This window comes from Streptomyces geranii (genome assembly GCF_002954775.1).
Taxonomy (GTDB): Bacteria; Actinomycetota; Actinomycetes; order Streptomycetales; family Streptomycetaceae; genus Streptomyces; species Streptomyces geranii.
The window spans coordinates 57,229-111,389 of the sequence record NZ_PJME01000031.1 but is presented as its reverse complement, the minus strand read 5'-3'; the positions used below and the strand labels follow the sequence as shown (position 1 = coordinate 111,389).

The following is a 54,161-nucleotide window of genomic DNA, read 5'->3' as shown; positions in this document are numbered from 1 at the left end:
ACGACCTGACCGGCACCGCCGAACACCGCGACGCCCAGGTCCGCCACGCCCTCACCCGCCTCCTGCACTGGGCCCGCGCCTGCGGCGTGAAGGCGATCGCGGTCGAGGACCTGGACTTCGCCACCGAGAAGACCCGGGAGAAACACGGCCGCAGGAAACGCTTCCGCCAGCTGATCTCCGGCATGCCCACCGGAAAACTCCGTGCCCGGCTGTCTTCGATGGTGGATCAGACGGGTGTCGCGGTCATTGCCGTCGACCCCGCCTACACCAGCCGCTGGGGCGCCCAGCACTGGCAGAAACCCCTCACCACCACAACCCGCACCACCACCCGCCACGATGCTGCCGCCGTGGCGATCGGAAGGCGCGCCCAGGGACACCCGATCCGGCGACGGACGGCACCGCCCCCACACGACCGGAGTGATCGTGCGGGGCATCGGACCGTCCAGGCCGGATCAGATGTTCCTGGGCGTGAGGGAACCCGCCCCCGCATCCCCGGACCACGGACACGATCCGTCCGGCCCGGACGCGGAGCGAACGCGGGCAACCAGAACGCCCAACACCGTTCGGGGCGTTCGGCTGAGCATGAGACCTGGCAACAGGACTCACTCCCGCTCAGTCCCTAGGAACGGTTCCCAGGGCCGGATCGCATCCGTACCGCACGCCCTGCTCGCACGGGCGTGCGGGTACACGAAAGCCCGGACGTCAGGCTGAGATGCCGTCGATCCGGGCCAACGCGTCGTCCGCGCCGTACGGCTGCAGGTATGGCAGCCAGCGCGGGTCCCTGTGCCCGGTTCCGATGATGCGCCAGGCGAGACCCGTGGGCGGGGCGGGTTTGTGGCGCAGCCGCCAGCCGATCTCGAAGAGATGGCGGTCGGCCTTGGTGTGGTTGCAGCGGCGGCACGACGCCACCACGTTGTCCCAGCGGTGCTGACCGCCGCGGGACTTCGGGATGACGTGGTCGACGCTGGTCGCGGCGGCGCCGCAGTACATGCACCGGCCGCCGTCGCGGGCGAACAGCGCCCTACGGGTGAGCGGGACGGGCCCCCGGTAGGGAACCCGGACGAACCTCTTCAGCCGAACCACGCTGGGTGCGGGGACAGTAACGGTCGCGCTGTGCATAAAGGCGCCCGATTCCTCCAGGGAGACAGCCTTGTTCTCCAGGACGAGGACGAGCGCGCGGCGGAGCGGTACGACGCCGAGTGGCTCGTACGACGCGTTGAGGACCAGGACATGCGGCACGGATGCCTCCTTGGGCGTCGGCGGCGCGTGGCTCGCGCCGGGACGATCTGCAGTCAGTCTCCCCTCTCGCCAGGTGACAGCGCCACCACGTCCCGGTAACGGGCTGGGAGTGTTTTCGACCACACCCCCATACATCCCCAGGTGAGGACGGTCTCTCCCCTCCGCATCCTGACGATTCCCACAGGATGCACCCGTTAGTGTGGTGAGCCTGCCGATCCGGTGACCTTTCCGTGACCTTGACCGCCCCGCCGGACGGCAGAACGCGCACCTGGAGGTACCCGCCGTGTCCTTGTCCGCCGTCCTGCTGGCCGCCGGTTCGTCGCCGTCGCCGACCCCCTCGGAGTCGCCGACCACACTGGTCCCGTCTCTCCAGGACGCCCAGAAGAGCGCGACCAACGCGGCGAGCTGGGTCGAGCAGAACTGGTCGACCTGGCTGGCGATCGGGCTCAGAGTGCTGCTGATCCTGGTGATCGCCGGGGTGCTGAGAATGGTCGTGCGGCGGGCCATCACCAAGTTCATAGACCGGATGAACCGCACCGCCCAGGCGGTCGACGGCACCACCATCGGCGGCCTCCTGGCCAACAACGAGCGCCGCAGGCAGCGCTCGCAGGCGATCGGATCGGTGCTGCGCTCGGTGGCGAGCTTCATCATCATGGGCACCGCCGCCCTGATGATCCTGGGCGCCTTCGAGATCAACCTCGCCCCGCTGCTGGCCTCCGCCGGTGTCGCGGGCGTGGCGATCGGTTTCGGCGCCCGCAACCTGGTCACGGACTTCCTCTCCGGCGTGTTCATGATCCTGGAGGACCAGTACGGCGTCGGCGACACGATCGACGCGGGGGTGGCCTCCGGCGAGGTGATCGAGGTCGGGCTCAGGGTCACCAAGCTGCGCGGCGACCAGGGCGAGATCTGGTACGTCCGCAACGGCGAGGTCAAGCGCATCGGCAACCTCTCCCAGGGCTGGGCCACGGCCGGCGTCGACGTCACCGTCCGCGCGGACGAGGACCTGGACCGGCTGAAGGCGACGCTCGCCGAGGTCGGGGAGCAGCTGAGCAAGGAAGAGCCCTGGAACGAGATGCTGTGGGGCCCGATCGAGATCCTGGGCCTGGACAGCGTGCTCCTGGACTCGATGGTCATCCACCTCTCGGCGAAGACGATGCCGGGCAAGTCCCTGACCATCGAGCGCGAGCTGCGCTGGCGCGTCAAGCGGGCCCTGGACGCCGCGGGCATCCGCATAGTCGGCGGTACGCCCCTGGTCCCGGACACCGAGGAGCCCGCCGACCCGACGGCGGCCATGGCGGCCCCCTCGGCGTACTCCAACACGGGCTCCCCACAGGCCCAGGCGGCCACCCCGCTGAGCGGTCCGCAGGCCGCGGCGAAGTAACCGCACGGAAACACAGTCAGGCGGCGCTCCCGGACTCCGGGAGCGCCGCTTCTGGTTTGCCTCTTGACGCCCTCCTTTGTCTGGTCCTATCTTCTCGCCATCCGATAGGAAACCTTCCTAACAGTCATCGGCACTGTGAAAAGCTGGGCAACGGCAACGGAAAGGCAGGTGCACTCCCCATGGCAGGAACCGCGGGCACGCCCGGCACACCGCGCGTCCTGCGCGCCATGAACGACCGGGCCGCCCTGGACCTCCTCCTGGAGCACGGGCCCCTGTCCCGCACCCGGATCGGCAAGCTCACCGGCCTCTCCAAGCCGACCGCCTCCCAGCTCCTCGCCCGCCTGGAAGCGGCGGGCCTGGTCCTGGCCTCCGGCACCACCGAGGGCCGGCCAGGACCCAACGCCCAGCTGTACGAGGTCGACCCGACCTCCGCGTACGCCGCCGGGCTCGACGTCACCCCCGAACGCATCCTCGCCGCCGTCGCCGACATCACCGGCCGGACCGTCGGCGAGCACGAACTGCCCACCCCTGGCAAGCGCCCCGCCCGGCCCGTCGTCCAGCAGGTCACCGAGGCCCTGGACGGCGCCGTCAAGGCGGCGGGACTGGCCCGCGACGACGTCCGGCGGCTGGTCATCGGCACGCCTGGCGCCTTCGACCCGGGCACCGGACGGCTGCGCTACGCCGCCCACCTCCCGGGCTGGCACTCCCCCACCCTCCTCGACGAACTCGCCGCCGCGCTGCCGATGCCGGTGGAGTACGAGAACGACGTGAACCTCGTCGCCATAGCCGAACAGCGGCTCGGCGCGGCCAGGGGCCACGACGACTTCGTACTGCTCTGGAACGAGGGCGGCCTCGGTGCCGCGCTCGTCCTCGGCGGCCGGCTGCACCGCGGCTGGACCGGCGGCGCCGGCGAGGTCGGCTTCCTGCCCGTGCCGGGCACACCCCTCGTCCGGCAGGTCAGCAGGACCGGCAGCGGCGGCTACCAGGAGCTGGCCGGTTCCCAGATAATCCCCCGGCTCGCCCGCGAGCTGGGCATCACCCCCGTACCGGACGGCCCGTACGCCGAGGTCGCCGCCGCGCTCGTCGCGCAGGCCGCCGGCGTCGACGCGGGTCCCCACCGACAACTCCTCGAAACGTACGCGACGGGCCTGGCCACCGGTCTGGCCTCGCTCGTCTCCGTCCTCGACCCCGAACTCGTCGTCCTCAGCGGCGCCTCCCTCACCGCGGGCGGCGAACCCCTGCGCGGTCTGGTCCAGGCCGAGCTGGAGGAACTGGCCGCGACCCGGCCCCGGCTGGTCGTGGGCGACGTACGCGAACACCCCGTGTTGCGGGGCGCGCTGGAAAGCGCCCTGGCGACCACCCGCGACGAGGTCTTCGACACCTCGCGCTGATCACCCCTTCTCGGCCCACTCTCGTCACATTCAGTCCCCTGCCCTGCCACGCCCTTCCCTGGGAGACCTCGCCATGCCCGGAATATCAAGAAAAGTCGCCGTCGCGCTCGCCGTTTCCGCGTCCACCGCCCTGCTCGCCACCGCCTGTACCGGACAGTCCTCCACGGGAGCCCAGGACGACGCCAGCAAGGACACGACCATCACCTTCTGGCACGCCTGGAGCGCGCCGAACGAGGTCGCGGGCGTGAAGGCGCTGGTCGCCGGCTTCGAGAAGGCCCACCCGAACATCCACGTCAACGTCGTCGGCAACATGACCGACGACAAGATCAACCAGGCGCTGCGCGCGGGCGGCAGCAAGGCACCCGACGTGATCTCCTCCTTCACCACCAACGGCGTCGGCAAGTTCTGCTCCTCGGGCGCGCTGGTCGACCTCAACCCGCTCTTCAAGAAAGACGGCATCGACCCGGCGACCACCTTCCCGAAGGCGATGAGCGAGTACACCCAGTACGACGGCGACCGCTGCGCGGTACCGCTGCTGGGCGACGCGTACGGCCTCTACTACAACAAGACCGCCTTCGAGAAGGCCGGGATCACCAGCCCGCCGAAGACCTGGTCCGAGTTCGAGGCCGACGCGAAGAAGCTGACGGTCACCAAGGGCGACACGTACTCCCAGCTCGGCTTCATGCCGAACTACCACGGCTGGGAGACGACCACCGAGCACTACATGGGCCAGTTCGGGCCGACGTACTTCGACTCGTCCGGCAAGTCGACGATCGCCACCGACCCTGCCGTCTCCGACGCCATGACCCTGCAGAAGAAGCTCGTGGACGACCTCGGCGGCTTCAAGAAGCTGGAGAAGTACCGGGCCGGCCTCGGCGACGAGTGGGGCCCCAAGCACCCCTTCCAGACCGGCCAGGTGGCCATGCAGCTGGACGGCGAGTGGCGGCTCGGCATGGCGCTGGACGCGAAGCCCGACTTCGAGATCGGCGTCGCCCCGCTGCCCGTGCCCGACGACCAGGCCGACCAGTACGGCAAGGGCTACATCACCGGCACCATCGCGGGTATCGCCGCGACCAGCCAGAAGCAGAACGCGGCCTGGGAGCTGGTGAAGTACATCACCACGGACACGGACGCGGTGGTCGGCTTCTCCAACGCCATCCACAACGTGCCGTCCACCCTCGCGGCTCTCAAGTCCCCGAAGCTGAAGTACGACCCGCGCTTCAAGACCTTCCTGGACATCGCCGCGAACCCCAACTCGACCACCTCGCCCGCCTCGATCAACGGCGGCGTCTACCTCACCACCATCCAGCAGCTCGGCTACGACTACGAGAGCGGCAAGATCACCGACCTGAAGGCCGGCCTGCAGAAGGCGGCGGCGCAGATCGACACGGACATCGCGCAGGCGAAGTAGCCATGGCCACCACCACCCACACCCTGCGGGCGAAGCACCGGCGCGAGAGGCTGCGTACCCTCGCCTTCCTCTCGCCCTGGCTGATCGGCTTCACGGTCTTCTTCGCGTACCCGATGGTCTCGACGGTCTACTTCTCGTTCATGCACTACGACGGCTTCAAGCCGCCGACCTGGAGCGGGACGAAGAACTGGACCTACGTCTTCGAGTCCTACCCCTACTTCTGGCCCGCCCTGCGCAACACCCTGTGGCTGGTCGTGATCATGGTGAGCCTGCGGGTCCTGTTCGGACTCGGGATCGGCATGCTCATCACGAAGATCAAGACGGGTACGGGGATCTTCCGCACCCTCTTCTACCTGCCCTACCTGGCCCCGCCGGTCGCCGCGACCATGGCGTTCGCGTTCCTCCTCAACCCCGGTACGGGACCGGTCAACTCGATCCTGGAGAAGATCGGTATCCCGGCCCCGGGCTGGTTCAACGACCCCACCTGGTCGAAGCCGGCGCTCACCATGCTGGCCCTGTGGGGCATCGGCGACCTGATGGTGATCTTCATGGCCGCGCTGCTCGACGTACCGAAGGAGCAGTACGAGGCGGCCGAGCTGGACGGGGCGACGCCCTGGCAGCGGTTCCGGTACGTCACGCTGCCGAACATCTCGCCGATCATCATGTTCGCCGTCGTCACCGGCGTCATCGGGGCGATGCAGTACTACACGCAGCCACTGGTGGCCGGGAAGGTCGCCTCGGGGGTGATCCAGGGCGCGGGCACGATGTTCGAGCCCGGCTACCCCGAGCACTCCACGCTCACCCTCCCCCAACTCGTCTACAACCTCGGCTTCCAGCGCTTCGACTACGGCTCGGCCTGTGTCGTCGCCCTGGTGCTGTTCGCCCTGTCCATGGCGTTCACCGCGCTGTTGATGCGGCGCCGGGGCGGTCTCATCCAGGCAGGTGACTGACATGACCCAACTACTGGAACGGCCGGTCGAGTCGAAGGTCCCCGCCTCGCCCGCCGAGCGCACGGCCCGCCGCAAGGCGCTCCTGGAGTGGATCGCGATCCACTCGCTCGGCATCGCGGCGGCCCTCTTCTTCACCCTGCCCTTCGTGTTCGTGTTCCTGACCTCGCTGATGAGCGACTCGCAGGCACTGAGCCGGGACCTCATCCCGCACACCTGGGAGTGGTCCAACTACCGGAAGGTCTTCGACACCCCGGGCTTCCTCACCTGGTGGAAGAACACGCTCATCTACGCCGGACTGGGCACAGTACTTACTGTCGTCTCCTCGGTCCCCGTGGCGTACGCGCTGGCCAAGTTCCGCTTCCGGGGCCGGAATCTGACGCTCATGCTGGTCATCTCGATGATGATGCTGCCGCCCCAGGTGGTCGTCATCCCGATGTACCTGTTCTGGGCGAAGCAGCTGGACCTGTCCGGCACGCTCTGGCCGATGATCATCCCGCTGGCGTTCGGCGACGCGTTCTCCATCTTCCTGCTGCGCCAGTTCCTGCTGACCATCCCCAACGAGTACGTGGACGCTGCGAAGGTGGACGGGTGCGGCGATCTGCGCACCCTGCTGAAGGTCATCCTCCCGATGGCCAAGCCCGGCATCGCGGCCATCGCCCTCTTCCAGTTCTTCAACGCCTGGAACGACTACTTCGGCCCGCAGATCTACGCCTCCGAGAACCCGGGCGCGTGGACCCTGTCCTACGGCCTGGAGTCCTTCAAGGGCGCCCACCACACCGACTGGAACCTCACCATGGCCGCGACCGTGCTGGTCCTGGCCCCCGTGCTCCTCGTGTTCTTCTTCGCGCAGAAGGCGTTCGTCGAGGGCGTCACTCTGACCGGCGTAAAGGGTTGATCCGCATATGCAGCATCTCCCCGGGGGACAACCCCCGGACCCCCGGCCGAACAACACCGGCCACGGCGCCCGGAAGCGAGGCATCTCTCAGTGAAACTCACCGTGGTCGGCGGCGGTTCGACCTACACCCCCGAACTCATCGACGGTTTCGCCCGGTTGCGCGACACCCTGCCCATCGAGGAACTGGTCCTCGTCGACCCGGCCGCCGAACGCCTGGAGCTGGTCGGCGGACTGGCCCGGCGGATCTTCGCCAAGCAGGGACACTCCGGGACCATCACCACCACCGACGACCTGGACAAGGGCGTCGAGGGCGCCGACGCCGTCCTGCTGCAACTCCGTATCGGCGGCCAGGCCGCCCGGCAGCAGGACGAGACCTGGCCGCTGGAGTGCGGCTGCGTCGGCCAGGAGACGACCGGCGCGGGCGGCCTCGCCAAGGCGCTGCGCACGGTGCCGGTGGTCCTGGACATCGCCGAGCGGGTCCGGCGCACCAACCCGGACGCCTGGATCATCGACTTCACCAACCCGGTGGGCATCGTGACCCGGGCCCTTCTGGAGGCCGGCCACAAGGCGGTCGGCCTGTGCAACGTGGCGATCGGCTTCCAGCGGAAGTTCGCCGCGCTGCTCGGGGTGACGCCGGCCGACATCCACCTGGAGCACGTGGGCCTCAACCACCTCACCTGGGAGACGGGCGTCCGCCTCGGCGGCCCCGAGGGCGAGGACGTCCTCCCCCGGCTCCTCACGGAACACGGCGACCGGATCGCCGACGACCTTCACCTTCCGCGCCCGGTCCTGGACAGCCTGGAGACGGTCCCCTCCTACTACCTGCGCTACTACTACGCCCACGACGCCGTCGTACGGGAACTGCGCACCAAGCCCTCCCGCGCGGCCGAGGTCGCTGCCATGGAGGAGGAACTGCTGCGGCTGTACGGCGATCCGGCCCTGGACGAGAAGCCGGAGCTGCTCGCCAAGCGCGGCGGCGCCTTCTACTCGGAGGCGGCGGTGGACCTCGCCGCCTCGCTCCTCGGCGGGGGCGGCAGTCCCTACCAGGTGGTCAACACCTACAACAAGGGGACGCTGCCCTTCCTGCCGGACGACGCGGTCATCGAGACCCAGGCGGCGGTGGGCCCGAAGGGGGCGACTCCGCTGGCCGTCGCGCCGGTCGACCCGCTGTACGCGGGGCTGATCGCCAATGTCACGGCCTATGAGGAGCTGGCCCTGGAGGCCGCTCTGCACGGCGGGCGGAACCGGGTCTTCCGGGCGCTTCTCGCCCATCCGCTGGTCGGACAGTACGACTACGCGGAGACCCTGACCGACACCCTGATCGCGCACAACCGGGAGCACCTCGCGTGGGCATGACCGCACACGTCCTCGCCGTCGACGCCGGCAACAGCAAGACCGATGTGGCCGTGATCGCCGCCGACGGGGAGGTGCTGGCCACCGCGCGCGGCGGGGGCTTCAGACCCCCGGCCGACGGGCTCGACGCGGCTGTCGCCGGGCTGGCCGACGCCGTCGACGAGGCCTTCGCCGCCGCCGGGGTCTCCTCCGTCGACCGGGTCTCCGCGTGTCTCGCGAACGCCGACTTCCCCGTGGAGGAGCGGCAGTTCACCGCCGCGCTGCACGCACGCGCGTGGGGCGCCAGTGTCGACGTGCGCAACGACACCTTCGCGATCCTGCGGGCCGGGATCACCGAACCGCGCGGGGTGGCCGTCGTCTGCGGCGCCGGGATCAACTGCGTGGGGATGACCCCGGACGGCCGCACCGCCCGCTTCCCCGCCCTCGGGCGCATCTCCGGGGACTGGGGCGGCGGTTGGGGCCTCGCGGAGGAGGCCATGTGGCACGCGGCGCGGGCCGAGGACGGGCGGGGCGGGCCGACCGCCCTGGTCACCGCGCTGCCCGCGCACTTCGGGCTGACCTCCATGTACGCGCTGATCGAGGCCCTGCACCTGGGGAGCATCGACGAGGCGCGGCGGCACGAGCTGACGCCGGTGCTGTTCGCGACCGCGACGGACGGCGACCCGGTGGCGTGCGCGCTGGTGGACCGGCTGGCCGAGGAGGTCGTCGCCATGGCCACGGTCGCGCTGGGCCGCCTCGGTCTCCTCGAAGAGGAGACACCGGTCCTGCTGGGCGGCGGCGTACTGGCGGCCCAGCACGCCCGGTTGACCGACCGCATCACCGAGCTGCTGGCGGCGCGGGCACCCAAGGCGGTCGCCCGGGTGGTGACGGCCCGGCCGGTGCTCGGCGCGGCGCTGCTGGGGCTCGACCACACGAACGCCCCGGCGGCGGTACATGAGCGGGTAAGGGGGTTCTACGAGGGCTGACCTGCTTCGTACGGGAACCGAACAGATTCCTCCGGCGTATTCATGGGCAGAGGGGTGGTGCGGGGAGCGCGGGTGTGTCCGAATACATCGCAGCGCGCCCCGGTACAGCACCCCCGCACTGCGCCACAACGCGTCCGCGCTGCGATCCGATCAAGATCCAGTGAAGGCCGGTGCGGATTGTCGGTGCCGGGGGCGATACTGGCGGTGACGGATGACCATGGGGGAGGTCACAGTGACATCCACGAGCAGTGCGGCACCAGCGGCGCCCAACTCGCCGGGTACGCCCGGCGCGGTGGGGGCGGCAGGCGCGTCCGCCACCCCGCCCCTGCCCGCAGTTCCGGCGCAGGCGGGCGCGGGTTCCGCCCCCGGTGTCCCCGAGCCCCCGCGCCGTACGGCGTTCGCCGAGGGCGTCGACCAGTTGCGGGCCGCCGCGACCACCGAGCCGGGGCGGCTGCGGATCATCGGCGCCCTGCTCGCCGCGCTCGTCGTCGCGTTCGGCGCGGTCACCGCCTGGCAGATGGCCGACCGTTCGTCCGCCGCCGACGACGTGCTGCACAACAGCCAGCCGCTCAGTTCGGCAGCCGCGGACATCTACAGCTCCCTCGCCGACGCCAACACGGCCGCCTCCAGCGGGTTCCTGGCCGGCGGTGACGAGACGGCGACCTCGCGCGAGCGGTACCAGAAGGACATCCGCACCGCCGCCGCCAAGCTCTCCGACGCCGCGACCAACTCCGACCCGGACTCGCCGTCGGCGGCCACCATCACCAAGCTCAACGAGCTGCTGTCGGAGTACACCGGCTACATCGAGCGGGCCCGCGCCAACAACCGGCTGGGCTTCCCGGTCGGCGGCTCCTACCTGCGGCTGGCCAACGACACGATGCAGCAGCAGATGCTCCCCCAGGCGGAGAAGCTCTACGCCAGGGAGAACCAGCGGCTGCGCTCGGACTACGCGGACGCGACCTCGTACCCCTGGGCGGCGATCGGACTCGGTGTCGTCGTGCTCGGCGCCCTGGTCTGGGCCCAGCGGCGCAACTACCGGCGGACCAACCGGGTGCTGAACCACGGTCTGGTGGCGGCGACGGCCACCGCGACGGTCGTCCTGCTGTGGCTGGTCGCCGGGCAGACCTTCGCCCGCTCGGGCCTCAACGACTCCTACGACCACGGCATCCGCTCGCTGAACGTCCTGCACGACGCCCGGATCGCCTCCCTCAAGGCGCGGGGCAACGAGAACCTGACGTTGGTGGCGCGCGGCGCCGAGACGAAGGAACTGGACAGCGGCAAGGTCGTCGACACCTACGACTACGCCTTCGAGACGGACATGAGCACGCTCGGCAAGGGCCTCGCCGAGGCCGAGCGGCTCGCCGACGACGCCACGGGCAAGAAGCCGGTCACCTCGGCCGTCGGCGGCATGAAGGAGTGGCAGGAGCGCCACGTCGCGGCGCAGACCGCGTACAAGTCGGGCGACTTCCAGCTGGCCCTCGACCGGGTCATAGGGGACAAGGACAAGAAGCCCACCGGCGAGTGCTTCGACAACGTGGACACGGCGCTGAAGACGGCGATCGGCCATGAGCAGACGGAGTTCCGCCAGGCGGCCACCGACGGCCGGTCCGCGATGACCGGCCTCCCGCTGGGCGCGGCGGCCCTCGCCGTGCTGGGCGCGGCGGGCGCGGTGCTCGGCATCGGGCGCAGGCTGTCGGAGTACCGCTGATGCGGTCCGGCACGGTAGAGATGCGGTACGACGCGGTACAAGGGAGTGCGGCGGCAAGGGAGTTCGGGCGATGAGGGCGACGGAAGGGGGCGTGAGGATGGACGCACAGCGACTGTCGCGGGGTCCGCGCACCGGTCTCCGGTTCCTGCGGGCCGGGCTGCGGACACTGCGGGCCGGGCTGCGGGGCTGGGGCGGGGTCGGGGCGATGGCGGCCGTCTGCGCCCTCGCGGTGGCCTTTGCACTGCTGCTCCCCCTGACCCAGTCGCACGGCGACGGCAGTACGGGCACGGGCGGCCAGGGCGTCGCCGAGGGCATCCAGGCCCGGGCCGCGGAGGACTGCGGGAACGCGCAGGACCAGAGCCCGTTCCCGTCCGGCGACGACGGCAAAACAATCGAGGCGATCAAGGCCCGTACGGGCGACGACCGCAAGCTGATCGTCGGCGTCGACCAGAACAGCTACCGCTGGGGCTACCGCGATCCGAACGGCGGCCGGGGCGCGGAGCTGGAGGGCTTCGACATCGACCTGGTGCACCGGATAGCGAAGGACATCCTCGGCGACGAGAACGCGGTCCAGTTCAAGGCCATCCCGACCGACCAGCGCATCCCGGCGATCAAGGCCGGCCGCGTCGACATGATCGTCCGTACGATGACGATCAGTTGCGCCAGGCTGCAGGACGTGGCGTTCTCCGCCCCGTACTTCCTCACCGGACAGCAGGTCCTCGCGCCGAGGAACTCCTCGATCGACGGGTACGACAAGACGCTGTCCGGCAAGCGGATCTGCTCGGCCAGGGGCTCCACGGCGCTGGACAAGCTGGAGGACGACAAGGCGGCGGGCAGGGTTCCGGCCGTCTCCGCCGACATCAGTACGAGGGTCCCCAACCAGCTCGACTGCCTCGTCCGGCTCCAACTCGGCCAGGTGGACGCCGTGGTGACCGACGGCGCGCTCGCCGCGAGCCAGGCGGCGCAGGACCCGACGGTGGAGCTGAAGGGCAAGACGTTCACCAAGGAGTACTACGGCGTCGCGGTGAAGAAGGGTGCGACCGACCTGGCCGCCCGGGTCAATCGCATACTGGAGCAGTACATCGCGGACGACAGCTGGCAGAAGTCGTACGACAAGTGGCTGTCGCCCACGCTGGGCAGGGACTCGCAGTCGGCGGATCCGCCGAAGCCGATCTACAAGTGAAGGTCAGCCAACCAACCAACCGACCGCAGGGCCGACTAGTCGAGGTGATCGATGGGCGTCACGGGAGCCACCGGGCCGGTGATGGACCGGGACGAGGTGGACCGTGCGCTGGCGCGGCTCGGCGCGGAGCACGAGGCCATCGAGACCTCGCTCCTCGCCCTCCAGGACCACGCGGGCCGCAGACTCCTCGAAGGCGCCGAACTCACCGGCACGACCAAGGAGCGCTGGACGTCCGCGGAGGCGTCGATCACGCTGTTGTGGGCGTACTTCGACGCGTACACGGACGCGTTGCGCTCCGCCCGTGACATCCGCTCGCGCCGCCGCTGGTCCAGCCGCGAGGACCTGGTGGAGCTGACGGAACTGCTGCGCGGCGAGTGCGTCACGGTCGCGGGCAGCGCGACGGCGACGGCCAACGCGCCGACCCTGCACGGCACCGGCCGGCTCAGTCAGGCGTACTCGCTGGCCGCCCTGGTGGAGCGGATGAACGAGCTGTACGCGACCTCGCTGGACATGGTCGTCACCTCCGACGCGGTCTGGTCGGCCCTGCCCGCGCGGATAGATTTACTGGCCGCGGAGCTGCAGCGCACCCGCCAGCTGGCGCACTCGGTGGGCGTCCGCCCCGGCGAGCACCCGGCGGGCGACGACCTGGAGCGCATCACGCGCACGCTGACGAGCCTGCGCGAGCGGGTGATCTCCGACCCGCTGGCCTTCTGGCTGCCCGCGCAGGGCAGTTCGGCGCCCGGCGGCGGCCGTCCGGACACCACGGTGTACGACCGTGAGGCGCGCGCCCTGGAGGACGTGCGCCGGGAGATCGACGCCGTCCTCACGGTCCGGCAGGACGCGGAGGCGCGGCTCCTGAGGCTGCGCGACACGCTGTCGCGCGCGGACCGCACGCTCGCCGAGGCGCGCAGCGCGCGCGGGGAGGTGCTGGCGAAGATCGCCGCCTCCGAGGTGCCCGCGGTGAGCGGCCCGCCGACGGCGCTGCAGGAGCAGCTGTCGATGGCCGCCGAGTACCGCAGACACGCCCAGTGGCACCGTCTGTCGCCGCTCCTTGAGTCGCTGGAGGCGAAGGCGGAGGACGAACTGCTGCGCGCCCGCGAGTCGTTGACGGCGGTCACGCAGCCGCTGGCGGTCCGCGCGGAGCTGCGCGGCCGGCTCGACGCGTACAAGGCGAAGGTGGCCAGGCACGGTCTCGCGGAGGACCCGCTGCTGATCGAGCGCTACGACGCCGCGCGCCGCATGCTGTGGAGCGCGCCCTGCGACCTGCGGGTCGCGGAACAGGCCGTGCTGCGTTACCAGCAGGCCGCCGCCGAGTTCTTCGGCGGCCCGCGGGTGCCCGGCCAGGCCGGGCCCAGTGACCGGAGGGGGGACTACTGATGAGCGAGACCGGGACGGAGCGGCAGAACTGCCAGCGGCCCGACTGCGAGGGCAGTTACGAGGACATGGGCGGCGGTGAGCTGTACTGCGACATGTGCGGGCTCGCGCCGGTGGTGTCCGCCGGTGGCATGGTCGGTTCACCGCCCACCGGGGTCACCGGGAGCGGCAAACGGGGCTCCGGGCGCGGCAGTTCGTCCTCGTCCAGCTCCCGCGCCTCCTCGCGGGCGTCCTCCCGTGCTTCCTCCCGTTCCTCGCAGTCCCGCCGCTCGGTCTCGGGCCGGCTGTCGCGGGCCCTGTCGGGGAAGTCGACGGGCCGTTCGGTGTCGGTGCGCAGCTCCGGGTCGACCGCCGGGTCCACCGGGCGCGGGCGGCTCGGCGCGGGCCTGGTCGAGGTGCCCGGGGTGCCGCGGCCCGACCCGCGCGCGATGGTGCTGGAGAACCCGGAGGTGCCCGAGCGCAAGCGGTTCTGCTCGCGCTCCGACTGCGGGGCGCCGGTGGGCCGCGCGCGCGGCGAGGGCCGGCCGGGGCGCACGGAGGGGTTCTGCACGAAGTGCGGGCACCCGTATTCGTTCGTGCCGAAGCTGCAGACCGCCGACATCGTGCACGGCCAGTACGAGGTGGTGGGCTGTCTCGCGCACGGCGGCCTCGGCTGGGTCTATCTCGCCGTGGACCGGGCGGTGTCCGACCGCTGGGTGGTCCTCAAGGGCCTGCTGGACACCGGCGACCAGGACGCGATGGCCGCCGCGATCTCCGAGCGGCGCTTCCTCGCGGAGATCGAGCACGCCAACATCGTGCGGATCTACAACTTCGTGGAGCACCTCGACCAGCGCACGGGCTCGCTCGACGGCTACATCGTCATGGAGTACGTCGGCGGCAAGTCGCTGAAGGAGATCGCCAACGACCGCCGTACCGCGGGCGGCAAGCGGGACCCGCTGCCGGTGGAGCAGGCGTGCGCGTACGGCATCGAGGCGCTGGAGGCCCTCGGTCATCTGCACAGCCGCAATCTGCTGTACTGCGACTTCAAGGTCGACAACGCGATCCAGACCGAGGACCAGCTGAAGCTGATCGACATGGGCGCCGTCCGCAGGATGGACGACGACGAGTCGGCGATCTACGGCACGGTCGGCTACCAGGCCCCCGAGGTGGCCGAGGTCGGCCCGTCGGTGGCGTCCGACCTGTACACGGTCGCGCGCACGCTCGCCGTGATGACCTTCGACTTCCAGGGCTACACGAACGTGTTCGTGGACTCCCTGCCCGACCCCGACCACATCGAGGTCTTCCGCCAGTACGAGTCCTTCTACCGGCTGCTGGTCCGCGCCACCGACCCCGACCCGGCCCGCAGGTTCGCGTCCGCGCAGGAGATGTCCGAGCAGCTGACGGGCGTACTGCGCGAGGTCGTGTCGCTCCAGACGGGCCGCTCCAGGCCCGCGCTGTCGACGCTGTTCGGGCCCGAGCTGAAGGTCACGGACACGGAGCTGTTCGGGACGCTGGACGGCGACGTGTCGCGGCTGGGCGCGCGCGTGGTGACGCCGGGCCGCAAGTCCCCGGTGTCGGCCGCTCCGGCCCTCGGCGGTGCCACCAGGGCGCTCACCGGCACCCCGCGGCTCGTCAAGGCCGTCGACGCCGGTGCCGCCTCGCTCGCGCTGCCCGTGCCCCGGGTCGACCCGACGGACCCCAACGCGGGCTTCCTGGCGGGGCTGATGGCCTCGGCGGCCGGTGAGCTGATCGCCGCGCTCGCGGTGGTCCCGGCGCAGTCGACCGAGACCCGGCTGCGCCGGGTCCGGGCCCAGCTGGAGAACGGCGACTCGGCGCCCGCGCTGCAGGCGCTGGTCGAGCTGGAGGCGGAGCGGCCCGACGACTGGCGGCTGGTCTGGTACCAGGGCGTGGCCGCGCTGGTGACGGGCGACCACGAGGGCGCCGCGCTGTCCTTCGACGCGATCTACGACGCCTTCCCGGGCGAGAGCCCGCCCAAGCTGGCCCTCGGGCTGTGCGCGGAGGTGCTCGGGCAGCTGGACAACGCCGCCGAGTACTACCGGCTGGTGTGGACGACCGACCCGAGCTATGTGAGCGCCGCGTTCGGCCTGGCCCGCGTCCAGCTGGCGGCGGGCGACCGCCGCAGCGCGGTGCGAACGCTGGAGTCGGTCCCGGAGGCGTCCATCCACTACACGGCGGCCCGCGTGGCGGCCGTACGGGCCCGGCTGCGGCAGCGGACCGCCGCACCCGGTGACGCGCCCTTCCTGGACGATCTGGTCGCGTCCGCCGGGCAGGTGGAGGCGCTCGGCGGCTACGGCCTGGACGCGGTCCGGCGGGAGCGGCTGTCGACGGAAGTCCTCGGCTGCGCGCTGGACTGGATACTCTCCCAGGACCAGGCTTCCGCCCCTCCGGCCGTCGGGGGGCGGGTGCTGCTCGGCAGCGACCTGGACGAGCGTGGTCTGCGCTTCGGGCTCGAGCGTTCGTACCGGACGCTGGCCCGGCTCGCGGCAGGCGGCGAGGAGAGGATCGACCTGGTGGAACGAGCCAACCGTTACCGCCCCCGGACGTGGGTGTAGTTGATGTCGCAGATGCCCCAGCCACCCCAGTCGTCCCAGCCGACGGCCCTGTCCCGGTGCCCGAGCTGCGAGGAGCCGCTCGACTCCGGCGACCGGTTCTGCGGCGCGTGCGGGTACGACCTGTCGGCCGTGCCCCCGCGCCCCGGCGACTCCCCCACGCTCACCCTGAGCGGGGCGCTCGCCGCCCAGCTCCCGCCTTCGGAGGCCGCTTCCGTGGACTGGCCCCGCGCCCCCGAGACCAGCAGCACCGGCACCCCGGCGCCGGTGCACCTGGCGACCGATCTCCAGGGCGCCGACTCGGGCGAGACGCCGCTCGTGCCCGGCCCGCCGCCGGTGCCCGACCTGCCGCCCACGGGCTCGCCGGTGTCCCCGGCCACCGGCGTCCGGTTCGACCGCCGGTCCGGCGAGCCCGACGAGTACCCGCTGCAGGCGCCCGCCCCGCGCCCCTCCGGCTCCTCGACGCCGCCGGCCGGCACCAAGGTGTGCGTGGCCTGCCGCGTGGGCCGGGTCGACCACGACGGCTACTGCGAGAACTGCGGGCACGCCCAGCCGCGTGAGCGCGACCACATGGAGGACGAGGTCGGCCCGCTCGCCGCGGTCACCGACCGGGGCCTGCGCCACCACCGCAACGAGGACGCGTACGCGATCTCCCACACCACGCTGCCCGACCGCGCGCCCGCGCTGGTCGCGATCGTCTGCGACGGCGTCTCCTCGGCGACCCGCCCCGACGAGGCCTCGCTCGCCGCGTCCCGCGCGGCCGGGGACTCGCTGATGGCGGCGCTGCCCCTGGGCACGCACCCGCAGCAGGCGATGCACGAGGCGATCATCGCGGCCTCGCACGCCGTGAACGCGCTGGCGGACGAGCCCGCCGGGGCCCGCGAGCACACCCCGCACCACAACTCCCCGGCCTGCACCCTGGTCGGCTCGATCGTCACCCCGACCCTGCTGGTCGTCGGCTGGGTCGGCGACAGCCGCGCCTACTGGGTCCCGCTGGACCGCTCCACCGCCCCCGCCCGGCTCACCGAGGACGACTCGTGGGCCGCGCAGATGGTCGCCGCGGGCCTGATGAACGAGGCGGAGGCGTACGCCGACGAGCGCGCCCACGCCATCACGGGCTGGCTCGGCGCGGACGCGTACGAACTGGAGCCGCACACCGCTTCCTTCAAGCCGGACCGGCCAGGTGTAGTGGTGGTGTGCACGGACGGACTGTGGAACTACGCGGAGGCGGCGGAGGAGCTGGCCGAGATTCTCCCGCCGGACGCCTCCGCGCGCCCACTGCACGCCGCCCGGGTCCTGGTCGGCCACGCGCTGGACGGCGGGGGCCACGACAACGTAACAGTGGCCGTCGTGCCGTTCCCGGCCCCCTCGCAGGGGGCAGGATCGGCCTGAGGGCACTGACACGGGGTGGCCTCAGGAGGACCGGAGGGGACTGGTCCGCATACAGTCATTGCTCCACGGATGTGGGGTTTTCGAGGGGGAGCGAAGCACGCATGGCCAATTTCTCCAAGTCGAACGTGCCGCAGTTCTCGGTCGACGTCTACCAGAACGAGTACCTGCCCGAGGGCGGCCGTGAGGTCAGCGCGATCGTGACGGTCACCGCCACCGGCGGCGGCACGGTCGGCACCGCCGTCGCGGCACCTCATCTCTACTCACCCGGCCAGGGCCCGGACGCGGCCGTGGCGATCATGGTCGACTGCTCGGGCTCGATGGACTACCCGCCGACCAAGATGCGCGGCGCCCGGGAGGCTACGGCCGCCGCGATCGACGCGGTGCGCGACGGCGTGCACTTCACGGTGATCGACGGCACACACCTCGCCAGGGAGGTCTATCCGGGCGCCGGGCGGCTCGCGGTCGCCGACGCGACCACCCGCGAGCAGGCCAAGCAGGCGCTGCGCCGGCTGAGCGCGGGCGGCGGCACCGCCATCGGCACCTGGCTGCGTCTGGCCGACCGCCTCCTGTCCTCGGCGGACGTCGCGATCCGGCACGGCATCCTGCTGACCGACGGCCGCAACGAACACGAGTCCGCGGAGGACCTGAAGGCCGCCCTGGACTCCTGCGCCGGCCGCTTCACCTGTGACGCGCGTGGCGTGGGCACCGACTGGGAGGTCAAGGAGGTCACCGGGATCGCCTCCGCGCTCCTCGGCACCGCCGACATCGTCGCCGACCCGGCCGGTCTCGCCGCCGACTTCACGCGGATGATGGAGACGGCCATGGGCAAGGAGGTCGCGGACGTCGCCCTGCGGCTGTGGACCCCGGTCGGCACGGAGATCAAGTTCGTCAAGCAAGTGGCGCCCACCGTCGAGGAGTTGACCGACCGCCGCACCGAGGCGGGCCCCCGCGCGGGCGACTACCCCACCGGCTCCTGGGGCGACGAGTCCCGCGACTACCACGTGTGCGTCGAGGTGCCCTCGGCGAACCTCGGCCAGGAGATGCTGGCCGCCCGGGTCTCCCTGGTGATCCCGCAGCCCGACGGCAGCGCCCAGAACCTCGGCGCGCAGGGCCTCGTACGGGCCGTGTGGACCGACGACATGGCGGCCTCGACGTCGATCAACCCCCAGGTCGCGCACTACACAGGTCAGGCCGAACTGGCACAGGTCATCCAGCAGGGGCTGGATGCCCGCAAAGCGGGCGATGTCGACGGGGCAACGGCCAAGCTGGGACGGGCCGTTCAGCTCGCCAGCGCCTCCGGAAACGCGGATACTGCGAAACTGCTTGCGAAGGTGGTGGACGTGGTCGACGCCGCGGCAGGTACTGTGCGACTGAAGGCGAAGGTCGAAGAGGCCGACGAGATGACGCTCGAAACACGGTCCACAAAGACTGTTCGTGTAAAGAAGTAACCGAACAAACCGTAGCTAAGAGGAGAGGGGGAAGCGCCGACATGCCGACCTGCCCGAACGGACACCAGTCGGGTTCCGACGACTGGTGCGAGGTCTGCGGTCACCGCATGGCCGGTGCCGTGCCCCCGCCCCCGCCGCCACCCCCGGCGCCCGGATACGGCTACCCGCCGCCCGGTTCCGCCACGGGTGCCCCGGGCAGCCGCTCGCACCTGTCCGCCGTACCGGACTCCGAGCCGGAGCTGTGCCCGCAGTGCCGCACCCCGCGTGAGGGGGGCGCTCCGTTCTGCGAGGAGTGCCGGTGGAACTTCCTGACGAACACGGCGACCTCGTACACCCCGGCCGCCCCGCGCCCGCCCGCGCCCGGCCCCGGCCAGGGCTACGGCGGAGGTCCCGTCGGCGCGGGCCCCGGCCAGCAGCGCTACCAGCCCCCGCCGCCCGGACCGTCCTACGGCGGCGGTGACGGCTACGACTACCAGAGTTCGCGCCCGTCGCAGATGAACCGCCCCGCCGAGCCGATCCCGCCCTTCGGCGGCGACCCGTCCCGTCCCGTGCCCCCGCCGCCCGGTCCCACCCCGGGCGTGCCCGGTGGCCCCGGCGGCACCTCCGCCGGCGGTCCGCAGGGCTACCCGCCCAACAACGGACCGGGTGGATCCCAGGGGTACCCGCCCACCTCCGGCGGCCCGCAAGGCTACCCGCCGCAGGGAGGTCCCGATGGCTATGGCGGGCCCGGTGGCGCCCCGCAGGCGTTCCAGCCGTCCGGTCCGCACTCCCCGCCCTCCCCGCCCGCGTTCCCGCAGGAGACGGGCCGTCGCGGCGGCCCGCAGCAGGGCGGCGGCTTCGGCGGTGACGACGACTGGGTGATCTCCCCGCCGTCCGGCGGCCCGAGCGGCCCCCCGCCCCCGCAGCAGGGCGGCTACGGCTATCCGCAGCCCGGCGTCACCCAGGCCCCGCCCGGCGGCGGCTACGGCCAGCAGCGCCCGCTGTCCTGGTCGGCGACGATCGGCCCGGACCGCGAGTACTTCATGGCGATGATGCAGCGCTCCGGCCCCGAGGCGGCGGGCCTGAACCTGCCCGCGTACTCGCCCGAGCAGCAGCGCGCGCTCACCGGCAACCAGATCACCATCGGCCGCCGCCGCCACTCCACGGGCGAGTCCCCGGACATCGACCTGGCGGTGCCGCCGGAGGACCCGGGCGTCTCGCACCAGCACGCGGTGCTGGTCCAGCAGCCCGACGGCAGCTGGGCGGTCGTCGACCAGAACTCGACGAACGGCACGACGGTCAACAACTCCGAGGAGCCCATCCAGCCCTTCGTCCCCGTCCCCCTCCAGGACGGCGACCGGGTGCACGTGGGCGCATGGACGACGATCACGATCCGCCGGGGTTAGTACCTAGGCCGTGGGGAGGGGCCAGGCGTACGGACCCGCGGGTCCGTCGAGCCAGGCCCACTCCCGGTCGCCGTCGACCGTGATCCCGTACCGCTCCCGTACGGGCCGGTCCTCGCGCTCCCACAGCGCGTACGCCTCCTGCGGGTCCAGGCTGCCCCGGGTGAGCGCGAGCAGGAACCGGAACAGCTCGTGCTCGCGCGTCCGGCGCGGCAGCGCGCCCAGGTGCGGGACCTCGGCGTCCGGCCGGATGCCGCCCCGCAGCGGCACGAAGTAGGCGGCCGTGTGCAGGAAGCGCCCCTCCGCGTGGTCGGCGTCGTGGACCGTGAGGGCGGCCAGCCCGGTGGCGAACGGCGTCAGGACACGGGCACCCGGGCGGCACTGGGCGAGCCAGGCGCGCGGGACCCTGGTGAGCGTGCAGGTCGCGATGATCCGGTCGTAGGGGGCCCGCTCGGGCACTCCGCGAGTACCGTCCCCGGTGACGACGAGCGGGTGATACCCGGCGGCGGCCAGATGCCGGCGGGCCGACTCGGTGATCTCCGGGTCCAGATCGACCGTCGTGACGCAGTCACCCCCGAGCCGGTGGGAGAGCAGCGCCGCGTTGTAGCCCGTACCGGCGCCGACCTCCAGGACGTGGTGGCCGTCCTCGACCGCCAGCTCGGTGAGCATCGCGGCCATCAGCGAGGGCTGGCTGCTGGAGGAGAGCAGCTCGCCGTCACGCATCCGGGTCGCGAGCGGCACGTCCGCGTAGGCACCGCGCACCCACCGCTCCCGGGCACGCGGATCGGGGCTCCCGCTCCACAGCCGCTGCTGCCCGCCCACGGCACCGGCGTAGTAGTAGGGCACGAACAGATGCCTGGGCACCACCGCGAAGGCCTCCCGCCAGACCGGGTCCCGGTCCCAGGCCCCGCTCGCCCCGATGACCCGCACCAGCTCGGCCCGCGCCGCGGCGGCGAGATCGTCGAGATCCTTGTGGACGGCGTGCGCACCCATACGTCCACTGTCCTGCGCCCCGGGCCGGGCCGCGAGCGCCGGTACCGGCCGGAGTGGTTCCGGGGGAGCACGGGAGGGGGCGGGGAGGGGGGTCCGGGAGGGGTGGTCCTAAGCCTGAAGACCTCGGTCCCCGCGTCTGAGACCATGGTGAGGTGAAAGAGATTCCGCGCGGCACGCTTCAGGAGCAGACCTTCTACGAGCAGGTCGGCGGCGAGGAGACCTTCCGGCGCCTTGTGCACCGGTTCTACGAGGGTGTCGCCGAGGACCCGCTGCTGCGGCCCATGTATCCGGAGGAGGACCTGGGCCCGGCCGAGGACCGGTTCACGCTGTTCCTGATCCAGTACTGGGGCGGCCCCACGACGTACAGCGAGAACCGCGGCCACCCCCGGCTGCGGATGCGCCACGCGCCCTTCGCGGTCGACCGGGCCGCGCACGACGCGTGGCTCAAGCACATGAAGGTCGCCGTCGAGGAGCTGGGTCTCTCCGAGGAGCACGAGCGGACCCTGTGGAACTACCTGACGTACGCGGCGGCCTCGATGGTGAACACCGAGGGCTGACCGGCCAGCGAGGGTCTCAGCGGACGCTGACGTCCAGCGCGCCGAGTCCCGCCCGGCGTACGGCGATCGAGCCGTAGAGGGTGCGCAGCCGCAGCCAGGCCCCGGAGGAGACGAGCGCGAGGGGCGTCTCTCCGGAGGACGCCGGGCGCAGGAAGCCCAGGGACTGTGCCGCGTGCACGGCCCGGACGGGCAGACGGGTGGCCCCCACCGTCCGGGTCCAGATCTCCCGCCCGATCCGGTCGAGTTCGGGGCGGGTACGCAGCTCGGGCGCCAACTCCCCGGTACGGGACCGGAATTCGGCGACCCCGGCGGCCACCATCGCACGCAGGGCGTCTGGTGCGGGCAGGCCGGGCTCCGGGCGCCAGCCGCCGCGCGGGGGCAGTACGCCGGCCCAGGGCGGGCCGGTCACCGCGGCGGGGACGGTGAGGGTGACGGCGGACTCGTCCACCGACTCCAGGAGTTCACCGGCCGACACGGTGACGTCGAGGGCGGCGTCCAAACCGTTCTCGTACGGCTTGGCGAGGCGGGCGGCCCGGATGGCGAGCACCTCGAAGGACGGGGGCCGCCCGAACACGGCGAGCGTTGTTCCGGTCGCCTGGAGGCGCACCGCCGCTCCACGGTCGTAGTGGAGCAGCCTGCCGAGGAAGGCGGCGACGTCGGCCGCCTCTCCCTCGTCGGCGAGGTGCAGGACCGTCATGCGGCGACGGCCCCGCCCTCGTCGGCGCTGTCCTCGTCCGCAGCCTTGTTGGCCTTGTCGGCCTTGCCACCCTGGTCCATGTACTCCTCCAGGAACTCGCGTTCCTCGGAGGTGATCCGGCGCGGGCGCTGGGTCGCGAAGTCGAACGGCACGACGACCGTCGAGGCCCGGACGTACACCTGGTCCGGGTCCTTGACCTCGTAGGTGAGCGTGAAGGATGCCGCTCTTATCCGCGTGACCCACAACTCGATGTCCACCGGGGTGTGCCGGTGGACCAACTGCCGTTTGTAGTCGATCTCGTGGCGTGCCACCACCGACCCCTGCTGGAAGTCCTTGTCCGGGCGGAACAGGAAGTCGATACGGGCTTCCTCCAGATAGCGGAGGAAGACCACGTTGTTGACGTGGCCGTACGCGTCCATGTCCGCCCAGCGCAGCGGGCAGCGGTAGATGTGCCGCAAGATCAGCCCCGGGTCAGCTTCTTGTAGGTGGCACGGTGCGGGCGGGCGGCGTCGGCGCCGAGCCGCTCGATCTTGTTCTTCTCGTAGGACTCGAAGTTGCCCTCGAACCAGAACCACTTGGACTCGCCCTCGTAGGCGAGGATGTGCGTCGCCACCCGGTCCAGGAACCACCGGTCGTGGGAGACGACCACCGCGGCACCCGGGAACTCCAGGAGCGCGTTCTCCAGCGAGGACAGGGTCTCGACGTCGAGGTCGTTCGTCGGCTCGTCGAGGAGCAGCAGGTTGCCGCCCTGCTTGAGGGTGAGCGCGAGGTTGAGGCGGTTGCGCTCACCGCCGGAGAGGACACCGGCCGGCTTCTGCTGGTCCGGGCCCTTGAACCCGAACGCGGAGACGTACGCGCGGGACGGCATCTCGACCTGGCCGACGTTGATGTAGTCCAGCTCGTCGCTGACCACGGCCCAGAGGGTCTTCTTCGGGTCGATGTTCTCGCGGCTCTGGTCGACGTACGAGATCTTGACGGTCTCGCCGACCTTGATCGAACCGGAGTCCGGCGTCTCCAGACCCTGGATCATCTTGAAGAGGGTCGTCTTGCCGGCGCCGTTGGGGCCGATGACGCCGACGATGCCGTTGCGCGGCAGGGTGAAGGACAGGTCGTCGATGAGGAGCTTCTCACCGAAGCCCTTGGAGAGGTTGGTGACCTCGACGACGATCGAGCCCAGCCGCGGGCCCGGCGGGATCTGGATCTCGTCGAAGTCCAGCTTCCGCATCTTGTCCGCCTCGGCGGCCATCTCCTCGTAACGGGCGAGCCGCGCCTTGGACTTGACCTGCCGTCCCTTGGCGTTGGACCGCACCCACTCGAGTTCTTCCTTCAGACGCTTCGCACGCTTGGCGTCCTTCTGGCCCTCGACCTTGAGACGGGAGGCCTTGCTCTCCAGGTACGTCGAGTAGTTGCCCTCGTAGCCGATCGCGCGACCGCGGTCCAGCTCCAGGATCCAGCCGGCCACGTTGTCCAGGAAGTACCGGTCGTGGGTCACGGCGACGACGGTGCCGGGGTACTTGGCGAGGTGCTGCTCCAGCCACTGCACGGACTCGGCGTCCAGGTGGTTGGTGGGCTCGTCGAGGAGGAGCAGGTCGGGGGCCTCAAGGAGCAGCTTGCACAGCGCCACGCGGCGGCGCTCACCGCCGGAGAGGTTGGTGACGGGCCAGTCGCCGGGCGGGCAGCCCAGGGCGTCCATGGCCTGTTCGAGCTGGGTGTCCAGGTCCCACGCGTTGGCGTGGTCGAGGTCCTCCTGGAGCTTGCCCATCTCGTCGAGCAGGGCGTCCGAGTAGTCGGTCGCCATGAGTTCGGCGACCTCGTTGAAGCGCCTGAGCTTGCCCATGATCTCGGCGGCGCCGTCCTGGACGTTCTGCAGGACGGTCTTGGACTCGTCGAGCGGGGGCTCCTGGAGGAGCATGCCGACGGTGTAGCCGGGCGACAGGAAGGCGTCGCCGTTGGACGGCTGCTCAAGGCCCGCCATGATCTTGAGAACGGTGGACTTACCGGCACCGTTCGGGCCGACCACACCGATCTTCGCGCCGGGCAGGAAGCTCAGCGTCACGTCGTCAAGGATCACCTTGTCGCCGTGCGCCTTACGCGTCTTGCGCATGGTGTAAATGAACTCAGCCAAGAGAAACCGTCCGGCGCTTGAAATCTGGCAGTGGTGGGATACACCCCATCTTGCCGTACCCCCACCCCTGCGGGGAAACGAGTACGTCAGCGGCCCCGGGCGCCCGGAGGGCGGGCCGGGGCCGCTGGGTCCAGTGGGTCACCTTCCGGTCACACACTGTTGAGTTGTCAAGGTGCGTCGTCGCTCACATCCGGTGCCGGGCGTCCGTCCCGTGCTGTTCCTTCTTGCCGACGAGGAGGAACACTCCGCCGCCGATCACCAGCAGGACGATCGCGATGCCGGCGATCATCGGTGTCGCGCTGGAGCCGCCGGTCTCGGCCAGGTTGACGCCCTCGGCGGCCGTGTCGCCCGCCAGGGCCGGGCTCGGTTCGCTGAGCGTCTGGACCGAGTCGCCGCCCGCCTCGCCCTGGGTCTCGCAGTCGAGGACGCCGGTGAAGCGCTGCTCGAAGCCGTTCGGCCCCTGGATCGTGAAGTCGTACGGCTGGTCCTCCTGGAGCGGGATCGTCACCGTCCGCGACTCCCCGGCCCCGATGGTGTGCTCGAAGGTCATCAGCCGGAAGGTGAACGCCTCGTCGCCCTCGTTGGCGGCCGTGATGTCCACGCCGTTCTTCGCGCAGTTCTTCTGCGCCGACAGCGCGGGGACCGGGCCCGTCGCCGCCCAGTTCGCGGTCGCCGTCGCGGAGACGGTGGACTCGCTGGAACCGGCGAGGATCTGGGTCTGGCTCCTGCTGTCGGAGGTGAAGGCCCGGCCGACCGGCACGCTGGTCGAGGCCTGGACGCTCAGGGCGGCCGAGCCGTCCAGCGCGTCCTCGGGCACCTCGAAGAAGACCTGGCCGCCGTCGACCGCGGACGTGACCGGTCTGCCGTCCCGGTCGACGACCCGCACCCCGCTCGTCGCGGCGTCGGCGGGCGGTATCACCGTGACGCTGTCCGCGTCGGTGCGCACGGTGACCGGTCCGAGCCGCTCGCCGGGGTGGCCGGAGACCGCGGGCGGGTCGAGCGTGAGCGAGCCCTCCGGTTCGGCGAGGTTCTGCGCGCTCTTCTCCAGGTAGTCCGCGAGCTTCTCGGCCGCCGGGTCCACGGCGTCCACGTCGGCGCCGTCCGAGTAGCGCCAGATGGCCACCTGGGTGCCCGCCGCCGCGTCCTGCTCGGTGAGACCGGCCGCACCCGCCCGGTCGGCGAGCGCCGCGAGGTCGTTCACCTGCGGGTAGGAGTTCTGCAGGATCCAGCGGATCTTCCCCGCGTCCTCGTTGCCGACCAGGGAGGTGCCGCTCCAGGACGTCTCCTGGTACTTGGCGTCCTTCTGCGTCGGGTTGTGCAGGTCGACGCAGTACGTCTGGAGCATGCCGCCGTTGTCGACGGACATCTCGAACAGGCCCGCGGAGATCTGCTCGTCCCCGTCCTCGCCGTGGACGACGGCCGCGCCGTACGTCTTCAGCCCGCCTATGGTGGCGGTCGCCCCGCCCTGCTGCTGCGGAGTGCTGTCGGCGACGGCCGTACCGGCGGTGACCAGCGCGCCGGTGAGGGCGAGACCGGACACCGTCGTCGCGGCGGCGAGCCGGGCCGCCGCCGCTCGCCCGCGCCCGGACAGCGCGGAGAACGAAGAAAACACAGGATTCCCCTTCGAACAGGGCTCGTTGACGTGGGGGGTGCGGTCCCACCAGCAGCATCAGAAGCCCCGTGAGCTATGCCCGGCATCCTAGGGACGCGGGCGGACCCCGTTTCCCAGTCGTGTCATCGGACAACCGATCCGACTCGGAATCGTTATCGCCAAGATCACTCGGGCGACGGTCGGTCACGTCATGTCACCACCGCCGGCTCCCGCTGCTGCCCGGCCCCCTCCTCGGTCACCGGCGTCTCCCAGTCGGGTTCGGGACGGGCCGGTGCTCCCGCCTCGCCCCTGGAGGTTCCGGCCGAACGCCGGAACGCCGACGTGCCCCGGGCGAGGTCGTGGCCGATCGCCACGGCGTCGATGTCCGCCGAGGTCCAGCTCTGGCCGTCGCGCACCTCCGTGCGCACCTTCAACCGGCCCTGCACGATGACCGGGTCACCGACCGTCAGGGACGCCCCGACGTTCGTCGCGAGCGCCCGTTTCGCCCACACCGTGAAGAAGTTGGTGTGGCCGTCCGTCCAGAGGTTCTTCTCGCGGTCCCAGTAGCGCGAGGTCACCGCGACCCGGAACCGGGCCGACGCCCCCGACGCCAGATCGCGGTACACCGGCTGCGTCGCCACGTTCCCCGCCACGCACACAGTCGTCTCGTTCATATGAGCCACCCCTCCCGGCACCGGCGCACTCGCGCCGGGCGGATACGCGCACGGGCCCGTCCCGTACGGATGTTTCCGGTGCGTCGACCACGTCCGTCGTGATCGCCGCGAAGCCAGAATGCATCCGCCGGGCCGGGCCCGCTGAGGCCTGTGGACCACCGGCCGGTTGTGGAGAACTCCGTCACCCGACCGAGTGATCCACTTCCCTCCCCCGCCTCACCCCTCCGGGGTTCCACCGCTGTGACCTGCCGGTTCTCCCACGCTCACCCCACCACCGCCCGGGCCCCCACCACCCGTCCGTACTGTTCCCGCACCTCGCGGTAGCGCAGCAGTTCGGCCGCCAGCGGATCCAGCACCCGGGCCCGGCCGCAGCCGGCCGCCGCCTCCCGCAGCCGCCGTTCCGCCTCCAGGCCGTACCGGCGGGCCGGGCCGCGCGCCGCCAGCCGGCAGCTCCACTCGACGCCCGGCCCGCCGACGATGCCCACCGACATCAGCAGCACCGGCACGCCCAGGTTCGGCGCCATGAACCCGGCGATCTGGCCCACCAGCCACAGCCCGCCGACGATCTGAAGGAGCGTCATGGAGGCCTGCGCCAGCACCGCGACCGGCCACCAGCCCGGCCGGGGCGGCCGTCCCGAGGGCGTCCCCGCGCGGGCCGCCAGCTCGTCCAGCGCCTCGGGCAGGCCCTGGGAGCCGCGTACGGCCGCCTCGCGCACCGCCAGCGCCCAGGGCGCGGGCAGTCCGGCCGACGCCCGTTCCGCGACCGTACGCACCGCCTGCTCGACCCGCTGCCGGGCCGTGGCCTCCTCGTCCGGCTGGGTCCGTACGGCGAACCGGCCGGTGGAGGGTTCGCGGCGGTCCTGGTACCAGCGCCACAGCCGCAGCCAGGGGGTGCCGCAGGCGCGGTTGGCGTTGCGCAGCCAGGCGCGTTCGGCGGCCTGGCCCGCTGCGGTGGCGCCCACGGCGTCGGCGAGCCGGTCGGCGAACTCGTCCCGGGCCCGTTCGCTCAGCCCCGTGCGCCGGCCGGTGGCGTAGACGGGCCGCAGTTCCCAGGCGGCGGCGTCGAGGTCGGCGGAGATCCGGCGGGCGGCGGCCCCGCGTTCGCCCACGAACTGCCCGAGGGCCTCGCGCAGTTCGGCGATGCCGTCCCCGGTGAGCGCGGACAGCGCCATGACGGTGGCGCCCGGTTCGCCGTACTCCCCCAGGGCGATGCCGTCGTCGTCGAGCAGTCGCCGCAGGTCGTCGAGGACCTGGTGGGCGGCTTCCCCGGGGAGCCGGTCCACCTGGTTGAGGACGACGAACATGACCTCCGCGTGGCCCGCCATGGGCCGCAGATAGCGCTCGTGGAGGACCGCGTCGGCGTACTTCTCCGGGTCGACGACCCAGATGACCGCGTCGACCAGGGCCAGTACGCGGTCCACCTGTTCACGGTGCTGGACGGCCGCCGAGTCGTGGTCGGGCAGGTCGATCAGGACCAGGCCGCGCAGCTGGGCCTCCGCCTCCGCGCTCTGCAGGGGGCGTCTGCGCAGCCGTCCCGGGATGCCGATGCGGTCGAGGAGGGTCGCCGCGCCGTCGTTCCAGCTGCACGCGATGGGCGCGGAGGTGGTGGGACGGCGGACCCCGGTCTCCGAGATGGGCACTCCGGCGAGGGAGTTGAACAGCTGGGACTTGCCGCTGCCGGTGGCGCCCGCGATGGCGACGACGGTGTGCTGCCCGGAGAGCCTGCGCCGGGCCGCCGCCTCGTCGAGGACCCGGCCGGCCTCGGCGAGCGTCCTGCTGTCGAGCCGGGTGCGGGACAGTCCGACGAGTTCGCGGAGCGCGTCGAGGCGGGAGCGCAGTTGTCCGTCGTACGCGAGGGGCATCACGGGCTGGGGGGCGCTGGTGATCCGGGGCTCGGTGATCGTCTCGCGTGTCTCGCGCGCGGGACCGTCGGTCTCGGAGACCCGGCGCGCGATGAGGCCGTCGTCCCAGGCGCCGGGGGTGTCGGAATCCGGGTGGGGGGTCTTGGGGGTGGAGTGACGGGCAGGGCTGGAGGAGGTTGAGGGGGTGGAGGAGGTTCCAGGGGCGGCGGAGCCGGGATCGCGCGCCACGCGCGCGTGGGCGTCGCTTTCGGCGGCGGAGGCGTCGGCGTCGGAAGGGGCCTCCTCAGGGGCACCGCCCTCGGGGGCCGTGTCCGCGCTGCCGTCGGCCCGGCCGCCCTTCTCCTCGGCCTCGGCCTTCTCTGCCCTCTCCTCGCTCTCCTCCCTCTCTTCCCTCCCCTCCTTCTGCTCGGCCGTGTCGGTGCCGGAAGGGACCTCCTGTGGAGGTGCGTTCTCGGCGGCCGAGGTGTCGTGGTGGTCCTGGTCAGTGACGGCGGTCACCGCGGTCACCTCTCCTTCTGCAGTACGGACAGCGCGGCGATGAGTTCGGCCTGCGGCTCCGGATGGACGTCGAGGGCGTCGAGCGGGGCGAGGCGGCGCTCGCGTTCGGTGTGCATGACCCGGTCCAGGTGCTCGGCGAGGAGCCGTCCGCCGCGGTCGCGCAGCCGCAGGGCGCCGTGGGCGCCGATGCGTTCGGCGAGCCCCTCGCCGGCGGAGCGGGCCCGTCGGCCGCCGAGCAGGGCGGTGGCGACGAGTGCGGCGACCGCCTCGACGTCCGGGGCGACGCTCCGGTCGAGGTCGCGCAACTCGTCCTCGGCGTACTCCTCCAGCTCGCGCCGCCACCGCCGTACGGCCATCCCGATGCGGTGTTCGGCGGTCTCCTGGGACGGGTCGCGGGTCGTCAGTTCCGGGGCGCCCGCGGCGGGTTCGCGGCGCCAGGTGTCGTCGACGCGTTCGTCGGCGGCGGTGACGGAGCAGAGCAGGAGGGCGCAGAGGCTCTCCACGAGGGCGTCCAGGAGTTCGCCCGCGGTGCAGTCCAGGGGGAAGGCACGCCACCGCTTCAGCGCGTCCCCGGCGAGTACGGCACCGGCCTGCAACCGGCCCCGTACGCGCGTGTGCTCGCTGTCGTAGGCCCCGTCGACGGCGGCGGTGAGGCGCAGGGCGGCGGAGTACTGGGCGGCGGCGGCGCTCGCCAGCTCGGGCATGCGGGACTTGAGGGAGTCGAGGACGCCGTACGCCGTACGGGCCATGGCCTGTTGGCGGCTTGCCGGGTCCTGCGCCTGCTGGGTGAGCCAGGCGCGCAGCGGTGCGACCGCGGTGGCTGGAAGCAGCCCACCACCCCAGGCGGATTCGGGCAGTTCGGGCACGGTGAAGCGGGGGACGTCGCCGAGGCCGGACTTGGTGAGGAGGGCGCCGTACTGCCGGGACACCTCGGACACCACCTGGTGGGGCACCCGGTCGAGGACGGTGACGAGGGTGGCCTGGTAGTCCTTCGCGGTGCGCAGGAGGTGCCAGGGGACGGCGTCGGCGTACCGGGCGGCCGTCGTGACCATGATCCAGATGTCGGCGGCGCAGATGAGTTCGGCGGCGAGGACGCGGTTGTCGGCGACGAGGGAGTCGATGTCGGGGGCGTCGAGGAGGGCGAGTCCGCGCGGCAGGCTGTCGGCGGTCTCGACGCGCAGCACCCGGCCCCCGTCCTCGCCGGGGAGCAGCAGTTCGTCGTCGGAGTCGCGGCCGGGCTCCTGTTGGGGCACCCACACGCGCGTGAGGTCGGGCAGTACGCGCATCCCGCTGAACCAGTGGTGGTCCTCGGGATGGCAGACCAGTACCGGTGTCCTGGTGGTGGGGCGCAGTACGCCGGCCTCGCTGACCCGGCGTCCCACAAGGGAGTTGACGAGGGTCGACTTGCCGGCCCCGGTGGAGCCGCCGACAACGGCGAGCAAGGGCGCTTCAGGTTCCCTCAGTCGGGGCACCAAGTAGTCGTCGAGTTGCGCGAGCAGTTCGTCGCGGTTGGCACGCGCGCGTGGAGCTCCCGCCAGGGGCAGCCGGAAGCGGGCGGCGGCGACACGGTCGCGGAGGGCGGAGAGTGCGTCGAGCAGCTGAGGCCGTACGTCCAAGGTCACCACATGCGAAGAATGCCCAATTTTAGGGGAATTCTGAAGCATATGAGCATGTCTGCGCGCCGACGGAACACAAGGGGACGGAAGGGATGACTGGGACGTAGGCATAGTCCAGGCATAACGAGTGCACAACACCCGATGCGCGAGACGGCAAAAGCGGTGCACGATTCGTACCTGCCTGCGATTATCAGGACCGCTTCACCGAACCTCCACATTGAGCCACGGAGGCGAAGCAACCAGGACAAGGACCCGGGAGCCCTATCCTTGTCCCCGGCAACGTCAAGGACCAGCCCGCACCCGGGCCCACCGCGACCGAGGCCACCACACCCGGCCCCCGTAGCTCAGTGGATAGAGCAGGCGCCTTCTAAGCGCTTGGCCGCAGGTTCGAGTCCTGCCGGGGGCGCTTCTATCTCCGCCTTCCTCCGGGAAGGCTTTTTTGCTGGTCAGAGCAGGTGCAGCCAGACACAGAACAGCGCCGGAAGCTCCCCCTGTGACCGTTGGGAGCGTCCGGCGCTGTCCGGCTGTCACCGGGTTTCTGCGGGTGGCCGCGGTGAATACGCGGAGAAGTTCCCCGGGTGGTCAGTCCCCCTCTGGCAGCTCCGGGAGGTCTCCCTGAGCCTCCATCCGCCGCTTGAGTTCCGGAAGCTGACCCTCGATGCAGTTGGCGTAAAAAGTCAGCAGAACCGCCACGCTGTTGCCAGCCCAGTAGGCGGCCTGCACCGGCGGGATGCCGTCGTTGAGCCACTTCGTCAACCGGGTGTGCCGGATGTCGTAGATACGCCTTCCCATGGAGGATTCACCCTCCCTCTCGGCCAGCTCCGCCTTCCGAGCGGTCAACCAGGCCCGGCGGACAACCGAGCCAGCGATGATCCCTCCGTTCTCGCCCTGGAACATCCGGTCGCCGGGCTTCAGGTTCTCCTTCCTGACGTGCTCCCGAATGACCTTCGTCAGCGCGGGCGGTCCAGGGACGACACGCGTGTCGTCCGTTGCTCGCCCTTTCAGCCCCCGCACTTCGTGGATCTCACCGTCGTTGGTCCAGTTCCTCCCGACCTCCGGGGTGGCGGTGTGGATAACGACTTCGCACCACTGGTCTTCTGCGTCCTCGGCGGGCAGCAGGAAATCCTCCACGTACATCGCCGCAGCCTCTTCGGGACGCGGCCCGGTGTAGTAGACCGTGGCGAAGTACGCGTGCAGGCGTCGACCGCCACGCGGCCGGCGCCTGATCCGATCCAGGATGCGCGCCATCTGGTGCGGATTGATCAGCGCTCGCCGGTCCAATGCCTTGGACGTCGAGGGTGTTGTGCCTCTCGCCTTCGGGAGCGGATTGGCAAGCAGGATCTGATGCTTGACCGCGTATTCCATGGCCACGTTCAAGATCCTGCGTGTGCGCTTCACCGACCACGCCGCCGCCCGCTTGCCGTCCAGCCTCGTATCGACGGCACGTAGAAGTGCCTCGACTTTGACCGGGTCCTCCCACACCGCCATGGAGTGGGTGTTGCGTTCCACCCATTTCAAGATCGCGGCCACTTCGGGGGGTACCTCTTCCCTCCGTCGCGTGTTGAACGCGAATTCCCGAAGGGCTGTCCGCACATCGACCGGCTTGAAGGCGGTTGGCTGCCTACGCAGCAGAGCAACGGTCGTTGCCATGAGGCCTTGGCTGTGTTCTTCCGGCTGTTGCCCGCTGTCTGATCCCACTGGGCATCCGCGAACTGGACGGCAAAGCCGTACCAATTCATCCTGCTGGCTCTGGACTGGTGCGAGACCGGGCGCCCCGTGGCGAGGCTGAATGCCTCGCCACGGCAGGTAGCGCCGACCAACTCCGAGCGGAAGGCTTCCGCGAGAGGGAACGTGCCGAACGGTGCCCGCCACTCCTTCCCGTCCAGTTCCCAACGAACGAACTCCCCCTCAAGCTCCTGCCGCAGTCCGCGCTCCTCTGCTTCGAGCAGGGCGCAGGAATGGTGAGCCACGAGTCGAACGACCCGCTCGTCTGCCTTCTCCTGGTCCCGGAGGAACCGTGCGCCATCCAGCGGGTGAAAGCCGGTGGTGGCGATCGCCGGCGAGTACCCAATGTCATGCAGCACCGCGGCAGCTTCCAACAACTCAGCATCGCCACCCAGAATCGGGCCCACGGAGCGAGCGCGCTTGGCGACACCCAGCGAGTGCGCCCACCGGCGCGGGAGCGGATCGGACAGCAACGATTCGGAGAGCGAGTACGCCCACTCAGTCAGTCCCATGGCGGCCAAGACTACGACCGGCTGGGTCGCGTTGGGAGAGCGCGCAGGGTTCGCCCCTTGCCATGAACGGTGGCAAGCACGCCATTTCCCTCCATCTGAGCAAGGACACGACGCACCGCAGTACGCGAGGCACCAAACCGCTCGCAAAGTTTCGCTTCGGATGGGTACCCGTCGCCCACCGAGAGTGAGTCCTCTGCGATCACGTCGGTCATCCGTTCCGCGAGAGACCGACGGTCGTCACCCTGAGCAACCCGCCAACCGATCCCGGGGGCAGACTCAACGACACCATCAGCTTCAAGAGTCTTCAGAGTACGACGGATGGTGTTACGGGCAACGCCGTACGAGCGCATGAGGTCGGCCTCCGATGACAAGGTGCCGATGCCCTCCCCCTCTTCGATCTCGTTTCGCAGCGCCTCCGCAATACTCAAGTAGGTTCCGCGCGGACTAGCCTCCGGCACTTCGACTCCTCTCGCGTAGCTCCATCGCACGACCCCAAAGGTCCCACGGTCACCCGGGGCACGATCGATGTCGTCTCGACATCCGCTGGTCGCACTCAGCCCTACATAGGCCAGCGGCTGCCAGTCCCCACATTCCGAACTTCGCTCGCACCAGCACAGCTCTAGATGACGCTCTGACTAGAAACGAGGATATTTCGCACGTGAGTTTGCACGTCAGCCGACTCATGGGAACGAGCGACCAAAGCCGCCGGAAGCCACTCAGGACCCTTCGAAACTGCCACGTCAGACAGGCTTTCAAGCTCACCAGCGTGAACTGGAACAAGTCCGACACGTGACGCTTTTTCGATAAATCCAATTGCGGCAGTGCGCGCCTCTCCAGGAAATCCCTTGATACCGTATTTCTTCACCTCGCGCCATACACTATCGACATATAGCTCCTCCTCAACAAACTTCTTGTGCTCAGCCGAATATTTTTCACTTTCATGCCCTTGCAGCGCAGCCTTAATTGCGGTCAAAACAGTGTCCACCGTCCGAGGAGACTTGGGTGCAGAAAAAGGCTCTCTGAGTTTTTTATCTAGGTCTTGAAAGTCTACCCACGAGCCACCCAGCGTGGTAATAAATTTCTTCACTCTGCCCGAATCGCTGAGCACGTCCATATCCGGAGACATAATCACTGGAACACTCAGCTCACGCAACGCCATAGCTAGCTTTGGCATTTCGCCGAGACCACCGGCCGGCACCCACAGAACGTCATCCTCAGAAATCGAGAAACCATGGTTTGGACTCTTCAGGAAGAACTCAAGAGCAGCCGCATAAAACCTGCAATCTGGATCCGCTTCAGCAATCACCACAAGCTTATGAAACAAACCGTCAAGCGCATTACTATATTTCAGTGAAGGATTCTTCCAAATCTCCTGCAATGCATCATTTTTCAGCTGATTCGCACGCGCCTCTGCGCCACGCCGCTCGATGCGCACAACAGATACCGAGGCTCCAGACCCCATCAACCCTGCCAGCAGGTTCTTGTCATGCGTGGCGAGGATAATCTGCATATTCTTACGCTCGGCAAGCTCCCCGAGGATCTTCCCCAAGGCAACAGCCTGAGGCGGGTGCAAAAATGCTTCCGGTTCATCCACTAGGACGATGGGAAATGGCATTGCAACCAATGGAATCAAGAGACCCAGAAGACTCTTCATTCCATCCCCCTGCTCTTGCAGCAAAGGAAGTGCACCAAGTTCCTGCCGATATTCCGACGTCACCCCGTCGACCGGGGGAGCAGAAACATTCGGTCGACCAACCCGAAATTGAATATTCCCACTCAAATAGTCGATTGTCAGGCACTCCCCAAAAACGCGACGACAATAAGAATCGATCTCATTTCGAATTACCTCATTGTCTTCAATGTAGTGCATGGGCTGTTCGGGTGGGTCAGTAAAACTAGACCGCGCAGACGCACCCCCGACATGCCCCATACGGTCAAATGGAGTCGAATGGTGCACCAAGTAGCTAGCCAGGTCCCAGAGCCTATCCTGACCAAGTCTTTTAGATTGCCACAAATTGGCAACCGCTTCCATACTGAAAGGATGCTGCCGCCTACCCCGAACAAACCCTTGCTGATTGGCCTCGACCTTGAATGTAGCGTTGGCCATAAACCAAGCTCCGAGATCCGCCAACGCCACCTGGTCCCCCAGACTGACAGACTCGACGATCTTATATTGATTCTGATCTCTCCCTACCTGGGAAGAGAGGCGACTAACCAATTCCCTAATTAGGGTACTCTTCCCTGCATTATTGGCGCCTACAATCGCAGTAACACCTTTTGCCAAGAAATCTACCGTCGCGCCATGAAAAAATTGAGCCGATTTAAGTGAGATGCGAAAATTATTCACGTCACCCCCCAGGTAACCCTCAGGGAGAAACGGTGTCGCATCTACAAGTTGCCCACCCAGGTGGATCATGTCAGCCATGACTAAATGATCCTGCACGAGAGCGCACTCTGCCTACCGTTCGCCTGCGTCCATCCGATTGGTAAGTCCTCGGGCAACGTCAAGGTCGCGCACAGCAGCACCGTCCAGCGAAGACCGTACGACAGGTAACACCGTGCCACCTGGTCTCTGCACATCGTATGTGATATGCGATGTAGGTCACCTTCCACTGCAATGCAGTTGCTGTAGCCGTTGCCCAGCTCCGGAATGCCGTCCTCCGGTGAATACGCGGTGACGCTCAACACCCAGCGCAAGCCGTTCGGGCTACGGTGCAGGTCAGCGGCTTGATGCCGGTGAACAAGATCAGTCTCTTCTAAGCGCTTGGCCGCAGGTTCGAGTCCTGCCGGGGGCGCACATTCCCTCTCCGAAGGTGGCCCCGCACGGTCGTGGTCAGTGGATCGGCGAGCCCGGGCCCAGCGGGAGGCCCAGCACCCACCAGAGGGCGAACAGGGCGATCCACGCGACCATCATCGCCATGGCCGCCGGGAGCGTGAACGACACCAGCGTGCCGATGCCCGCCTTCTTCTGGTACGTCTGCAGATAGCCGACCGTCAGGACGAACGTCGCGCTCATCGGGGTGATGGAGTTGGTACAGGAGTCCGCGATCCGGTAGATGGCCATGACCGTGGCCGGTTCGGCCCCGACCAGCATGGTCATCGGGACGATCACCGGGGCGATCAGCGCCCACAGCGCGGTGCCGCTGGTGATCAGCAGGTTCAGCAGCGCGATGCCGGCGATGAGCAGCATGAGTACGACGAACACCGGGGCGTCGAGGCTCTTCAGGCCCTCCGCTCCCCGTACCGCGACGACCGTGCTGATGCCCGTCCACTGGAAGAGGGCCAGGAACTGTGAGACCGCGAAGAAGAGGACCAGGAGCGGCGCGATCGACTTGATGCCGTCGGCCATGAAGGCGGGCAGGTCGGCGGAGTTGGTGAGCCGGCCGGTAAGACGGGCGTAGGTGGCGCCGATCAGGAGGAAGAACAGGCTCAGTACGAGCGCGATGCTGTTGAAGAGGGTGGAGTCGAGGATGGCGCCGTGTTCGCCGCGCAGCGGGGAGCCCGCCGGGATCATCCCCACGACCAGCAGCCCGAAGTAGGCCGCGGCGACGACGCCCGTCCGGCGCAGGGCGCGCAGTTCGGTCTCCTCGGGTACGGAGACGGCGCGGACGCCGGTGGTCGGGCCGGTGGCGCCCTCGTCGGGCACGAGTTCGTGCTCGCGCTTCGACAGGACCTTCTCCGTGACCACCGTGAGGACGATCGCGAGGAGCACCGCCGAGGCGGTGGTGAAGTACGTGTTGTCGGTGGGCCGGACGATCGCGTGCGGGTCGACGATCCGCGCCGCCTCGGTGGCGATCTTCGCGAAGATGACGTCGCTCGGCGCGATGAACGGGTTCGCGTCACCGGCCGCGTTGATCGAGAGGAACGCCACGATCATGCCCAGCATGGGCGACCGTCCGACGGCCTTGAAGACGAGCGCGGCCAGCGGTACGAGGATCACATAGGCGCTGTAGGACAGGAACTTCGACATCGCGCCGGCCACACAGACCGCGAAGACGGCATGGCTCGGGCGGACCCGGCCCAGTGTGTGCCGGGCCAGCGCTTCGAGCATGCCCGAGCGGTCGGCGACCGCGAGGCCGAGCATGATGATCAGTACGGTGCCCAGTGGACCGAAGGTCAGGAACGACTCCTCGGCGCCGAGGGTGAGTTCACGGACCGCGGCGACCGACAGGGCGTTCTTGACCGGCGAGGGGTCACTGGTCGCCGGGTCGGTGACCGAGACTCCGGCCGCGGCCATGATCGCGCTGGTGACGACCACGACGGCCGCCAGGATCCAGAACAGCCAGAACGGGTGGGGCAGTCTGTTGCCTATCCGTTCGACGCCGTCCAGGAATCGGGTGAGTCGTTGGGGTCTCCGCTGCACTTCTGAAGGGGTGGTCATTTCTCGCTGGCTCCTTTACCGAGGTACCTGTTCACCGAGGCACGTGCTTATCGGTCGATGCGGATGCGGCCTTGATCGCCGTCTAGGAGGATTTCGGTTCCGTACGCCTCGGAAAGTGTGCGGAGTCGATTGAGTATGCGATGCGCGGCGGTGACGTCCGCCGGTCCGGGAGTTCCCCGGTCGGAATCGCGACGTGCGTCGAAGGTGAGTGTCACCGGGTGGATCGTGACGCCGACGGCGCCCTGACCCGCGTACTCGCCCTGGTTCTCGAACGACACGGAGACCGCGACGCTCTCGTACCAGATCCGGTCGTCGAAAGGCCCCTTGGTTCTTTTCTGTTCGAGCATCTCGCCCGGAGTGTGCCGTGCCGGGTCCAGGCCGGTGCGTCGCCATGCCTCGCGGGTCAGGGGGAATTGGCGATTCTGCATGAAGACGAAATTCCCGAGCGAATAGAAGATGGGGCGGTTCCGGTACACCTCGATTCCCCGCAATTGGTGGGGGCCGTGGCCGAGAACGACATCGGCGCCCTCGTCGACCGCCGCGTGCGCGAGGTCGTGGAGGAAGGGGGGCGGCTCGGCGCTGTGGTTGCCGGGTTCGTGGGTGTGCAGGGCGACCGCGACGACGTCGGCGTTCTGCCGGGCCTGGCGGACGCTGAGGCGCAGGGCGGCGACGTCCTCGTCCTCGACCTTCCAGTACGGGCCGACCCGGCCGCCGGTGGCCTCGGCGGAGATGAACGCGGTGCCGCCGAGGGTCACCGAGCCGTCCCGTGCGTCGGCCCTGCGGGCGGTGTGGTGGAGGGACTCGGGCGGCAGGCTGTCGCGGATCGCGGCCAGGGACCGGAGTTCGTCGGGGCGTACGCCGAACCACCTGGTGGTGCGCAGGCCGTTGATCCCGGGACGGGCCGGGACGATCCCGAAGGGGTCGGCGGCCAGGGACATGGCCTGGTAGCGGCTCGCCGCCGACACCAGCGCGACCCGGCCCCGGCGGGTGGTGAGGTAGCGCGGCGCCCGGGCCGCGGTGAGCGATTCGCCGGCGCCGGCGTGGACGAGCCCGGCTTCGTCCAGGACGGCGCTGGTGGAGCGCAGGCCCGCCACGCCCCAGTCGGTGGCGTGGTTGTTGGCGCGCGACACCATGTCGATGCCCATCGCCCGGACGTCGGCTCCGGCGCGCACCGAGGTGACCAGCCACGATCCGCCGGGTTCGGCCTCGGGCCAGCCGGTGAAGCGGTCGAAGTCGATCGCGGTCGTCTCGAAGTTGCCGATCGTGACGTGCGCGTCCCGCAGGAGGGCGAGGAGTCCGGGGGCGGTCGCCTCCAGACGGGGCGTCAGGATGTCGTCGTCGAGGACCAGATCGCCGACAGCGGCGAGGGTGAGACCGGCCCCGGCATCCGTACCCGTACCCCTGTCGATTTCGATGCTCATGCCTGCTCCTCGGCGACGAGGTGGAGCGTGATCGTGGAGCGGCCGTCGACGAAGACCCGGTTGGTCGCGGTCAGTCGGCGGCGGTCGGTGGTCTCCGGTCCGCCGGTGCCCGAGTTGACGTCGAAGCGGGGGAAGTTGCTGGAGCCGATGTCCACCCGGATGCGGTGGCCGCGGGCGAAGAGGTTGGCGGTGGCGGGGGCCTCGACCGTGATGTCGTAGAGCCGCCCCGGTTCGAGGGGGGACGGTGTCTCGAAGGAGTCGCGGTAGCGGCAGCGGAGGATGCCGTCGGTGAGGTTCATGGCGAAGCCGGCCGGGTAGTCGGCGCTCGGCGGGTGGACGTCGATCAGCTTCACGGTGAAGTCGGTGTCGGCCGCGCTCGACGACACGGTGAGCCGCGCGACGACCGGACCGGCCACGACGACGTCCCGCTCCAGCGGCCCGGTCTGGAAGGTGAGCACGTCGGGGCGGGCGGCGAGCGGCAGCCGCGACGGCTTCAGGGCGAACGTCCGTTCGTCGGGACGCTGGTCGAAGGCCCCGCCCACCATCACCGGTTCACCGGACGTGACCTGCCCGCCGATCGTCGGCACGGGGTCGCGCGGATCGTGGTCGTACTCCAAGTAGCCCGAGGAGTCCGAGTGGTCCGAGTGGTTCGACTCGCCTGTGTGTTCCTGCGTGAGAGTGCCGTCCGCGCCGAGGAAGAACCGTGCGGCGTACGACGACTCCGGTGGCCAGGTCGTGCTGTTGAGCCAGCGACCGCCGTGGTCGAGGCGGCCCTCGGCGTCGCGTTTGCCTGAGCCGCCGCCCATCCGGAAGTACCGGACGGCCGGGGGTCTGGTCGCCGTCGGGTTCAGCTGGGAGTCGAACCAGTCGGCGCGGAACTCGACGTAGTCGGGCGCCAGGTTGCCGTCCAGGGCCGCCTCGGGGCCGAAGTCGACGTCACCGGCGTACGAGAGGCTGCGCCTGCCGTGGGTCCAGGGGCCGAGCACCAGATACGCGGGGCTCGTCTTGCGGGCGCCGAGTTCGCGGAAGTTCTCCACGGCGGTCTGGATGTACGGGTCGTACCAGCTGGAGATGTGCAGGCTCGGCACGTCGGGGAAGCGGTCGAAGTGGCCCCGGCCGTAGATGCCGAGCTGCTGCCAGTAGGGGCCGAAGCTGCCGTGCTCCCACTGTTCGAACAGATAGGCCTCGTACTCCGGTGCGTGCCGCAGGGGTGAGTGGCCCCGGCGCCACGGCAGGTGGCGGAACCACTCCTCGATCGGCTCGGCGTCGAGCGCGGCGGCCCTGACGGGGTCGGCGAGGGTCTCCGCGCTGGTCCTGGCGCGGGCGAAGGCCCAGGTGGCCTGCTTCAGCTCGAAGGCGCCGCCCAGGCGGACGCCGGTCTCGTAGGCGCTGGCGAAGCCGCCGGAGTCGAGGAACATCGCGGCCAGGTGCGGGGTGCCGAGCGAGGCGAGCGCGGTCTGGACGTGGGCGGCGTAGGAGACGCCCATCGTGGCGACCCGTCCGTCGCACCAGGGCTGGGCGGCGATCCACTCGACGGTGTCGTGGCCGTCCTCGGCCTCGTTCAGGTACTTCACGAACTCGCCGCCGGAGTCGCCCCGGCCCCGGCAGTCCTGGCGGACCACGTGGTAGCCGCGTTCGACGAAGCGCCGGCACACCGCCTCGGGGGGCGGCGGGTTCCAGGACTCGAAGGCGCCGTCCGAGCCGCGTGGCCTGCGGCGGCCGTACGGGGTGCGCTCCAGCAGGACCGGCCTGGGAGCCGGGTCCGGTTCGGCGGCGTAGACGTCCGCGACGAGTCCGACGCCGTCGCGCACCGGCACGGAGACCGCCTGACGCCATCCGGAACCCGGCGCCGGTACGCGCTCCCAGACCTCGTGCCCACCCGGACTGTCCACCACGTCCACGTCCACGTCCATTCCCTCGACCTCGACCTCGCAGGACCTCGCATCGCTGCATGTGGGCGGGGACGCTACGCCGACGGCCACGGCGCGGACCCACTGTTACCGCGCAGGCGACAACAGTGGGCGGGGGCGGGGTTAGGCTGGCCAAGTGCCGGTGCTACTTGACCTCAGGGGGGCGAACAGCGCGGACGTGGAGATCGGGGTCTCGCCGATCTCCGAACTGCAGGCCTGTCTGCACGCACTCGCAGAGCCCGACCACCACATCGAGTACCGGGCGTGGCTGCTGCGGACCGACGAGTCGCTGTCGCCGGGGCTGCGGGCCGGGCTGACCCGCTTCGCGCCGCTCTGGGCCCGCCGCCGCTGCCGACTGCTGCTGCCGCTGAGCGGCCCGCTCGGCACGGACGTGGACGCGGAGATCGAGCGGCTGTCGCGGCTGCCGGAACGCGAGTTCGTCGAGGCCGCCGCCTACTCGATCCACGGGGGCGAATTCGATCCCCGGGAGGCGGCATCCCGGCCGGGCGAATTCGTCGCCGCGTGCGAGGCGCGCTCTTTCTCGCGGGGCGAGCTGGCGAGAACGCTCGTCGACGACCCGGCGGAATTCCGCGTCATGCTGCTACGAACCCTGTCGGACTGCGTCGAGGAGTTCTTCGCGGAGGAATGGGCGCGCATTCACGACCGGCTGCGCGAGGAGGCCGACCAGGCCCGTTCGAGGCTGCGCGGGCTGCCGCTCGCCGAGCTGATCTCGTCCGTGAGCCCTGCCGCCCTGCCGGTCCAGGGCGGCAGGGCGGTGCGTTTCGACAAACTGCAGAACCTGACGGTCGCCCTCCGGGGAAACAGCACCTTTCTCGTCCCGACCATTCACGGCCGCCCGCATCTCATCATTCGCGGTGAGGCGGGATTCCCCGTGGTGGTGCATTACCCGGTGGCCTGGCACGACCGACCCGCGTCCATCGACGAGATGCAGCGACGCCTGACGATTCTGGCGGACCCGGCCCGCCTCGCCCTCTGCCGCCACCTGGTGAACGAGGCGATCACCACCTCCGACCTCGCCCGCCGCATGAACATGACCCGACCGCAGGTCTCACGCCATCTCGCCCGCCTGCGCACGGCCGGCGTCCTCACGTCGGAGCGCAGCGGCAGATACGTCTACCACCGGGTCGACGTGCAGAAGCTGATGCAGACGGGAGTGGAGCTTCTGCGCGCGATCGTGCGCTGACGAGGCCGAGGTCAGGGTCGGGGTCGGGGCTGAGGTCAGGGGCAGGGTCAGGGTCAGGGTCAGGGTCGAGGCTGAGGTCAGGGTCAGGGTCAGGGCCGAGGCCGGGATCGGGGTCGGGGCTACGGCAGCCCCCAAGCCTCCCCCCGCTCCCCCGGATCCACCGGCGCTATCGCCAACTCGGGCCGCTCCCCCGCGTACAGCAGCACCTCCCGCCCCTTCGCCAGGTCGATCGTGAGGGTGCCGTCCGCCGACACCTTCGTACGGGCCCGCGTGCCGTCGTCCAGGAGTGCGTGCGGCGGGCCGCCGGTGAGGTCGTGGCGGAGGCGCAGCGGCTCGCCCGCCAGGCTGCGTACGCGGATGAAGCGGGTCGTGCCCGCCCTGCGGACCGCGCTGACCAGGAAGGCGCCCTGGGTGCGGAAGTCGTGCAGGGTGACGTCCGGCCAGGTGGGCGGGATCGCGGGGAACACTCGTACGACACCGCCCCAGCTCTGGCAGAGCAGGTCGTGCAGGGACTGGGAGGCGGAGAGCGGGGTCTCGATGACCGGGCCCGCCTCCGTGTAGTGGGTGTTGGCCCGGCAGGGGTAGCGGGTGGTCGTGTCGAAGAACTTCTTCAGGTACGTGAGGGCCGTCTCGCCTCGGCCCATCATCGCGTAGAGCGAGGCGGCGCCCGTGTAGCTGTAGCCGCGGTGGGCGCCGGTCAGGGCGTGCCAGTGGACGACCGACCTCTCGATCAGCTCACGGTGTTCCGGCTGGTCCCAGTTGACCAGGTACAGCGGGTAGACCATGAGGAGGTGGGAGTAGTGGCGGTGCGACTGGGCGTACGGGGTGTCCGCGCCGATCATGTAGCCGTTGGCGTCCACCGGGTACGGCGTCAGTCGCGTCAACGTCTCCTGCCAGCGGGGGGCCAGCGGGTCGTCCACGCCCAGGCGGTCCGCCGCCTCCAGGAGTGCCGTGCAGCCCCAACGGATCAGCGACAGGTCGTAGTTGGTGTCCTTCGGGGGGATCACCGGGTACTCCGGGGAGAGGGTGGAGGGGAGGTGCAGCTTGCCGTCGTCTCCTGGTTGGAGGAAGTGCAGGTAGTAGTTGATCGCCCGGCGGAGGAGGGGGTAGAGGGTGTCGCGCAGCAGGCGCTCGTCCATGCTGTGGCGGTAGCTCAGCCAGACGTTGTGCAACGCCCAGGCCAGGTCGCCGACTTCGGCGCCGGTGCCGGGGGTGCCGACGTTGCGGTTGGCGAACATGTCCGAGCTGCGGCCCACCCCTGAGCTGTCCGAGCGGTAGGCGGCGGGCACGTTCGCGGTCAACTGCTCCTGGTTCTGGCGGACGGTGGTGGCGAGCGCGTCGAGTTCCAGGTGGTTGGAGCCGTGGATGAGCCAGTACTCCAGCTGGATGTTGAGGTTCCACCACACCGCCGGCCAGGGGGTGGGCTCCAGCCAGGGGCCGCAGGTGGCCATGGGCGGGCCGCCCGCGCGGCTGGCCGACGCGACCTTGTAGAGCTGGATCCAGTGGAAGCTCTGCAGCCGCTCGTCGGGGAACGAGACGAAGCTCTTGGGGTAGTACGCGTGCCACCAACGGGTGTGCGGAGCGCGGAGGTTCCGGTAACCCGGCTTCGTGCGGCGGATTTTCCGCAGCGCGGCCTCGCCCGCCCTGGTGTCGGAGGGGTGGCTGTGGGCGACCGTGAGGAGCAGGGTGTCGCCCGACTCCGACTCCGACTCCGACTGCGACTGCGACTGCGACTGCGAGTCCGGGGGGCGGTACGCCGTTGCCGTCTGGCCGCCTCCCGCCAGGGGCTGGAGGACCTGCTCGATGCCGTCGTCCATCGTCCTGGCGGTCCAGGGTGGGTTCGGGACGTATCCCGTCGGTGGCGCCTCGCTGATCTTGCGCGGGCTGATCGCCTCCTCCGGGTGGAAGGTCCAGTGGACCTCCTCGTCGCCGGTCGCCGTGACGCGGGCGGCGAGGATGCCGTCGTGGATGAGGGCGGCGAGGGTCAGGGTGCCCTTGTCGGTGGTGATCGTGCCTGTCAGTTCGGCGTTCCAGAGGCTCAGGCGCCAGTCCACCGCCGTGATCGTGCCGACCGGGTCCAGGGTCAGATGCCCGACCGGGAGCCGGCAGGTGCCCCAGCCGCTCCCGAACTCCGGGCGGTGGTCCTGGACTTCGCCGTGCTGGACGGTGAAGCGGATCGCGTTCGCGCCCGGCTCCTTGTAGATCATGCTGCCCAGTCGGCCGTCCCCGAGGAACGGGCCCTCGTGCCACAGCGTGGGTATCCGGCACCACAGCAGGTCCTGCCGGCGGAGGAAGTCCGCCCAGGCCGCGTCCGAGTCCATGCGGTTGCGGAGCTTCCAACGGCCGCCCGAGGGAAGAGCGGTGACACCCTCACCACCGGCCGCCTGGGCAACTCCCGGCAGCGCCGCGGCCGTTGTCCCGGCCAGCGCCGATCCGATGACCGCTCTTCTGGAAGTCATCGCCGGATCACCGCGTCCAGTAGGTGAGGTTGCGGAAGCGGGCCTCGGCCCGGCCGGTGCCGTGGTGGTAGACGCCGTTCTTGAAGTGCCGGGTGGCGGGGCCCCGGTCGGCCCTGGTGAGAACCAACTGGTCGTCGAAGTACACCTCCACGCTGCCCGCCGAGGCGTTGTGCGCGAGCTTGACGTTGAACCAGGTGTCGTACGCGTTCGTCTTCAACACCGTGCTGTCGTACGCCCGGACCGTGCCACCGCTCCCGCTGTACGCGTTGAGCATGAAGTCCGTGGCCGGGGTGCCCTCGGGGTGGATCACGCGGAGGATCTGCACGAAGGTCGCGCCGTTCGTGCCGGACGGGAGGTAGACGTCGGCGTCCCACATGTGGCGGCCCGACGTGTACTCCTGCCGCCAGCGCATCTCGGTGCGCGGGTCGGTCGAACTCCCCTCGGACATGGGCTCGTCGGTGTCGTACACCCACATGCGGTGGACCCCGCCGCTGTTGCTGTAGCGGTCGCTCAGGGCCAGGTTCCACGGCTTCTGCATGCCGTAGGTGAAGGCCGTCTTCGTCCAGCCGTCCGTGGGGTCCGCGGCGGCGCGGGCGGCGGGAGACGCGGTGGCCGTCGACTGGGTCGCGGACCAGAGGGCGCCTCCGGCGAGTAAGCCTCCGGCCGCCAGAACCGTGCGCCTCGATGGAGTCATGGGCATGCCAAATCAACCCTTCCAGCTTCCAGGAGTGCAACTTCTAGAGATGGCGATTCATCGGATCTATCTTGCGGAGGAGCCTAGAACTGGCCCAGAAGCCCGTCAACGCTCCTGTCAAGCCGAAGATAGATCCGATGTAAAACGCCGGCTTCCTAGGCGGGCCGATGACTCCGATAACTCTCCGGGGGAGCCAGATAGCTGACCGGCAACCCGCCCGTGTCGATGACGATCTGGTCGACGGCGATCGCCGGGTCGACCATGAAGAGCCGCAGGACGTGTTCGCCGGGCTCGGTGACGGTCACCGTGGCCGTCAGCCGCTCGACACCGTCCTCCACATTGCGGGCCCAGGCGTCACCCCGGTTGCCGGTGGCGACGGACTGTCCCGACAGGACGGTCACCGGCTGGTCGTCGAGCGAGATCGCCAGCCGCCGATACCCCCGCTCGTCGAGCGACGGCAGCCGGAAGACGGTCACCGGGAAGGTGCCGGTGCTGACGAACCGCACCCGGTACCTCAACTCCGGCGCCCGCGAGGCGAATTCGGCGGTCACCGGCGCCGCCGTCGACGGCACCGCCTCCACCGCGCCGGTACGCCGCCCCAGCCCACGCACGGTACGCCAGCGGGCCCCGCCGCGCGCCACCCGGCGGTCGGTGTGCACGGCGTCGATGGAGACGTACCCGTGCGCCTCGACGAACCCGCGCGCCGAACGCCGGGCCCGTTCACCGTCGTTGCGGACGGTCAGCGGTACGTCGATCCGCTGACCGGCGTCGGCACCGCCCACGGCGCTCACGGTGACCGTGGCGTCCCACGTGCCCTCGGGCACCCGGTCCCAGTCGATCTCCACCCACACCCTGGTCTGGTCGGTCAGCGAGCCGCCCGACTCGCTCAGCAGGACCCAGGGCTGGCCGGCCTCGGCCGTCCAACTCACTGGCAGGAAGCCGGTGTTGAAGACGTCGACGAAGCGGCGGTCCCGGGTGCCGGAGAAGAAAGACAGCGGGCGGGCCGTCCCCGTCTCGTTGCCCTCCGACGCCACCCCGAGGCCCGAGGTCTCCTGCCGGGCGACCCTGCTGACGGCCGGGCGGCCCGGCGCCTTCGGGATCTGCGAGGGGTACGGGTTGACGATCCCGTCCCATTTCCTGCCCGCCACCTCGGTGTTGTAGCGCTTGGTCAGCGCCGCCTCGGCCGTGTGGGCCGCTTCGGCGAGGTCCGCGAAACGGTTGGTCCCGGCGCCGCGTCCCTGGCGGAGCGCGAGGGCGTTGCGGTCCGCCCAGTAGTACTTGAGGTTCATCAAGTAGGCCCCGTGCACCGGGTATTCGACCAGCTCGAAGTAGGCGTCGCGGTAGGCCGCGGGCAGCTTGGCGCCCAAGGTGCGTGCGCGGTCGAGGAGTTGGGCGTAGGCGTCCATTCTGGCGCCCGCCTCGTCGCCGTGGTGGACCACCGAGACGATCCCCTTGGCGATGAACTCCGGGCGCAGTTCGGCCGCGAGACGGTAGTACTCGGTACGGATCGCCGCGATCTCCGGGCCGTGCCGCCGCCCGAACTGCCGCCCCGCCCACTCGACGAGGAAGCCCTCGACACCCCTGGCGCCCTCCACGTCGTCCGCGCCCCACCGGTCCACGTCCCAGGCGACGTCCATCGCGAAGGACAGGCCGGTCTCGATCGACTTGACGTCCCCCACGTTGAAGATCCACATCCGGTCGGCGCCGTGCTCGTGGACCCGGCGCAACTCCTGCCAGACCTTGGCGACTTGGGTGGTGTCCAGCCAGAGATAGCTCTTCGGGCGGCCCCAGTAGGAGAGGTGGTAGTAGATGCCGTTGCCGCCCGGGCGCCCCCGCTCGGCGTCGTTCGGCAGCTGGCGCATGTTGCCGTGGTTGTCGTCCGGCCAGATGAGCGTGACGTCGTCGGGGACCTGGACGCCCGCGTTGTAGAGGTCCAGGACCTCCTTGTACGGGATGAAGATCTGCGGCTCGGCGGCCGGGCCGACCTCCTCGGCCAGGATGCGGCGCTGGTCGGCGATGATGTCGTTCATCACCACGACCTTCTCGGGGATCGTCGTGGCGTACTTCGTCTCCAGCGCCGAGTCGTGCAGCCCGCGCATGCCGAGGGTCCAGCTGCTCTCGTAGGTGGCGTTCTGGGCGGCCCGGGCTCTCCAGTAGTCCGAGATGACACCGGGGTTCACCGTGTAGTCGTACACCGGGAGGGTGCCGTCGGCGTTCCGGTGCTCGGCCGCCCACGGGTCCCATTCGTGGACGCCGTTGCGCAGCAGGGCCTCGGGGTGGCTGGAGCCGACGACTATGCCGTAGTGCTCGGCGAGTTCGGGGTTCTCGCGGTGCTTGTTGAAGAAGTCGGAGTACGGATGCATGGCGGGCCAGAGGTAGTTGGCCTTGAGGCGCAGGAGCAGCTCGAAGACGTGCTTGTAGGTCTCCGGGCCGATGTTCTTGTCCGGCTCCTGGGTGCGGTGGGACCAAGTGGTCAGGTTCTGCTCGTCGTTGATGAAGATGCCCCGGAAACGGACGGACGGCTCGTGCCGGACGAAGGGACCCGCAGGGACGGCCACCTCCTCGCGGTGCTCGATGGGCACGTCGGCCCACCAGTACCAGGGGGAGACGCCGATGCGTTCCGAGGTGTCGTAGACGCCGTAGACCGTGCCGCGCCGGTCGCTGCCTGCGATCACCAGGGCGCGGTCCACGCCGGGCAGCGGGCGTTCGACGACCTGGGTCACCGAGGCCTCCCAACGCCCCCGCACCCGGGCGACCTTGAGGCGGCCCTGGGCGATCAGCCGGTCGATGACGGGACTCGCGCCGATCGTGCCGACGACGACCAGGTGCGGGGCCCGCTCGGGCAGGGTGTGGAGCAGCTGGGGGCGGCTGCCGGTGACCCGTTCGACGTCCGCCTGGAGGTCGCCGGCCGCGCGGATCACGGCACGGTCGTCGGCGGCGTCCACGTAGATGCCGGTGGCCGATCCGGCGCGTACCAGGGGGAATTCGGGTCCGCCGGACTCAAGTGCGGGTGCGGCGTGGGCGGTTGCCGGGAGGAGTCCGGGGAGGAGCAGTGGGGTCACTCCGGCGGCTGCCATGCCCCGCAGGAAGGACTTGCGGGTCCAGGGTGTGGCCGGGGCGTGCGGTGGCTGGGGCTGCGCCGATTGCGGTGGCTGCGCTGATTGCGCTGGTTGCAGTGACTGCACTGATTGCGCTGGTTGCAGTGGCTGCACTGATTGCGGTGGCTGCGCTGGTCGCGGTGACCTGTGCTGAGGTTCGCGGTGCGGCACGAGACGCTCCCTTTCCGCCCAGGACCCCCCGCGCCGACTCTTCGCGCAGCCGGTCGAGGAGCTGAGCGTATGAGTATGCGGTGGCATGGCCAGGCTAGAAAGCGCTTGCTATGTGCACTTGCACCCTAGGACAGCCCCCGCCCGGACGTCCAGACGATCGACGCCGGTGAACCCCCGGAGAACCGCCGCCCCATGGCATCGTTCTCGTCGCAGCCACCACGACGCACCACGACCCTCCTCTGGAGCAGCCATGCCGACGACCCCGACGACCCCGATCCCCACCGCCGACCTCGTCGACGAGTACGGAGACGAACTGCGCGTCTGTGACGTCCAGTTCACCTCGTACGGAGCTGTCCCCGCGTTCGCCGGACCGGTCCGCACGGTCTCCGGCACCGAGGACAACGCCCTGCTGCACGAACTGCTCCGCACCCCCGGCGAGGGCTGTGTCGTGGTCGTCGACGGCGGGGCCTCGCTGCGGACCGCGCTCCTCGGGGACCTGATGGCCGGGCGGGCGCGGGACAACGGCTGGGCCGGCGTGGTGATCTACGGCGCCGTCCGCGACAGCGCCGTCCTGGCCGGGATCGAACTCGGCGTCCAGGCGCTGGGCACCAACCCGCGCAAGAGCGCGAAGGCGGGCGCGGGCGCGGTCGACGTGCCCGTGACGTTCGGCGGGGTCACCTTCGGCCCCGGCGACATCCTGCACGCCGACCAGGACGGGGTCGTACTGCTGCCGAAGGCCTGACGGTCCGGGGGTGTACCGACCGTCAGGCGATGCGCTCCAGCCCGACCGGCGAACGCTGTCCTGACCGTCAGGCCGGGTACTCCACGTACTCCGTCGCCGCGTCCAGCAGCCAGTCCGTCAGATAGCCCGCGAAGGAGGAGCGGACCAGGACCCAGAAGCCGGCGCGGGCCTCGTCGCGGGCGACCAGGACGACCTGGGTGCGGCCCAGGGTCGTCTGGGCGCAGTGCCCCGCGCCGAAGACGCGGGGGTGCAGGTCGAGGGCGCAGCCGTGGGCCAGCAGGTCGCGGGCGCGCGGGCCGGTGACCAGGAGGGTGGTGCGCTGGGCGGAGACGTCGGTGACGGCGACCGGCTCGTCCCCGGCCGCCTCCCTGATACGGGCCTCCAGGTCCCGTTCGCCGCCGGGCGGGCCCACGATCAGCCACTCGTCGGGGCCGAGCCACAGGGCGACCGACTCCCCTGCCCGTACTGCCGTGTTGGGGGCGAGGGGCAGCGGGAGGTCCAGGGCGAGTCCGACGGCGTCGGCGGCGGCGCCCTTGGCGTCGAGGCGGACGTTGAGCTGGGTGAGGAAGGGGAGTTCGGCGAGCCGGATCGCGCCCCGGGAGGCGCGGGTCGCGGCGGCGAGGCGGCCGGCCGCGTCGGACAGGGGGGAGACGGGGCTGCGGAGCAGGGTGGTGGTGTCAGCCATCTCGGCGGGCTCCCTCGGGGTCGAAGAGGACGGGGCTCGCGACGGTCACCGGGACCAGCCGGTCGCCGACGGGGGCGTACAGGCGCTCGCCGAGGCGTTCCCGGCCGCCCTTGATCAGGGCGAGGGCGAAGGTCCGGCCCAGGGCGGCGCTGCGGTAGCTGGAGGTGACATGGCCGAGCATCGGGACGGGCGGCGCGGGCAGCACGCTGTCGGCGACCAGTTGGGTGCCCTCGGGGAGGAAGGTGCCCGGGTCGTCCGGGAGGAGGCCCACGAGGTGCTTGCGGTCGGGGCGGGTGTTGTCCGCGCGGGCGTAGGACCGCTTGCCGATGAAGTCGGGCTTCTTCTTCGACACCACCCAACTCATGCCGAGATCCTGCGGAGTTACCGTGCCGTCGGTGTCCTGCCCGATGATCGGGTAGCCCTTCTCGGCGCGCAGGACGTGCATGGTCTCGGTGCCGTAGGGCGTGATGCCGTACGGGGCACCGGCCTCGTACAGCGCATCCCAGAGGGTGCGGGCCTCCCAGGGCGACACGTTGATCTCGTAGGCGAGTTCGCCGGAGAAGCTGATCCGGCAGACGCGTGCGTCGATGCCCGCGACGGGGGTCTCGCGCCAGGCCATGAAGGGGAAGTCGTCGTTGGCGACGGCCAGTTGGGGCGCGAGGGAGCCCAACACCTCCCGGGAGCGGGGACCGACGAGGGCGACCGTCGCCCACTGCTCGGTGACCGAGGTGCAGTGGACGCGCAGGTCGGGCCACTCGGTCTGGGACCACTCCTCCATCCAGTCCAGTACGGCGGCTGCGTTGCCCGTCGTCGTGGTGACCAGGAAGCGGTCCTGGGCGAGGCGGATGACGGTGCCGTCGTCGAAGACCATGCCGTCCGGGCGGCACATCACGCCGTAGCGGATCATGCCGACCTTCAGGGTGCTCATCATGTTCGTGTAGAGCAGGTCGAGGAAGACGCCCGCGTCCGGGCCCTGTACGTCGATCTTGCCGAGGGTGGAGGCGTCCATGAAGGCCACGCCGTCCCGCGCGGCGGCGCACTCGCGGAGCACCGCCGTCTCCATGTCCTCGCCCGCCTGCGGGTAGTACCAGGGGCGCTTCCACTGGCCGACGTTCTCGAACAGCGCGCCCTGCTCGACATGCCAGCCGTGCAGGGCGGTCGTCCGGATCGGGTCGTGCAGCGCGCCCCGGTCGCGGCCCGCGAGGGCGGCGAAGGAGACGGGCGTGTACGGCGGCCGGAACGTGGTCGTGCCGAGCGCCGAGATGTCGACGCCGAGCAGTGCGGCCACGATCCCGCTGGCCAGCAGCCCGGACGTCTTGCCCTGGTCGTTGGCGGTACCGGCGGTGGTGTAGCGCTTGGTGTGCTCGACCGAGCGCATTCCGGCGCCGGTGGCGCGGGCCAAGTCGTCGACGGTGACGTCTCGTTGGAGGTCCACGAAGGAGCGGGTGTCGGAGGCGTCGGGGATGGCGTACACGTGCATGGGCGGGGTGTGGGGCTGCGCGGCCGGGGTGGGGAGGCTCGGCTCCCGGGGCAGGTAGCCCTCCGCCTCGATCGACCGGGACGCGGCGGCCACACCCTGCGCGAGGACCGACGGCAGATCCGGTACGCCGGTCACGCTGCCCGCGACCTCGACGGCCTGCCGGCAGCTGTCGGGGACGAAGGTGCCGAACGCGTCGTCGTAGCGGAGCTTGCCGCCCGCCTGGCTGAAGAGGTGGGCGACCGGGTTCCAGCCGCCGGAGACCAGGAGCAGGTCGGCGGCGAACTCCCGCTGCACTCCTGCCGGTTCACCTCCGTACGGGGCTACGGTGACCGCCGTCAGACGCGCGTCGCCCGCCGTACCGACGACCGCGTGACCGGGCAGCACCTCGATGCCGGCGGCCCTCGCACGCTCCGCCCACGCTCCCGGTTCGGTGCGGGTGTCGACGATCGCCGGCACCTCCGCGCCCGCCGCGACCAGGTCCAGTGCGGCGGCGTACGCGCTGTCGTTCGTGGTGAACACGACCGCCCTGCGGCCGGGGAGCACGCCGTGGCGATGGATGTACGTACGCGCCGAGGCGGCCAGCATCACGCCGGGGCGGTCGTTGTCCGCGAAGGCGAGGGAGCGTTCGTGGGCGCCGGTGGCGAGGACGACCCGGCGGGCCCGGATGCGCCAGACGCGTTCGCGGGAGACGTTCGCGGGGGCGGCGGCGCCGAGGTGGTTGGTGCGGCGCTCGACGGCGAGGAGGTGGTTGTCGTCGTAGTGGCCGAAGACGGTTGTGCGGCGCAGGAGTTGTACGTCGGGAGACGCCTCCAGGTAGGTGACGGTCGACTTCACCCAGTCGAGGTGCTCGCCCGTGCCGAGGAGGCTGCCGCCCAGCTCCGGGCGGTCGTCCGCGAGGATGACGCGGGCGCCGGTGCGGGCGGCTGCCGCCGCCGCTGCGAGGCCCGCCGGGCCCGCGCCGACGATCAGCAGGTCGCAGTGGGCGTGTACGGCGTCGTAGCGGGCGGGGTCCGGGGTGGTCGCGAGTCTGCCCTGGCCGGGGAGGCTGGTCGCCACCAGGCCCTCGTACAGCTCCACGGTGGTGGCGGGGAGCATCGGTTCGGGGAAGGGGGCCTCGATCTGGATGACCGCGTTGGGTTCTTCGGGGCCTGCGGAGAAGATGCCTCGGGGGCGGCCGAGTTTGATGCTGGTGCCGGTGTGGATGACGCCGTTGGCGAGGAGGGCGGAGGCGAGGGTGTCGCCTTCGTTGCCCTGGTACTCGGTGCCGTCGAAGGTGAAGGTGAGGGGGGTTGTTCGGGGTGCGGTGGGGAGGCGGAACGGCTGGGTTTCCTCTTCCCCCACCCCACCCCTTCCCGAAAGTTCTGGGGGCTGCGCCCCCAGGCCCCCGGTCGGCCCTGAAGGGGCCTCGTCCTCAAACTCCCCCAGAGGGGGGACCCCCGGACGGGCTGGAAGCATGCCCCCGTCCACCGCCATCAGGAACTCGTTCGTGCCCGTGTCCCGAACGGCGTTGAACCACCTTCTGCAGCCTGCCGCGTGGTTCCACCGCTCCGCGAAGGGGCCCCTCGGGTTGGCGCGGAAGAAGAGGTAGCGGGCCCATTCCTCGTCGGTCAGGGTCGACGGGTCCGCCGGGTACGGGACGTGGGCCTGGCCGCCGTAGTGGAACTCGGCCTCGTCGCGGGGCCCGCACCACGGGCAGGGGATGAGCAGCATGTCGTTCGGCTCCCTTGAGGGTCCCTAGTGGGCCACCGCAGCAGCGCCGTGCTCGTCGACGAGCGCGCCGGTGGTGAAACGGTCGAGCGAGAAGGGGGCGTTGAGGGGGTGGGGGGTGTCATGGGCGATCGTGTGGGCGTAGACCCAGCCGACGCCCGGGGTGGCCTTGAAACCGCCGGTCCCCCAGCCGCAGTTGAGGTACAGGTTGTCCACCGGGGTGAGGCCGACGATCGGTGACGCGTCCGGGCTGACGTCCACGATGCCGCCCCAGGTGCGCAGCACATGGGCTCGGGCGAAGACGGGGAACAACTCCAGCGCCGCCGACATCTGTTCCTCGATGATGTGGAACGCCCCGCGCTGCGTGTACGAGTTGTACGAGTCGATGCCCGCGCCCATCACCAGCTCGCCCTTGTGCGCCTGGCTCACGTACACGTGCACCGCGTTCGACATCACCACCGTCGGGTGCACCGGTTCGAGGAGTTCGGAGACCAGGGCCTGCAACGGGTGGCTCTGGAGGGGGAGTTCGATGCCCGCCATCGCCGCCAGGACCGAGCTGTGGCCCGCCGAGCAGAGCGCCACCTTGCCCGCCGCGATCGGACCCAGGGTCGTCTGTACGCCCACGACCCGCCCGCCGACCACGTCCAGACCCGTGACCTCGCAGTTCTGGATGATGTCGACACCGGCCGCGTCCGCCGAACGGGCCAGGCCCCAGGCCACGTGGTCGTGCTTGGCGAT

General features: G+C 70.3%; 38 protein-coding genes, 1 tRNA gene and 2 pseudogenes (1 of these 41 running past the window's edge). 19 read left to right on the top strand and 22 right to left on the bottom strand.

Going from position 1 to position 54,161, the window contains the following annotated elements:
• Nucleotides 1-623: pseudogene (locus tag CW359_RS29725) on the top strand (IS200/IS605 family accessory protein TnpB-related protein); the annotation flags it as partial.
• Nucleotides 624-702: 79 nt separating this feature from the next.
• Here the strand turns inward: CW359_RS29725 and CW359_RS29720 are convergent.
• Nucleotides 703-1,239, bottom strand: a complete 537-nt coding sequence (locus tag CW359_RS29720; RefSeq protein WP_105973266.1) for an HNH endonuclease — start codon at nucleotides 1,237-1,239, stop codon at nucleotides 703-705.
• 283 nt (nucleotides 1,240-1,522) lie between these two features.
• Here CW359_RS29720 and CW359_RS29715 point away from each other — a divergent pair, with 283 nt between their 5' ends.
• From CW359_RS29715 to CW359_RS29650, 14 genes are all read left to right on the top strand, one after another.
• The gene (locus tag CW359_RS29715; protein ID WP_105973265.1) at nucleotides 1,523-2,620 is read left to right on the top strand and encodes a mechanosensitive ion channel family protein; all 1,098 of its coding nucleotides are present in this window, start codon (nucleotides 1,523-1,525) and stop codon (nucleotides 2,618-2,620) included.
• 179 nt (nucleotides 2,621-2,799) lie between these two features.
• A complete protein-coding gene (locus tag CW359_RS29710) occupies nucleotides 2,800-4,011 on the top strand; it encodes an ROK family transcriptional regulator (protein ID WP_105973264.1) in 1,212 nt (403 codons plus the stop codon).
• Nucleotides 4,012-4,084: 73 nt separating this feature from the next.
• Nucleotides 4,085-5,422, top strand: a complete 1,338-nt coding sequence (locus tag CW359_RS29705; protein WP_105973263.1) for an ABC transporter substrate-binding protein — start codon at nucleotides 4,085-4,087, stop codon at nucleotides 5,420-5,422.
• A 2-nt stretch (nucleotides 5,423-5,424) separates the two neighbouring features.
• A complete protein-coding gene (locus tag CW359_RS29700; RefSeq protein ID WP_105973262.1) occupies nucleotides 5,425-6,372 on the top strand; it encodes a carbohydrate ABC transporter permease in 948 nt (315 codons plus the stop codon).
• Nucleotide 6,373: 1 nt separating this feature from the next.
• Nucleotides 6,374-7,267, top strand: coding sequence for a carbohydrate ABC transporter permease (locus CW359_RS29695; protein ID WP_105973261.1), 894 nt, complete (start codon nucleotides 6,374-6,376; stop codon nucleotides 7,265-7,267).
• A gap of 90 nt (nucleotides 7,268-7,357) precedes the next feature.
• On the top strand, nucleotides 7,358-8,623 hold the full coding sequence (locus CW359_RS29690) for a 6-phospho-beta-glucosidase (RefSeq protein WP_105973260.1): 1,266 nt from the start codon (nucleotides 7,358-7,360) through the stop codon (nucleotides 8,621-8,623).
• Nucleotides 8,614-9,585, top strand: coding sequence for an N-acetylglucosamine kinase (locus CW359_RS29685; RefSeq protein WP_105973259.1), 972 nt, complete (start codon nucleotides 8,614-8,616; stop codon nucleotides 9,583-9,585). Before CW359_RS29690 ends, CW359_RS29685 begins: the two co-directional genes overlap by 10 nt.
• Before the next feature lie 217 nt (nucleotides 9,586-9,802).
• Nucleotides 9,803-11,293: a hypothetical protein gene (locus CW359_RS29680; protein WP_232838658.1), complete on the top strand. Its 1,491-nt coding sequence runs from the start codon at nucleotides 9,803-9,805 to the stop codon at nucleotides 11,291-11,293.
• A gap of 205 nt (nucleotides 11,294-11,498) precedes the next feature.
• Nucleotides 11,499-12,476, top strand: coding sequence for a glutamate ABC transporter substrate-binding protein (locus CW359_RS29675; protein WP_232838659.1), 978 nt, complete (start codon nucleotides 11,499-11,501; stop codon nucleotides 12,474-12,476).
• A 51-nt stretch (nucleotides 12,477-12,527) separates the two neighbouring features.
• On the top strand, nucleotides 12,528-13,853 hold the full coding sequence (locus CW359_RS29670) for a hypothetical protein (RefSeq protein WP_105973257.1): 1,326 nt from the start codon (nucleotides 12,528-12,530) through the stop codon (nucleotides 13,851-13,853).
• Nucleotides 13,853-16,402 carry a serine/threonine-protein kinase gene (locus tag CW359_RS29665; protein WP_105973256.1) on the top strand — a complete coding sequence of 850 codons (2,550 nt, stop codon included), beginning with the start codon at nucleotides 13,853-13,855 and terminating at the stop codon, nucleotides 16,400-16,402. The genes CW359_RS29670 and CW359_RS29665 overlap by 1 nt, the downstream gene beginning before the upstream one ends.
• Nucleotides 16,403-17,791, top strand: coding sequence for a PP2C family protein-serine/threonine phosphatase (locus CW359_RS29660; protein WP_408647531.1), 1,389 nt, complete (start codon nucleotides 16,403-16,405; stop codon nucleotides 17,789-17,791).
• A 101-nt stretch (nucleotides 17,792-17,892) separates the two neighbouring features.
• Nucleotides 17,893-19,239: a vWA domain-containing protein gene (locus CW359_RS29655; RefSeq protein WP_105973255.1), complete on the top strand. Its 1,347-nt coding sequence runs from the start codon at nucleotides 17,893-17,895 to the stop codon at nucleotides 19,237-19,239.
• Between the two features lie 41 nt (nucleotides 19,240-19,280).
• On the top strand, nucleotides 19,281-20,624 hold the full coding sequence (locus CW359_RS29650) for an FHA domain-containing protein (protein WP_105973254.1): 1,344 nt from the start codon (nucleotides 19,281-19,283) through the stop codon (nucleotides 20,622-20,624).
• Nucleotides 20,625-20,627: 3 nt separating this feature from the next.
• On the opposite strand, the gene CW359_RS29645 is transcribed toward CW359_RS29650, so the two are convergent.
• The gene (locus tag CW359_RS29645; protein WP_105973253.1) at nucleotides 20,628-21,614 is read right to left on the bottom strand and encodes a methyltransferase domain-containing protein; all 987 of its coding nucleotides are present in this window, start codon (nucleotides 21,612-21,614) and stop codon (nucleotides 20,628-20,630) included.
• 152 nt (nucleotides 21,615-21,766) lie between these two features.
• Here CW359_RS29645 and CW359_RS29640 point away from each other — a divergent pair, with 152 nt between their 5' ends.
• On the top strand, nucleotides 21,767-22,171 hold the full coding sequence (locus CW359_RS29640; RefSeq protein ID WP_105973252.1) for a globin: 405 nt from the start codon (nucleotides 21,767-21,769) through the stop codon (nucleotides 22,169-22,171).
• 16 nt (nucleotides 22,172-22,187) lie between these two features.
• Here the strand turns inward: CW359_RS29640 and CW359_RS29635 are convergent, their stop codons facing one another.
• The 7 genes from CW359_RS29635 to CW359_RS29605 form a co-directional block, all read right to left on the bottom strand.
• Nucleotides 22,188-22,868, bottom strand: coding sequence for a DUF8185 domain-containing protein (locus tag CW359_RS29635; RefSeq protein WP_105973251.1), 681 nt, complete (start codon nucleotides 22,866-22,868; stop codon nucleotides 22,188-22,190).
• A complete protein-coding gene (locus CW359_RS29630; RefSeq protein WP_105973250.1) occupies nucleotides 22,865-23,326 on the bottom strand; it encodes an acyl-CoA thioesterase in 462 nt (153 codons plus the stop codon). The genes CW359_RS29635 and CW359_RS29630 overlap by 4 nt, the downstream gene beginning before the upstream one ends.
• A gap of 2 nt (nucleotides 23,327-23,328) precedes the next feature.
• On the bottom strand, nucleotides 23,329-24,993 hold the full coding sequence (ettA, locus tag CW359_RS29625; protein WP_105973249.1) for an energy-dependent translational throttle protein EttA: 1,665 nt from the start codon (nucleotides 24,991-24,993) through the stop codon (nucleotides 23,329-23,331).
• A gap of 184 nt (nucleotides 24,994-25,177) precedes the next feature.
• Nucleotides 25,178-26,605 carry a Cys-Gln thioester bond-forming surface protein gene (locus CW359_RS29620; RefSeq protein ID WP_105973248.1) on the bottom strand — a complete coding sequence of 476 codons (1,428 nt, stop codon included), beginning with the start codon at nucleotides 26,603-26,605 and terminating at the stop codon, nucleotides 25,178-25,180.
• Nucleotides 26,606-26,793: 188 nt separating this feature from the next.
• Nucleotides 26,794-27,258 carry a single-stranded DNA-binding protein gene (locus CW359_RS29615; RefSeq protein WP_105973247.1) on the bottom strand — a complete coding sequence of 155 codons (465 nt, stop codon included), beginning with the start codon at nucleotides 27,256-27,258 and terminating at the stop codon, nucleotides 26,794-26,796.
• Between the two features lie 263 nt (nucleotides 27,259-27,521).
• Complete coding sequence (locus CW359_RS29610) at nucleotides 27,522-29,618, bottom strand: YfjP family GTPase (protein WP_105973273.1); 2,097 nt, start codon at nucleotides 29,616-29,618, stop codon at nucleotides 27,522-27,524.
• A gap of 5 nt (nucleotides 29,619-29,623) precedes the next feature.
• Complete coding sequence (locus tag CW359_RS29605; RefSeq protein ID WP_105973246.1) at nucleotides 29,624-31,243, bottom strand: dynamin family protein; 1,620 nt, start codon at nucleotides 31,241-31,243, stop codon at nucleotides 29,624-29,626.
• Nucleotides 31,244-31,567: 324 nt separating this feature from the next.
• Between CW359_RS29605 and CW359_RS29600 the strand changes: the two genes are divergently transcribed.
• Nucleotides 31,568-31,640 (top strand) — tRNA-Arg (locus tag CW359_RS29600).
• 176 nt (nucleotides 31,641-31,816) lie between these two features.
• Here CW359_RS29600 and CW359_RS29595 read toward each other — a convergent pair.
• The 7 genes and pseudogenes from CW359_RS29595 to CW359_RS29565 all read right to left on the bottom strand — a co-directional run bounded on the left by CW359_RS29595 (nucleotide 31,817) and on the right by CW359_RS29565 (nucleotide 41,186).
• Nucleotides 31,817-32,884: a tyrosine-type recombinase/integrase gene (locus CW359_RS29595; RefSeq protein ID WP_198655433.1), complete on the bottom strand. Its 1,068-nt coding sequence runs from the start codon at nucleotides 32,882-32,884 to the stop codon at nucleotides 31,817-31,819.
• A 248-nt stretch (nucleotides 32,885-33,132) separates the two neighbouring features.
• Nucleotides 33,133-33,471, bottom strand: a pseudogene (locus CW359_RS29590) (HD domain-containing protein); the annotation flags it as partial.
• A gap of 11 nt (nucleotides 33,472-33,482) precedes the next feature.
• Nucleotides 33,483-33,929 carry a GntR family transcriptional regulator gene (locus CW359_RS29585; protein ID WP_105973245.1) on the bottom strand — a complete coding sequence of 149 codons (447 nt, stop codon included), beginning with the start codon at nucleotides 33,927-33,929 and terminating at the stop codon, nucleotides 33,483-33,485.
• A gap of 161 nt (nucleotides 33,930-34,090) precedes the next feature.
• Nucleotides 34,091-35,896, bottom strand: coding sequence for an ATP-dependent nuclease (locus CW359_RS29580; RefSeq protein ID WP_105973244.1), 1,806 nt, complete (start codon nucleotides 35,894-35,896; stop codon nucleotides 34,091-34,093).
• Between the two features lie 408 nt (nucleotides 35,897-36,304).
• On the bottom strand, nucleotides 36,305-37,852 hold the full coding sequence (locus CW359_RS29575; RefSeq protein ID WP_105973243.1) for an AbgT family transporter: 1,548 nt from the start codon (nucleotides 37,850-37,852) through the stop codon (nucleotides 36,305-36,307).
• A 47-nt stretch (nucleotides 37,853-37,899) separates the two neighbouring features.
• The gene (locus CW359_RS29570; protein ID WP_105973242.1) at nucleotides 37,900-39,273 is read right to left on the bottom strand and encodes a CapA family protein; all 1,374 of its coding nucleotides are present in this window, start codon (nucleotides 39,271-39,273) and stop codon (nucleotides 37,900-37,902) included.
• Nucleotides 39,270-41,186, bottom strand: a complete 1,917-nt coding sequence (locus tag CW359_RS29565; protein ID WP_105973241.1) for a CocE/NonD family hydrolase — start codon at nucleotides 41,184-41,186, stop codon at nucleotides 39,270-39,272. The genes CW359_RS29570 and CW359_RS29565 overlap by 4 nt, the downstream gene beginning before the upstream one ends.
• 133 nt (nucleotides 41,187-41,319) lie before the next feature.
• Here CW359_RS29565 and CW359_RS29560 point away from each other — a divergent pair, with 133 nt between their 5' ends.
• Nucleotides 41,320-42,387, top strand: a complete 1,068-nt coding sequence (locus tag CW359_RS29560) for an ArsR/SmtB family transcription factor (RefSeq protein ID WP_157968657.1) — start codon at nucleotides 41,320-41,322, stop codon at nucleotides 42,385-42,387.
• Between the two features lie 119 nt (nucleotides 42,388-42,506).
• Here the strand turns inward: CW359_RS29560 and CW359_RS29555 are convergent, their stop codons facing one another.
• The 3 genes from CW359_RS29555 to CW359_RS29545 form a co-directional block, all read right to left on the bottom strand.
• Complete coding sequence (locus CW359_RS29555; RefSeq protein WP_105973239.1) at nucleotides 42,507-44,846, bottom strand: glycosyl hydrolase family 95 catalytic domain-containing protein; 2,340 nt, start codon at nucleotides 44,844-44,846, stop codon at nucleotides 42,507-42,509.
• A gap of 7 nt (nucleotides 44,847-44,853) precedes the next feature.
• The gene (locus CW359_RS29550) at nucleotides 44,854-45,546 is read right to left on the bottom strand and encodes a polysaccharide lyase family 7 protein (RefSeq protein ID WP_232838657.1); all 693 of its coding nucleotides are present in this window, start codon (nucleotides 45,544-45,546) and stop codon (nucleotides 44,854-44,856) included.
• 149 nt (nucleotides 45,547-45,695) lie between these two features.
• Nucleotides 45,696-48,617, bottom strand: a complete 2,922-nt coding sequence (locus CW359_RS29545) for a glycosyl hydrolase 115 family protein (protein ID WP_105973237.1) — start codon at nucleotides 48,615-48,617, stop codon at nucleotides 45,696-45,698.
• 442 nt (nucleotides 48,618-49,059) lie between these two features.
• Between CW359_RS29545 and rraA the strand changes: the two genes are divergently transcribed.
• Nucleotides 49,060-49,551, top strand: coding sequence for a ribonuclease E activity regulator RraA (rraA, locus tag CW359_RS29540; RefSeq protein WP_105973236.1), 492 nt, complete (start codon nucleotides 49,060-49,062; stop codon nucleotides 49,549-49,551).
• Between the two features lie 67 nt (nucleotides 49,552-49,618).
• Here the strand turns inward: rraA and CW359_RS29535 are convergent, their stop codons facing one another.
• The 3 genes in view from CW359_RS29535 to CW359_RS29525 are tightly spaced (at most 24 nt apart) and all read right to left on the bottom strand, a layout consistent with a single transcriptional unit that may run on beyond the window.
• Nucleotides 49,619-50,236, bottom strand: coding sequence for a sarcosine oxidase subunit gamma (locus CW359_RS29535; protein WP_105973235.1), 618 nt, complete (start codon nucleotides 50,234-50,236; stop codon nucleotides 49,619-49,621).
• Complete coding sequence (locus tag CW359_RS29530) at nucleotides 50,229-53,426, bottom strand: sarcosine oxidase subunit delta (protein WP_105973234.1); 3,198 nt, start codon at nucleotides 53,424-53,426, stop codon at nucleotides 50,229-50,231. Before CW359_RS29530 ends, CW359_RS29535 begins: the two co-directional genes overlap by 8 nt.
• Before the next feature lie 24 nt (nucleotides 53,427-53,450).
• A protein-coding gene (locus CW359_RS29525; RefSeq protein ID WP_105973233.1) for a sarcosine oxidase subunit beta family protein crosses the window boundary here: on the bottom strand, nucleotides 53,451-54,161 show its 3' portion. 522 nt of this gene lie beyond the right edge of the window; the window shows 711 of its 1,233 coding nt (coding positions 523-1,233); its start codon lies off the right edge, out of view — the gene reads right to left on this strand; its stop codon occupies nucleotides 53,451-53,453.

Coding starts and splice junctions, on each gene's coding strand:
- CW359_RS29570 (WP_105973242.1), bottom strand. CDS start 39,273: ATGAGCATCGAAATCGACAGGGGTACGGGTACGGATGCCGGGGCCGGT.
- rraA (WP_105973236.1), top strand. CDS start 49,060: ATGCCGACGACCCCGACGACCCCGATCCCCACCGCCGACCTCGTCGAC.
- CW359_RS29645 (WP_105973253.1), bottom strand. CDS start 21,614: ATGGGTGCGCACGCCGTCCACAAGGATCTCGACGATCTCGCCGCCGCG.
- CW359_RS29555 (WP_105973239.1), bottom strand. CDS start 44,846: ATGACTTCCAGAAGAGCGGTCATCGGATCGGCGCTGGCCGGGACAACG.
- CW359_RS29565 (WP_105973241.1), bottom strand. CDS start 41,186: ATGGACGTGGACGTGGACGTGGTGGACAGTCCGGGTGGGCACGAGGTC.
- CW359_RS29635 (WP_105973251.1), bottom strand. CDS start 22,868: ATGACGGTCCTGCACCTCGCCGACGAGGGAGAGGCGGCCGACGTCGCC.
- CW359_RS29680 (WP_232838658.1), top strand. CDS start 9,803: ATGGGGGAGGTCACAGTGACATCCACGAGCAGTGCGGCACCAGCGGCG.
- CW359_RS29705 (WP_105973263.1), top strand. CDS start 4,085: ATGCCCGGAATATCAAGAAAAGTCGCCGTCGCGCTCGCCGTTTCCGCG.
- CW359_RS29655 (WP_105973255.1), top strand. CDS start 17,893: ATGGCCAATTTCTCCAAGTCGAACGTGCCGCAGTTCTCGGTCGACGTC.
- CW359_RS29615 (WP_105973247.1), bottom strand. CDS start 27,258: ATGAACGAGACGACTGTGTGCGTGGCGGGGAACGTGGCGACGCAGCCG.
- CW359_RS29580 (WP_105973244.1), bottom strand. CDS start 35,896: ATGGCTGACATGATCCACCTGGGTGGGCAACTTGTAGATGCGACACCG.
- CW359_RS29710 (WP_105973264.1), top strand. CDS start 2,800: ATGGCAGGAACCGCGGGCACGCCCGGCACACCGCGCGTCCTGCGCGCC.
- CW359_RS29595 (WP_198655433.1), bottom strand. CDS start 32,884: ATGGCAACGACCGTTGCTCTGCTGCGTAGGCAGCCAACCGCCTTCAAG.
- CW359_RS29665 (WP_105973256.1), top strand. CDS start 13,853: ATGAGCGAGACCGGGACGGAGCGGCAGAACTGCCAGCGGCCCGACTGC.
- CW359_RS29550 (WP_232838657.1), bottom strand. CDS start 45,546: ATGCCCATGACTCCATCGAGGCGCACGGTTCTGGCGGCCGGAGGCTTA.
- CW359_RS29530 (WP_105973234.1), bottom strand. CDS start 53,426: ATGCTGCTCATCCCCTGCCCGTGGTGCGGGCCCCGCGACGAGGCCGAG.
- CW359_RS29545 (WP_105973237.1), bottom strand. CDS start 48,617: ATGGCAGCCGCCGGAGTGACCCCACTGCTCCTCCCCGGACTCCTCCCG.
- CW359_RS29700 (WP_105973262.1), top strand. CDS start 5,425: ATGGCCACCACCACCCACACCCTGCGGGCGAAGCACCGGCGCGAGAGG.
- CW359_RS29675 (WP_232838659.1), top strand. CDS start 11,499: ATGGCGGCCGTCTGCGCCCTCGCGGTGGCCTTTGCACTGCTGCTCCCC.
- CW359_RS29695 (WP_105973261.1), top strand. CDS start 6,374: ATGACCCAACTACTGGAACGGCCGGTCGAGTCGAAGGTCCCCGCCTCG.
- CW359_RS29650 (WP_105973254.1), top strand. CDS start 19,281: ATGCCGACCTGCCCGAACGGACACCAGTCGGGTTCCGACGACTGGTGC.
- CW359_RS29535 (WP_105973235.1), bottom strand. CDS start 50,236: ATGGCTGACACCACCACCCTGCTCCGCAGCCCCGTCTCCCCCCTGTCC.
- CW359_RS29575 (WP_105973243.1), bottom strand. CDS start 37,852: ATGACCACCCCTTCAGAAGTGCAGCGGAGACCCCAACGACTCACCCGA.
- CW359_RS29670 (WP_105973257.1), top strand. CDS start 12,528: ATGGGCGTCACGGGAGCCACCGGGCCGGTGATGGACCGGGACGAGGTG.